General features: G+C 61.1%; 42 protein-coding genes, 2 tRNA genes, 3 rRNA genes and 1 pseudogene (1 of these 48 running past the window's edge). 25 read left to right on the forward strand and 23 right to left on the reverse strand.

Translation table 11 applies throughout. The annotated features are described in order from the left end of the window. Nucleotides 1-53: 53 nt before the first annotated feature. From rrf to HKK54_RS00025, 5 genes are all read right to left on the reverse strand, one after another. Nucleotides 54-169, reverse strand: a 5S ribosomal RNA gene (gene rrf / locus HKK54_RS00005). A 156-nt stretch (nt 170-325) separates the two neighbouring features. Further along, nucleotides 326-3,220 (reverse strand): 23S ribosomal RNA (locus HKK54_RS00010). A gap of 246 nt (nt 3,221-3,466) precedes the next feature. Beyond that, nucleotides 3,467-3,542: transfer RNA gene (locus HKK54_RS00015), tRNA-Ala, on the reverse strand. 30 nt (nt 3,543-3,572) lie between these two features. Next, nucleotides 3,573-3,649: transfer RNA gene (locus HKK54_RS00020), tRNA-Ile, on the reverse strand. A gap of 83 nt (nt 3,650-3,732) precedes the next feature. Then, nucleotides 3,733-5,269: ribosomal RNA gene (locus HKK54_RS00025) — 16S ribosomal RNA — on the reverse strand. The 16S, 23S and 5S rRNA genes sit together here with 2 tRNA genes alongside, the layout of an rRNA operon. A gap of 698 nt (nt 5,270-5,967) precedes the next feature. Here HKK54_RS00025 and rhtA point away from each other — a divergent pair. Both rhtA and HKK54_RS00035 read left to right on the forward strand, forming a co-directional pair. Then, the gene (rhtA, locus tag HKK54_RS00030) at nt 5,968-6,855 is read left to right on the forward strand and encodes a threonine/homoserine exporter RhtA (RefSeq protein ID WP_169385836.1); all 888 of its coding nucleotides are present in this window, start codon (nt 5,968-5,970) and stop codon (nt 6,853-6,855) included. A 167-nt stretch (nt 6,856-7,022) separates the two neighbouring features. After that, nucleotides 7,023-7,304 (forward strand): hypothetical protein, encoded by a 282-nt coding sequence (locus HKK54_RS00035; protein ID WP_003210144.1) that lies wholly within the window; start codon nt 7,023-7,025, stop codon nt 7,302-7,304. Between the two features lie 12 nt (nt 7,305-7,316). On the opposite strand, the gene HKK54_RS00040 is transcribed toward HKK54_RS00035, so the two are convergent. Beyond that, complete coding sequence (locus HKK54_RS00040; protein WP_169385837.1) at nt 7,317-7,877, reverse strand: TetR/AcrR family transcriptional regulator; 561 nt, start codon at nt 7,875-7,877, stop codon at nt 7,317-7,319. A 90-nt stretch (nt 7,878-7,967) separates the two neighbouring features. Between HKK54_RS00040 and HKK54_RS00045 the strand changes: the two genes are divergently transcribed. Both HKK54_RS00045 and HKK54_RS00050 read left to right on the forward strand, forming a co-directional pair. Beyond that, nucleotides 7,968-8,699 carry an SDR family oxidoreductase gene (locus HKK54_RS00045; protein WP_169385838.1) on the forward strand — a complete coding sequence of 244 codons (732 nt, stop codon included), beginning with the start codon at nt 7,968-7,970 and terminating at the stop codon, nt 8,697-8,699. Between the two features lie 35 nt (nt 8,700-8,734). Next, nucleotides 8,735-9,325, forward strand: a complete 591-nt coding sequence (locus HKK54_RS00050; protein WP_169385839.1) for a 2-hydroxychromene-2-carboxylate isomerase — start codon at nt 8,735-8,737, stop codon at nt 9,323-9,325. On the opposite strand, the gene HKK54_RS00055 is transcribed toward HKK54_RS00050, so the two are convergent. Beyond that, on the reverse strand, nt 9,322-10,317 hold the full coding sequence (locus HKK54_RS00055; protein WP_169385840.1) for a zinc-dependent alcohol dehydrogenase family protein: 996 nt from the start codon (nt 10,315-10,317) through the stop codon (nt 9,322-9,324). The genes HKK54_RS00050 and HKK54_RS00055 overlap by 4 nt on opposite strands. Nucleotides 10,318-10,432: 115 nt before the next feature. Here HKK54_RS00055 and HKK54_RS00060 point away from each other — a divergent pair, with 115 nt between their 5' ends. Then, complete coding sequence (locus HKK54_RS00060; RefSeq protein WP_010166580.1) at nt 10,433-11,341, forward strand: LysR family transcriptional regulator; 909 nt, start codon at nt 10,433-10,435, stop codon at nt 11,339-11,341. On the opposite strand, the gene HKK54_RS00065 is transcribed toward HKK54_RS00060, so the two are convergent. From HKK54_RS00065 to HKK54_RS00075, 3 genes are all read right to left on the reverse strand, one after another. Further along, complete coding sequence (locus tag HKK54_RS00065; protein ID WP_169385841.1) at nt 11,334-13,142, reverse strand: aminopeptidase P family protein; 1,809 nt, start codon at nt 13,140-13,142, stop codon at nt 11,334-11,336. The genes HKK54_RS00060 and HKK54_RS00065 overlap by 8 nt on opposite strands. A 36-nt stretch (nt 13,143-13,178) precedes the next feature. Further along, nucleotides 13,179-14,339, reverse strand: a complete 1,161-nt coding sequence (locus HKK54_RS00070; RefSeq protein ID WP_169385842.1) for a cysteine desulfurase family protein — start codon at nt 14,337-14,339, stop codon at nt 13,179-13,181. A 228-nt stretch (nt 14,340-14,567) separates the two neighbouring features. Continuing rightward, nucleotides 14,568-14,837 carry a hypothetical protein gene (locus tag HKK54_RS00075; protein WP_169385843.1) on the reverse strand — a complete coding sequence of 90 codons (270 nt, stop codon included), beginning with the start codon at nt 14,835-14,837 and terminating at the stop codon, nt 14,568-14,570. Nucleotides 14,838-15,234: 397 nt separating this feature from the next. Here HKK54_RS00075 and msuE point away from each other — a divergent pair, with 397 nt between their 5' ends. The 4 genes from msuE to HKK54_RS00095 are packed head-to-tail and all read left to right on the forward strand — an operon-like array spanning nt 15,235 to nt 19,303. Next, complete coding sequence (gene msuE, locus HKK54_RS00080) at nt 15,235-15,798, forward strand: FMN reductase (protein WP_010166573.1); 564 nt, start codon at nt 15,235-15,237, stop codon at nt 15,796-15,798. A gap of 9 nt (nt 15,799-15,807) precedes the next feature. Beyond that, nucleotides 15,808-16,953 carry an FMNH2-dependent alkanesulfonate monooxygenase gene (gene ssuD / locus HKK54_RS00085; protein ID WP_010166571.1) on the forward strand — a complete coding sequence of 382 codons (1,146 nt, stop codon included), beginning with the start codon at nt 15,808-15,810 and terminating at the stop codon, nt 16,951-16,953. A gap of 47 nt (nt 16,954-17,000) precedes the next feature. Then, complete coding sequence (locus HKK54_RS00090; protein WP_010166569.1) at nt 17,001-18,188, forward strand: acyl-CoA dehydrogenase family protein; 1,188 nt, start codon at nt 17,001-17,003, stop codon at nt 18,186-18,188. An 11-nt stretch (nt 18,189-18,199) separates the two neighbouring features. Next, a complete protein-coding gene (locus HKK54_RS00095; protein WP_169385844.1) occupies nt 18,200-19,303 on the forward strand; it encodes a sigma-54 interaction domain-containing protein in 1,104 nt (367 codons plus the stop codon). Here HKK54_RS00095 and HKK54_RS00100 read toward each other — a convergent pair. Then, on the reverse strand, nt 19,295-19,657 hold the full coding sequence (locus HKK54_RS00100; RefSeq protein WP_029615743.1) for an antibiotic biosynthesis monooxygenase: 363 nt from the start codon (nt 19,655-19,657) through the stop codon (nt 19,295-19,297). The two genes, HKK54_RS00095 and HKK54_RS00100, sit on opposite strands and share 9 nt — an antisense overlap. Before the next feature lie 90 nt (nt 19,658-19,747). On the opposite strand from HKK54_RS00100, the gene soxR reads away from it, so the two are divergent. Continuing rightward, complete coding sequence (soxR, locus tag HKK54_RS00105) at nt 19,748-20,191, forward strand: redox-sensitive transcriptional activator SoxR (protein WP_169385845.1); 444 nt, start codon at nt 19,748-19,750, stop codon at nt 20,189-20,191. Nucleotides 20,192-20,321: 130 nt separating this feature from the next. Here soxR and HKK54_RS00110 read toward each other — a convergent pair whose 3' ends face one another. Genes HKK54_RS00110 through HKK54_RS00120 form a run of 3 tightly spaced genes read right to left on the reverse strand, consistent with a single transcriptional unit; the run spans nt 20,322 to nt 23,021 of the window. Continuing rightward, entirely contained in the window at nt 20,322-21,092 is a 771-nt protein-coding gene (locus HKK54_RS00110; protein ID WP_169385846.1) for a MetQ/NlpA family ABC transporter substrate-binding protein, read from the reverse strand. Nucleotides 21,093-21,128: 36 nt separating this feature from the next. After that, on the reverse strand, nt 21,129-21,794 hold the full coding sequence (locus HKK54_RS00115) for a methionine ABC transporter permease (protein WP_167665780.1): 666 nt from the start codon (nt 21,792-21,794) through the stop codon (nt 21,129-21,131). 3 nt (nt 21,795-21,797) lie between these two features. Then, nucleotides 21,798-23,021, reverse strand: a complete 1,224-nt coding sequence (locus tag HKK54_RS00120) for an SfnB family sulfur acquisition oxidoreductase (RefSeq protein ID WP_169385847.1) — start codon at nt 23,019-23,021, stop codon at nt 21,798-21,800. 236 nt (nt 23,022-23,257) lie between these two features. On the opposite strand from HKK54_RS00120, the gene HKK54_RS00125 reads away from it, so the two are divergent. The 4 genes from HKK54_RS00125 to HKK54_RS00140 all read left to right on the forward strand — a co-directional run bounded on the left by HKK54_RS00125 (nt 23,258) and on the right by HKK54_RS00140 (nt 27,239). Next, nucleotides 23,258-23,719, forward strand: a complete 462-nt coding sequence (locus HKK54_RS00125; protein WP_010166555.1) for a VOC family protein — start codon at nt 23,258-23,260, stop codon at nt 23,717-23,719. 238 nt (nt 23,720-23,957) lie between these two features. Next, the gene (locus tag HKK54_RS00130; protein ID WP_010166553.1) at nt 23,958-24,833 is read left to right on the forward strand and encodes an alpha/beta fold hydrolase; all 876 of its coding nucleotides are present in this window, start codon (nt 23,958-23,960) and stop codon (nt 24,831-24,833) included. 99 nt (nt 24,834-24,932) lie between these two features. Further along, on the forward strand, nt 24,933-26,237 hold the full coding sequence (gene dctA, locus HKK54_RS00135; RefSeq protein ID WP_169385848.1) for a C4-dicarboxylate transporter DctA: 1,305 nt from the start codon (nt 24,933-24,935) through the stop codon (nt 26,235-26,237). Between the two features lie 87 nt (nt 26,238-26,324). Beyond that, nucleotides 26,325-27,239 carry a LysR substrate-binding domain-containing protein gene (locus tag HKK54_RS00140; protein WP_201124923.1) on the forward strand — a complete coding sequence of 305 codons (915 nt, stop codon included), beginning with the start codon at nt 26,325-26,327 and terminating at the stop codon, nt 27,237-27,239. Between the two features lie 878 nt (nt 27,240-28,117). Here HKK54_RS00140 and leuD read toward each other — a convergent pair. Together leuD and leuC are read right to left on the reverse strand one after the other, a co-directional pair. After that, entirely contained in the window at nt 28,118-28,732 is a 615-nt protein-coding gene (gene leuD, locus HKK54_RS00145) for a 3-isopropylmalate dehydratase small subunit (protein WP_010166547.1), read from the reverse strand. Continuing rightward, nucleotides 28,729-30,150 (reverse strand): 3-isopropylmalate dehydratase large subunit, encoded by a 1,422-nt coding sequence (gene leuC / locus HKK54_RS00150; protein WP_169385849.1) that lies wholly within the window; start codon nt 30,148-30,150, stop codon nt 28,729-28,731. The genes leuD and leuC overlap by 4 nt, the downstream gene beginning before the upstream one ends. A 251-nt stretch (nt 30,151-30,401) precedes the next feature. Here leuC and HKK54_RS00155 point away from each other — a divergent pair, with 251 nt between their 5' ends. The 8 genes and pseudogenes from HKK54_RS00155 (at nt 30,402) to HKK54_RS00190 (ending at nt 36,553) form a co-directional block, all read left to right on the forward strand. Then, nucleotides 30,402-31,604, forward strand: coding sequence for a PepSY-associated TM helix domain-containing protein (locus tag HKK54_RS00155; protein WP_169385850.1), 1,203 nt, complete (start codon nt 30,402-30,404; stop codon nt 31,602-31,604). After that, nucleotides 31,601-32,140, forward strand: coding sequence for a hypothetical protein (locus tag HKK54_RS00160; RefSeq protein WP_010166542.1), 540 nt, complete (start codon nt 31,601-31,603; stop codon nt 32,138-32,140). The genes HKK54_RS00155 and HKK54_RS00160 overlap by 4 nt, the downstream gene beginning before the upstream one ends. Nucleotides 32,141-32,164: 24 nt before the next feature. Beyond that, nucleotides 32,165-32,466 (forward strand): annotated as a pseudogene (locus HKK54_RS00165) (hypothetical protein). Further along, nucleotides 32,463-33,020 (forward strand): DUF6162 family protein, encoded by a 558-nt coding sequence (locus tag HKK54_RS00170; protein ID WP_169385851.1) that lies wholly within the window; start codon nt 32,463-32,465, stop codon nt 33,018-33,020. Before HKK54_RS00165 ends, HKK54_RS00170 begins: the two are co-directional and overlap by 4 nt. A gap of 26 nt (nt 33,021-33,046) precedes the next feature. Beyond that, the gene (locus tag HKK54_RS00175) at nt 33,047-33,967 is read left to right on the forward strand and encodes a metal ABC transporter substrate-binding protein (protein WP_029615742.1); all 921 of its coding nucleotides are present in this window, start codon (nt 33,047-33,049) and stop codon (nt 33,965-33,967) included. Then, the gene (locus tag HKK54_RS00180) at nt 33,964-34,710 is read left to right on the forward strand and encodes a metal ABC transporter ATP-binding protein (RefSeq protein WP_169385852.1); all 747 of its coding nucleotides are present in this window, start codon (nt 33,964-33,966) and stop codon (nt 34,708-34,710) included. The genes HKK54_RS00175 and HKK54_RS00180 overlap by 4 nt, the downstream gene beginning before the upstream one ends. Further along, the gene (locus tag HKK54_RS00185) at nt 34,707-35,606 is read left to right on the forward strand and encodes a metal ABC transporter permease (RefSeq protein WP_169385853.1); all 900 of its coding nucleotides are present in this window, start codon (nt 34,707-34,709) and stop codon (nt 35,604-35,606) included. Before HKK54_RS00180 ends, HKK54_RS00185 begins: the two co-directional genes overlap by 4 nt. Continuing rightward, on the forward strand, nt 35,606-36,553 hold the full coding sequence (locus HKK54_RS00190) for a metal ABC transporter solute-binding protein, Zn/Mn family (protein WP_169385854.1): 948 nt from the start codon (nt 35,606-35,608) through the stop codon (nt 36,551-36,553). Before HKK54_RS00185 ends, HKK54_RS00190 begins: the two co-directional genes overlap by 1 nt. Nucleotides 36,554-36,712: 159 nt before the next feature. Here HKK54_RS00190 and HKK54_RS00195 read toward each other — a convergent pair whose 3' ends face one another. The 5 genes from HKK54_RS00195 to HKK54_RS00215 form a co-directional block, all read right to left on the reverse strand. Further along, nucleotides 36,713-36,937: an MbtH family protein gene (locus HKK54_RS00195; RefSeq protein ID WP_169385855.1), complete on the reverse strand. Its 225-nt coding sequence runs from the start codon at nt 36,935-36,937 to the stop codon at nt 36,713-36,715. 80 nt (nt 36,938-37,017) lie between these two features. Continuing rightward, the gene (locus tag HKK54_RS00200; RefSeq protein ID WP_169385856.1) at nt 37,018-38,418 is read right to left on the reverse strand and encodes an aspartate aminotransferase family protein; all 1,401 of its coding nucleotides are present in this window, start codon (nt 38,416-38,418) and stop codon (nt 37,018-37,020) included. A gap of 150 nt (nt 38,419-38,568) precedes the next feature. Next, nucleotides 38,569-39,342, reverse strand: a complete 774-nt coding sequence (locus HKK54_RS00205; protein WP_169385857.1) for an N-acetylmuramoyl-L-alanine amidase — start codon at nt 39,340-39,342, stop codon at nt 38,569-38,571. A 122-nt stretch (nt 39,343-39,464) separates the two neighbouring features. Further along, the gene (locus HKK54_RS00210) at nt 39,465-40,784 is read right to left on the reverse strand and encodes an ATP-binding protein (protein WP_010166521.1); all 1,320 of its coding nucleotides are present in this window, start codon (nt 40,782-40,784) and stop codon (nt 39,465-39,467) included. Then, nucleotides 40,784-41,464, reverse strand: coding sequence for a response regulator (locus HKK54_RS00215; protein ID WP_003209011.1), 681 nt, complete (start codon nt 41,462-41,464; stop codon nt 40,784-40,786). The genes HKK54_RS00210 and HKK54_RS00215 overlap by 1 nt, the downstream gene beginning before the upstream one ends. A gap of 175 nt (nt 41,465-41,639) precedes the next feature. On the opposite strand from HKK54_RS00215, the gene dsbD reads away from it, so the two are divergent. The 3 genes from dsbD to dsbG are packed head-to-tail and all read left to right on the forward strand — an operon-like array spanning nt 41,640 to nt 44,976. Further along, entirely contained in the window at nt 41,640-43,370 is a 1,731-nt protein-coding gene (dsbD, locus tag HKK54_RS00220) for a protein-disulfide reductase DsbD (RefSeq protein WP_169385858.1), read from the forward strand. Then, a complete protein-coding gene (locus tag HKK54_RS00225) occupies nt 43,370-44,239 on the forward strand; it encodes a TlpA disulfide reductase family protein (protein WP_010166513.1) in 870 nt (289 codons plus the stop codon). Before dsbD ends, HKK54_RS00225 begins: the two co-directional genes overlap by 1 nt. Beyond that, complete coding sequence (dsbG, locus tag HKK54_RS00230) at nt 44,215-44,976, forward strand: thiol:disulfide interchange protein DsbG (RefSeq protein ID WP_169385859.1); 762 nt, start codon at nt 44,215-44,217, stop codon at nt 44,974-44,976. Before HKK54_RS00225 ends, dsbG begins: the two co-directional genes overlap by 25 nt. An 84-nt stretch (nt 44,977-45,060) precedes the next feature. Here dsbG and HKK54_RS00235 read toward each other — a convergent pair whose 3' ends face one another. Continuing rightward, nucleotides 45,061-47,631 (reverse strand): hypothetical protein, encoded by a 2,571-nt coding sequence (locus HKK54_RS00235; RefSeq protein ID WP_169385860.1) that lies wholly within the window; start codon nt 47,629-47,631, stop codon nt 45,061-45,063. A gap of 236 nt (nt 47,632-47,867) precedes the next feature. Continuing rightward, nucleotides 47,868-57,671, reverse strand: the 3' portion of a protein-coding gene (locus tag HKK54_RS00240; protein WP_169385861.1) for a non-ribosomal peptide synthetase. The gene runs 3,135 nt beyond the window's last position; only the last 9,804 of its 12,939 coding nucleotides appear in the window; the start codon falls outside the window, past its right edge; it ends in the stop codon at nt 47,868-47,870.

Genomic DNA, 57,671 nt, shown 5'->3' on the forward strand with positions numbered 1-57,671 from the left:
CGCCCAAAACAAAACCCCTGATTGCGTTAGCAATCAGGGGTTCTGGAATTTAATCTTGACGATGACCTACTCTCACATGGGGAAACCCCACACTACCATCGGCGATGCATCGTTTCACTGCTGAGTTCGGGATGGGATCAGGTGGTTCCAATGCTCTATGGTCGTCAAGAAATTCGGGTACTGAATCGTGGCCAGCTGGCCTCGCTTCAGCAAATTGGGTATGTGACAGCTTTCGGTGTTTGCAAGAATCGAACTTTCGGTTCATTTCGTCTTCACACACCGCAATCTGGTGCCTTTTCAGGTCAGCAAATTGCTTGGGTGTTATATGGTCAAGCCTCACGGGCAATTAGTATTGGTTAGCTCAACGCCTCACAGCGCTTACACACCCAACCTATCAACGTCGTAGTCTTCGACGGCCCTTCAGGGAACTCAAGGTTCCAGTGAGATCTCATCTTGAGGCTAGTTTCCCGCTTAGATGCTTTCAGCGGTTATCTATTCCGAACATAGCTACCCGGCAATGCCACTGGCGTGACAACCGGAACACCAGAGGTTCGTCCACTCCGGTCCTCTCGTACTAGGAGCAGCCCCTCTCAAATCTCAAACGTCCACGGCAGATAGGGACCGAACTGTCTCACGACGTTCTAAACCCAGCTCGCGTACCACTTTAAATGGCGAACAGCCATACCCTTGGGACCGGCTTCAGCCCCAGGATGTGATGAGCCGACATCGAGGTGCCAAACACCGCCGTCGATATGAACTCTTGGGCGGTATCAGCCTGTTATCCCCGGAGTACCTTTTATCCGTTGAGCGATGGCCCTTCCATACAGAACCACCGGATCACTAAGACCTACTTTCGTACCTGCTCGACGTGTCTGTCTCGCAGTCAAGCGCGCTTTTGCCTTTATACTCTACGACCGATTTCCGACCGGTCTGAGCGCACCTTCGTACTCCTCCGTTACTCTTTAGGAGGAGACCGCCCCAGTCAAACTACCCACCATACACTGTCCTCGATCCGGATAACGGACCTGAGTTAGAACCTCAAAGTTGCCAGGGTGGTATTTCAAGGTTGGCTCCACGCGAACTGGCGTCCACGCTTCAAAGCCTCCCACCTATCCTACACAAGCAAATTCAAAGTCCAGTGCAAAGCTATAGTAAAGGTTCACGGGGTCTTTCCGTCTAGCCGCGGATACACTGCATCTTCACAGCGATTTCAATTTCACTGAGTCTCGGGTGGAGACAGCGCCGCCATCGTTACGCCATTCGTGCAGGTCGGAACTTACCCGACAAGGAATTTCGCTACCTTAGGACCGTTATAGTTACGGCCGCCGTTTACCGGGGCTTCGATCAAGAGCTTCGCGTTAGCTAACCCCATCAATTAACCTTCCGGCACCGGGCAGGCGTCACACCCTATACGTCCACTTTCGTGTTTGCAGAGTGCTGTGTTTTTAATAAACAGTCGCAGCGGCCTGGTATCTTCGACCGGCATGAGCTTACGGAGCAAGTCCTTCACCCTCACCGGCGCACCTTCTCCCGAAGTTACGGTGCCATTTTGCCTAGTTCCTTCACCCGAGTTCTCTCAAGCGCCTTGGTATTCTCTACCCAACCACCTGTGTCGGTTTGGGGTACGGTTCCTGGTTACCTGAAGCTTAGAAGCTTTTCTTGGAAGCATGGCATCAACCACTTCGTTAACTAAAAGTTAACTCGTCATCAGCTCTCGGCCTTAGAATCCCGGATTTACCTAAGATTCCAGCCTACCACCTTAAACTTGGACAACCAACGCCAAGCTGGCCTAGCCTTCTCCGTCCCTCCATCGCAATAACCAGAAGTACAGGAATATTAACCTGTTTTCCATCGACTACGCTTTTCAGCCTCGCCTTAGGGACCGACTAACCCTGCGTCGATTAACGTTGCGCAGGAAACCTTGGTCTTTCGGCGTGGGTGTTTTTCACACCCATTATCGTTACTCATGTCAGCATTCGCACTTCTGATACCTCCAGCAAGCTTCTCAACTCACCTTCACAGGCTTACAGAACGCTCCTCTACCGCATCATCCGAAGATGATACCCGTAGCTTCGGTGTATGGTTTGAGCCCCGTTACATCTTCCGCGCAGGCCGACTCGACTAGTGAGCTATTACGCTTTCTTTAAAGGGTGGCTGCTTCTAAGCCAACCTCCTAGCTGTCTAAGCCTTCCCACATCGTTTCCCACTTAACCATAACTTTGGGACCTTAGCTGACGGTCTGGGTTGTTTCCCTTTTCACGACGGACGTTAGCACCCGCCGTGTGTCTCCCATGCTCGGCACTTGTAGGTATTCGGAGTTTGCATCGGTTTGGTAAGTCGGGATGACCCCCTAGCCGAAACAGTGCTCTACCCCCTACAGTGATACATGAGGCGCTACCTAAATAGCTTTCGAGGAGAACCAGCTATCTCCGAGCTTGATTAGCCTTTCACTCCGATCCACAGGTCATCCGCTAACTTTTCAACGGTAGTCGGTTCGGTCCTCCAGTTAGTGTTACCCAACCTTCAACCTGCCCATGGATAGATCGCCCGGTTTCGGGTCTATTCCCAGCGACTAGACGCCCTATTAAGACTCGCTTTCGCTACGCCTCCCCTATTCGGTTAAGCTCGCCACTGAAAATAAGTCGCTGACCCATTATACAAAAGGTACGCAGTCACAGAACAAAGTCTGCTCCCACTGCTTGTACGCATACGGTTTCAGGATCTATTTCACTCCCCTCTCCGGGGTTCTTTTCGCCTTTCCCTCACGGTACTAGTTCACTATCGGTCAGTCAGTAGTATTTAGCCTTGGAGGATGGTCCCCCCATATTCAGACAAAGTTTCTCGTGCTCCGTCCTACTCGATTTCATGACTAAGAGATTTTCGCGTACAGGGCTATCACCCACTATGGCCGCACTTTCCAGAGCGTTCCGCTAATCTCAAAGCCACTTAAGGGCTAGTCCCCGTTCGCTCGCCACTACTAAGGGAATCTCGGTTGATTTCTTTTCCTCAGGGTACTTAGATGTTTCAGTTCCCCATGGTTCGCTCCATACACCTATGTATTCAGTGTAAGGTAACCATCTTATGATGGCTGGGTTCCCCCATTCAGACATCTCCGGATCAAAGTCTGTTTGCCGACTCCCCGAAGCTTTTCGCAGGCTACCACGTCTTTCATCGCCTCTGACTGCCAAGGCATCCACCGTATGCGCTTCTTCACTTGACCATATAACCCCAAGCAATCTGGTTATACTGTGAAGACGACATTCGCCGAAAATTCGAATTTCTCAACTAAGAGAACTCACAAATTTTACCTTAGCCTGATCCGTTACCAGTGAAAGTAACGTTCAGTCTATCTTTCTATCACATACCCAAATTTTTAAAGAACGATCTAATCAAAGACTAGAAATCAACATTCACCATCGCATTGATGGAATGCTCATTTCTAAGCTTTCATGACAGAAGCAGTTAGTGGTGGAGCCAAACGGGATCGAACCGTTGACCTCCTGCGTGCAAGGCAGGCGCTCTCCCAGCTGAGCTATGGCCCCGTATTTCTACAGGCGTTTCCCACACAAAATTGGTGGGTCTGGGCAGATTCGAACTGCCGACCTCACCCTTATCAGGGGTGCGCTCTAACCAACTGAGCTACAGACCCAATTTCGGGCTGCTTCTTTATCGTCTTCTTCAATGAATCAAGCAATTCGTGTGGGAACTTATGGAGCAGCTGATGTCGTCGATTAAGGAGGTGATCCAGCCGCAGGTTCCCCTACGGCTACCTTGTTACGACTTCACCCCAGTCATGAATCACACCGTGGTAACCGTCCTCCCGAAGGTTAGACTAGCTACTTCTGGTGCAACCCACTCCCATGGTGTGACGGGCGGTGTGTACAAGGCCCGGGAACGTATTCACCGCGACATTCTGATTCGCGATTACTAGCGATTCCGACTTCACGCAGTCGAGTTGCAGACTGCGATCCGGACTACGATCGGTTTTCTGGGATTAGCTCCACCTCGCGGCTTGGCAACCCTCTGTACCGACCATTGTAGCACGTGTGTAGCCCAGGCCGTAAGGGCCATGATGACTTGACGTCATCCCCACCTTCCTCCGGTTTGTCACCGGCAGTCTCCTTAGAGTGCCCACCATTACGTGCTGGTAACTAAGGACAAGGGTTGCGCTCGTTACGGGACTTAACCCAACATCTCACGACACGAGCTGACGACAGCCATGCAGCACCTGTCTCAATGTTCCCGAAGGCACCAATCTATCTCTAGAAAGTTCATTGGATGTCAAGGCCTGGTAAGGTTCTTCGCGTTGCTTCGAATTAAACCACATGCTCCACCGCTTGTGCGGGCCCCCGTCAATTCATTTGAGTTTTAACCTTGCGGCCGTACTCCCCAGGCGGTCAACTTAATGCGTTAGCTGCGCCACTAAGAGCTCAAGGCTCCCAACGGCTAGTTGACATCGTTTACGGCGTGGACTACCAGGGTATCTAATCCTGTTTGCTCCCCACGCTTTCGCACCTCAGTGTCAGTATCAGTCCAGGTGGTCGCCTTCGCCACTGGTGTTCCTTCCTATATCTACGCATTTCACCGCTACACAGGAAATTCCACCACCCTCTACCATACTCTAGCTCGTCAGTTTTGAATGCAGTTCCCAGGTTGAGCCCGGGGATTTCACATCCAACTTAACGAACCACCTACGCGCGCTTTACGCCCAGTAATTCCGATTAACGCTTGCACCCTCTGTATTACCGCGGCTGCTGGCACAGAGTTAGCCGGTGCTTATTCTGTCGGTAACGTCAAAACAGCAAAGTATTAATTTACTGCCCTTCCTCCCAACTTAAAGTGCTTTACAATCCGAAGACCTTCTTCACACACGCGGCATGGCTGGATCAGGCTTTCGCCCATTGTCCAATATTCCCCACTGCTGCCTCCCGTAGGAGTCTGGACCGTGTCTCAGTTCCAGTGTGACTGATCATCCTCTCAGACCAGTTACGGATCGTCGCCTTGGTGAGCCATTACCCCACCAACTAGCTAATCCGACCTAGGCTCATCTGATAGCGCAAGGCCCGAAGGTCCCCTGCTTTCTCCCGTAGGACGTATGCGGTATTAGCGTCCGTTTCCGGACGTTATCCCCCACTACCAGGCAGATTCCTAGGCATTACTCACCCGTCCGCCGCTCTCAAGAGAAGCAAGCTTCTCTCTACCGCTCGACTTGCATGTGTTAGGCCTGCCGCCAGCGTTCAATCTGAGCCATGATCAAACTCTTCAGTTCAAACATCTTTGGGTTTTTAAGAAACCCTAAACTTGGCTCAGCAATCGTTGGTTACATCTTTGATTTCTCGCGGAGTAACTTGTGATGCTGATAATCTTGTTGACTATCAGTCTGACTCCACAAGCACCCACACGAATTGCTTGATTCAGTTGTTAAAGAGCGGTTGGTTAAGATCTTTCGTCTCAACCGAGGCGCGCATTCTACAGCAGCCTCATTTGCTGTCAAGTGATTATTTTTAGAAGTTTTCAAAGTTTCCTTTGTAACTTCAACCACTTGCGCTTCCGATCTCTCGTTAGCGGGAGGCGAATTCTACAGCGTTACACGCTGCTGTCAACACCTCTTTTTCTCCGCTTTCGACCGAGAAGATCGAACCGTTAACAGAGCCAAACTACACCGCTCTATCAACTCCTTCCAGGCTTCGATGATCTGAAGCAGCTCGCTGTCGAAACCTACATAACTCTTTGTTTACCAAGGAGTTTTCCGTTTCGACTGCGCCGGAAGTGGGGCGAAATATAGACTTCCAGAATCTGCCGTCAACCCTTAATTCAGCTTTTCTATCAATCCATCCCGACTATCCTGGAATTCACCTATATAGAGAGGAATCCCGAACAAATTGAGCAATATATTGCCCATCGCTCAACAGTTAAGCATCATAGCCACTTCTGCTTCTTTAATACGACCTCGGACGAACACCCTCAATGACCACCTCATCCCGTAGCCTGGCCTCGACATTGTTTCCGGTCGGCCTGCTACTCATTGCCATGGCCTCCATTCAATCAGGCGCGTCGCTCGCCAAAAGCATGTTCCCCATCGTTGGTGCTCAGGGCACCACCACCCTGCGCCTGATTTTTGCCAGTGTGATCATGCTGCTTCTATTACGTCCATGGCGCGCCAAGCTGACAGCCAAGTCGCTGCAGACGGTCATCGTTTACGGAATGGCGTTGGGCGGAATGAACTTCCTCTTCTATATGTCACTGCGGACCGTTCCCCTGGGAATCGCAGTAGCCCTCGAATTCACCGGCCCATTGGCCGTCGCGATCTATGCTTCGCGACGCGCGGTAGACTTTCTCTGGATAGCCTTGGCCATCGTCGGCCTTCTGCTATTGATCCCCGTAGGAGAAGCCAGCAGCGGCATTGATCTCACAGGCGCCGCCTACGCACTGAGCGCAGGCGCCTGCTGGGCGCTCTACATTCTGTTTGGCCAAAAGGCCGGTGCCGACAACGGCGTACAAACCGCAGCCCTGGGCGTAATGATTGCTGCACTGTTTGTCGCGCCGATCGGAATTGTCCACGCGGGCGCTGCATTACTCACGCCCTCGCTGATCCCGATCGCCATTGGTGTCGCGGTTTTATCCACCGCCCTGCCCTATACCCTGGAGATGGTCGCCCTGACCCGCCTGCCCGCCCGCACATTCGGAACCCTGATGAGTATCGAGCCCGCGTTCGGCGCCTTGTCTGGCCTGTTTTTCCTTCAAGAACACCTGTCCCTGGCGCAATGGCTGGCCATTACCTGCATTATCCTGGCCTCTGTTGGCGCAACCCTGACCATGCGTAACGAATCAAAGCCACTCGTTCCAGCCGATTGATTCAGGATTTGACGTAGCTCTGGCATTTGCCGCTCAATTAGGCCATGTTTAGGCCGTAACCCAGTGTCACTCATGGAGAATTTCGATAAGGACATCATGAACGCTACACTCGAGAGCGAGCAAAGCCAGCTTCGTGCATTCAAGCGAGGCGGCTATTAAGGATAGTAATGAAGCGAATTTTGATGCTGTTCATGATTGTGGCAATCGCAGGTTGTGCCGCGACGACCAAGACCGAAGTGAAACGGGGAAAAAAGGGGCTGCATATCAACTGCTCGGGCCTGTCCTCCTCCTGGGACCAGTGCTACGCCAGTGCAGCCAATTCATGTGGTGCCAAAGGCTATAAAGTCATCGCCAAGTCGGGCGACAACGCTGAAGACCCGGGCGACTATCCGTTTGGTCTCAACCCCGCCGGCTACACCAGCCGCAGCATGATTGTGATCTGCAAGTAACTGCCGACGCCTTTACAGGTTCGACAGTTGTTGGCTGAGTACGTCGTAGTTCGATGACAGCACCTGTGCCTGCACCTGCGGGTTGACCATCATCCGCGCTACTACCAGCGCGCCGATGCATTGCGACAGAATCGACCACGCCAGGTCCTCGCTACCCAGCGTTGCAGCCCACCCCGCCTGCAGTCGGCAAATCCAGTCCTGCGCCTGTTGGCGCACCGCCACATCCGATCGAGCAATCTCCGCACCCAGGCTCGGCAACGCACAGCCCGCTTCAGACTGCTCCACATGGGCCATGCTCAAGTAGAACTTCAAACAGCGATCCAGCCGCTCCCGACTCTGCACGCCATTACCATTCAAGCGCTCAAGGCTGTGGCTCAATTCGCGCTCGACAATCGAGCTGAACAATTCGTCCTTTGAGGCGAAATGGCTATAAAACGCGCCACCACTCAAGCCGATGGCTTTCATCAAGCCATCCACCCCGACACTGGCAAACCCTTCTTTCTTCGCCAGGGCTGCACTGCTATCCAGCAGTTTCTCTCTGGTTTCCTGCTTATGACTGGCCGAATATCGCATCGCTTCCCCCCTGGTGTTGTCAGCTTGACGCCTGCCGGATCATAGCATAACGTTCGTTTGCCAAACGATCGTTTACTAAAGGATCTATCCATGACGAACAACAAGAAAATCGTACTGGTTGTGGGTGCTGGTGATGCCACTGGCGGCGCAATTGCCAAACGCTTCGCCCGTGAAGGTTACGTCGCATGCGTTACGCGGCGCAGCGCCGAAAAACTGCAACCCTTGGTGGACAGCATCCAGGCGGCCGGCGGCGAGGCGCATGGCTTTGCCTGCGACGCCCGCAAGGAAGAAGACGTGATTGCGCTGATCGAACAGATTGAAACCGAGCTGGGGCCCATTGAAGCTTTTGTGTTCAACATCGGTGCGAATGTGCCGTGCAGCATCCTGGAAGAAACCGCCCGCAAGTACTTCAAGATTTGGGAAATGGCCTGTTTCTCTGGCTTCCTCAATGCCCGGGAAGTGGCCAAGCGCATGGTCACCCGTCACCGCGGCACCATCCTGTTTACCGGTGCCACTGCCGGATTGCGCGGTGCCGCCGGCTTTGCCGCGTTCGCAGGCGCGAAACACGGGATCCGCGCACTGGCGCAAAGCATGGCCCGCGAGCTGGGTCCGAGGAACATCCACGTCGCCCACGTAGTCGTGGATGGCGCCATCGACACTGACTTCATTCGTGACAACTTCCCGCAGAAGTACGCCCTCAAGGATCAGGACGGTATTCTCAACCCCGAACACATCGCCGATAACTATTGGTACCTGCACAGTCAGCCCCGGGACGCCTGGACCTTCGAGCTGGACCTGCGCCCCTGGAATGAACCCTGGTAAGCACGCCCCATAACAATAAACAGCGAGTACCCAGCATGAGTAAAACCGTGGAGTTTTTCTTCGACCTCGGCAGCCCTGCCACCTATCTGGCCTATACGCAGCTTCCAGGGCTGTGCGCTGCAACCGGCGCCCAGCTGATTTATAAGCCAATGTTGCTGGGTGGCGTGTTCAAGGCCACTGGCAATGCATCACCGGTCACCATTCCCGCCAAAGGCCGCTACATGCTCCAGGACCTGGCGCGCTACGCCCAGCGCTACAACGTCCCGCTCAAGTTCAACCCGCACTTCCCCATCAATACATTGACACTGATGCGCGCAGTCACCGGTGTCCAAATGCGCCAGCCCGAGCGTTTTCAGAGTTTCATCGACGGCCTGTTCCGCGCCCTTTGGGTAGAAGGCCGTCACCTGGGTGATCCTGCTGTGGTGGCTGCGGTGCTGGCTGAACACGGTTTTGATCCCGAAGTAGTCCTCGCGTTGACGAATGACGACGCCGTCAAGGCCACCCTCAAGGACAACACCCAGCACGCCATCCAGCGCGGCGTATTCGGGGCGCCTACGATGTTCGTCGGCGACCAGTTGTTTTTCGGCCAGGACCGCTTGGAGTTTGTCCGCGAAGCGCTGAGCTAGATTTCAATCACCAGACGCCCTTGAGCGCCGCCGGCGAGTAACTCGCAGGCGGCGTTTACCGTGTGCAGGTCGAATTGACGCCCGTCGAGAATCGGCGTGAGCTTCCCGTCATCAATCAACTGCGCCGCCTCGGCAAGGATCTGCCCGTGGTGCTCGCGCCCCTTGCCCGTCAGCATCGGCAGCAGGGTAAACACCCCGGAGTAAGTCGCCCCGCGAAACGACAACGGCGCCAGGCTATGAGAACCCCAGCCAAGACAACTCAGCACATGCCCGTGATAAGTCCTGGCCGCCTGGAAGGACGCATCCAGCGTCGGCCCGCCCACCGTGTCATACACGATGTCAAAACCTTCGCCCGCCGTGTGCAAGGCTACATACTCCTCGACGGTGTGCTGTTGGTAGTCGATAAACGTGGCGCCCAGCCCCTCAATCAACGCCCGCTGCCTGGCTGAACCGGTCGCAAACACCTCGGCGCCAAACGCATTAGCTACTTGCACGGCGACATGTCCTACACCACCCGCACCGCCCTGAATCAGGACTTTATGCCCCGGGCCTACATGCGCACGGTCCACCAGCCCTTCCCATGCGGTGATCAGCACCAGCGGCAATGCCGCGGCTTCGCGCATGCTCAGGGTCGCGGGTTTTCTCGCCAGCAAGCGCGCATCCACCACGGCAAACTCCGCCAACGAACCCTGGATGCCGCCCACTCCCGTCGCCAGGGCGTACACCTCATCGCCCGCCTTCCACTCGTTGATACCCGGGCCCACCGTCTCGATGATCCCCGCCAAGTCCAAGCCAATCACAGCCGGCAACGGCTGACGGGCATGGGCCGCCTCGCCTGCGCGAATTTTCCCGTCCAGCGGGTTGAGGCCACTGGCCTTGATCCTCACCAGCACCTCACCATCCCCCGGCGTTGGCCTGGGAATCGTCGCCAGCCGTAACGGCCCATTCGCCACATCCACCATCAGGGCACGCATTTGAGTTGTATCAGTCATGTTCGCGATCTCGATTCATCAGGAAGTGATCACCATGATGTGCCCGGCCACTCATGCCGATAAGAAGCCAAACCGCTATAGTGACCATGCTCATTTGGCATGAATTGGTAGCCCCATGGATAAGCTCAACGCAATGGCCATTTTCGTCCGGGTAATCGAGCGCGGAAGTTTCTCTGCGGTTGCCCGGGAATTGCACACCACTCAGCCCACCATCAGCAAAGTACTGCGTGCACTGGAGACAGAACTGGGCGGCAAGCTGATTTCCCGCAGCACCCGCAAACTCTCCCTGACAGACGAAGGCCAGCGCTACTACAGCCATTGCCGACAAATCCTCGCGGCGGTGGATGCTGCAGAACACAGCTTCCAGTCCGGCAAGGAGGCTGTCGCCGGTCCGTTACGCATTGGCTCGTCGGTGAGCTTCGGTCGCCTGCACATCGCCTCACGCCTGGCGGGATTTCTCGATCGATACCCACAGGTACAGGTTGACCTGCAACTGAACGATCAAAATCAGGACCTGGTCAGCGAAGGCCTGGACGTTACCCTGCGCATCGGCGAGTTGCGCGACAGCGGCCTGATCGCCCGGCAGATCGGCACTACTCACCGGGTCACCCTCGCCAGCCCGGCCTATCTGGCCAAACACCCGGCGCCGCAAACTCCGCAAGAGCTGGCCCGGCACAATTGCCTGCTGTTCAACCTGCTCAGCAGCCAGAACCAATGGGTCTACGAAAAGGACGGGACGCGGCACAGCGTCAAGATCAAGGGCAACGCCCAGAGCAATAACTCCGAGGCTGTACGCGAGATGGTATTGGCGGGGCTCGGCATTGCGCTGTCGCCCCTGTGGTTGTTCTTTGATGACCTGAAGGCCGGCCGGGTGGTCGCCTTGCTGCAGGACTACACCCCGCAGTCGCTGCCGATTCATGCCGTTTCGGCACCCAATCGCCGTCAGTCCGCCCGGGTCAAAGCGTTTATCGACTACATGGCCGATGCCCTGACCCAGGCGTCCGAACTGCAGCCCCTCAGATAGCGGCCGTACGCACCTGCAACCATTCCAGCGCCGCGCCACTGAGCAGCGGGCTCAGGCGCTCACGGACTTGCGCGTGGTAATCGTTGAACCACTGGCGCTCGTCCACCGTCAGCAACGACGGCTCCAGGCAACGGGTGTCGATGGGGCACAGCGTGAGTGTCTCGAACTTGAGGAACTCGCCAAACTCGGTCTTGCCCGCTTCACGGTTCAGCACCAGGTTCTCGATGCGCACACCCCAACGCCCCGGACGGTAAGTGCCCGGCTCGATGGACGTAATCATGCCGGCCTGCATCGCGGTTTGCGGTGCGGCGACGGCTTGATAGGCGATCACCTGCGGGCCTTCATGCACATTGAGGAAGTAGCCGACGCCATGACCGGTACCGTGGCCGTAGTCCACGCCTTCAGCCCAGATCGGCGCACGGGCGATGGAATCCAGCAGCGGCGAAAGAATGCCCTTGGGGAAATGCGCGCGGGACAAGGCAATCACACCTTTGAGCACCCGCGTGCAATCGCGTTTCTGCTCTTCGGTTGGCGTACCAATAGGCACCATACGCGTGATGTCGGTGGTGCCACCCAGGTACTGGCCACCGGAGTCGATCAGCAGCAAGCCATCGCCTTCGATCAGCGCGTGCTCTTCTTCAGTCGCGTGGTAGTGCGGCATCGCGCCATTGGCGTTGAATGCGGCAATCGTGTTGAAACTCAGCGACACATAACCCGGCCGGCGGGTACGCGCCGCCGTCAGGTGTTCATCAATAGTCAGTTCGGTGATGTGCTCACGGCCCAACGCACTGTCGAGCCAGGCGAAGAATTCGCACAAGGCCGCGCCGTCCTGCTCCATGGCCTGGCGAATATGCTCGGCGTCAGCCAGGCTTTTACGCGATTTGGCCAAGGTGGTCGGGTTAAGCCCTTCGATCAGCTTGACGCCACTGCCGAGGTTTTCCAGCAAGCCGGCGGTCACCCGTGCCGGATCGACCTGCACACTGGCGCCCGACGGAATGGCCTTCAATGCAGCAGCGACTTCGCTGTAATCACGCAGGGCCACGCCATCCTGCTCCAGCACGGCACGAAGCTCGGCATCGACTTTGCTCAAAGCCACAAACAATGTCGCCTGCTGCTGACCGATCAAGGCAAAGGACACAAACACCGGGTTGAACGAAACGTCACCACCACGCAGGTTAAACAGCCAGGCGATATCGTCCAGGGTCGCGATGAAATGCCAGTCGGCCCCCTTCTCGCTCAAGCTTTCGCGCAGGGCCGCGAGTTTTTCGCCGCGGCTGACGGTGGCCTGGGGTGGCAGATGTTGATAGATCGGCTGGTTCGGCAAGGTTGGGCGGTCTTGCCAGACTTCATTCAGCAGGTCGATGTCCGTGCGCAAGCGTGCACCACGTGCTTCCAGCTTGCTGCCCAGGGTACGCGCCGAGGCCACGGCCATGACCGCACCGTCCACTGCCACCACGCCACCTTCCGGAGTCTGTTCCGCCAGCCATTCCAGTGGCCCGGGCTGGCCGGGTTGCAGCTTGACCAGCTCGATACCGCTGCCCTTGAGTTCCTTGGTCGCCTGTTCCCAATAGCGGCTGTCTGCCCACACACCGGCGAAATCTGCGGTGACAATCAGTGTGCCCACCGAACCGTGAAAACCCGACAACCACTGGCGCCCCTGCCAGTAACCCGGCAGGTATTCGGACAAGTGCGGGTCGGCCGACGGCACCAACAGGGCATGAATGCCTTCGCGGCTCATCAGTTCGCGGGTATGCGCCAGGCGCTGGGGAACCGTTCCATGGGTCAAAGGCTGTGTGCTCATCGTGTCTCCTGCTAACCACTAATAATTGTTATGGGGTCAAACGGCCCAGAAAGCCGGTGCGCTGGCCAGTGCCGCCTTGATCAGTTGTACCGCCTGATCGATGTCCTGCTCGGTGGTAAACCGACCGAGGCTCAAGCGAATGGTGCGACCTGCGCTGCGGGCATCATGGCCCAGCGCCAGAAGCACATGGGACGGTGCATTACTCGCCGAATTGCAGGCCGAGGTCGCCGAAAAGGCAATGCCCGCGCTCAGGGCGGCGGAGTTGAACTCGCCCTCGCCGAACGTCAGGCTCAAGGTGTGGGGGATACGCTGGGTAAGGCTGCCATTGAGGCGCACCCCGGCAATGCTATTCAGCTGTTCCAGCAGGCGCTCGCGCAAGGCAACGATGGTCGCCTTTTCTTCAGCAAAGGAGGCTGCCGCCAAGGCGAATGCCGCGCCCATGCCGGCGATCTGGTGAGTCGCCAGGGTGCCGGAACGCAAGCCGCCTTCATGGCCACCGCCGTGAATCTGCGCCAGCACTTTCTGCTGCGCACGCGGGCCGACGTACAAGGCGCCGATGCCCTTGGGGCCATAGAGTTTATGAGCGGAAAACGACATCAGGTCCACCGGCCACTCGGCCAGGTCAATCGCCACCTTGCCCGCGCCCTGCGCCGCATCCACGTGAAACAACGCCCCATGCTCACGCACTCGCGCGCCAATCGCCTGGATATCGTTGAGGGTGCCCAACTCGTTGTTCACCAGCATCAGCGACACCAAAAAGGTGTCTTCACGCAATGCTTCACTTACCGCCTCGGCGCTGATCAACCCTTCAGCGTCCGGCACCAGGTACGTCACGGCAACCCCGGCTTCCTGCAACTGGCGAGCGGTGTCGAGCGTGGCCTTGTGCTCGATCTGGCTGGTGATGATGTGCCCACCGGCCACGCCCCGCGCCTGGGCGACGCCCTTGATGGCGAGGTTGTTGGACTCGGTGGCACCCGAGGTCCAGACAATCTGTGCCGGCTCGGCGCCAACCAGTTCGGCCACCTGGCGCCGCGCCTGTTCAACCGTTTGCCGGGCCTGTTGGCCGAACGCATGGGAACTGGACGCAGGGTTACCGAAGTTGGCGTTGAAACCCAGACACTCGACCATCACCTGGATGACCCGCTCATCCACCGGCGTGGTGGCGGCGTAGTCGAAATACAGCGGACGTTTATTCATGACGTTAAAGACTCGCAGAGCATGTTCCCGAGAGCAGCGTCTCAGGGGCAGCGATCAGAAAGGAAGATGGTTTACCTGATCCCGTGCCGTTAAAGAAAGACCACTTTATTTAAAAGTGCGTAGGAACGCTCCTGAAATTCAGCTTAACAGGCTCCGGGAAACGGATGGCAAACAAAAAGCCCGAGGTTCCTGTGGGAAACCTCGGGCTTTTCAGACCTGGCCACTGACTCAACTGGGGCGACCGTGCAGCGTCACGCCACGCTCGGCATTCATTTCGCCCTGGCGATCAAAACCAAAGGTGTTCTGTGACTGGCCAGTCAGTTCGGCTTTCTTCTGTTGGTATTCATCAAACGACAGGCCCCGACGGCTCAGGGCTTCCAGCGCCAGTTCCTTGCTCTCTTCAGCCGAGTAGGCACGCAATTCAGGCGACGAATGGGTCGCACAACCGGCAAGGACTGAGGTGACAAGCAATACGGAAATGGCGAGAAAACGGTTCATGGCGAAGGTCCTGCGAAACGGGTTGAGGTCAATGAGCACAGGCTACTCCCGCCCCTGCACGGTGAAAAATCATCAGCCGTGATAGTCGCTATCAACCTTTGCGACATCTGTGATAGTCACGCCACATATTCCATACAGATCTATAAATATGGAAATACGTTCATTTACGGAATAAATACAACCCTCTATAAATGGCCTCAGCGCTGACGCCACTGTTCGCCTGGCAACTGTTGCCCGGGCAACAGTCATTCAACAAAACACCAGGCAGACAACACCGCCATTTTCCAACACCTGGCCCAGAGGCCTCGCCAATCAAGGGCTGCGCAGTTTGGTACAGCTCTTGCTCAAGCCCTGCTACTGCTCTTGCCCTGAGCCACTGTTGAAAAAGGAACTGTTGATGACCCGTCCACTGAATGTCGTTGCCCTCTCCGGCGGAACCTGGCGCCCGTCCCGCACCCTGGTACTGACCCAGGCCGTGCTGGCCGAACTGGCCAATCAATTACCGATCCAGACCACCCTGATTGAACTCGGCGACATTGCCCGGCCGCTGGGCGGCGCACTGTCGCGCCAGGAACTGCCCGCCGACGTCGAAGCCCAACTGCAAGCCATCGAACAGGCCGACCTGCTGATCGTCGCCGCCCCGGTGTATCGCGGCTCCTACCCTGGGCTGCTCAAGCACCTGTTCGACCTGGTCGACCTCAACGCGCTGATCAACACCCCGGTGTTGCTGGCGGCCACCGGCGGCAGCGAACGCCACGCCCTGGTACTCGATCACCAACTGCGCCCGCTGTTTAGTTTCTTCCAGGCCCTGACGTTGCCGATTGGCGTGTACGCCACCGAGGCCGATTTCACCGATTACCACATAACCAGTGAGCCCTTGAAGGCCCGCATTCGCCTTGCTGCAGAACGCGCCGCGCCATTGTTTGCCGCGCATCCCACCTCTCTGCTGAAAATCGCTTAAGGATTTGTCATGGATGTTTTCTGGTTTCTGCCTACACACGGTGACGGCCATTACCTGGGCACCACCCAAGGCGCTCGCCCGGTCACCCTCAACTATTTGAAACAAGTCGCTCAAGCGGCGGACAACCTCGGCTACCACGGCGTGCTGATCCCCACCGGCCGCTCCTGCGAAGACTCCTGGGTGATCGCCTCGGCGCTGGTGCCATTGACCGAACGCCTGCGTTACCTGGTGGCGATTCGCCCGGGGATCATCTCGCCGACCGTCTCGGCACGCATGGCTGCCACCCTAGACCGCCTGTCCGGTGGCCGCCTGCTGATCAACGTGGTGACCGGCGGCGACCCCGACGAAAACCGCGGCGACGGCAGCTTCCTCGATCACAGCGAACGCTACGAAGTGACCGACGAATTCCTCAAGATCTGGCGCCGCGTGTTGCAGGGCGAATCGGTAGATTTTGAAGGCAAACACCTGCGCGTACAGAACGCCAAGGCACTTTACCCACCGGTGCAGAAGCCATATCCACCGCTGTACTTCGGCGGTTCCTCGGACGCCGCCCACGACCTCGCCGCCGAACAGGTGGATGTGTACCTGACCTGGGGCGAACCACCGGCCGCCGTCGCCGAGAAACTCGCCGACGTACGCGAGCGCGCAGCGCGCCATGGCCGCACCGTCAAGTTCGGGATTCGCCTGCATGTGATCGTGCGCGAAACCGAAGAAGACGCCTGGAAAGCCGCCGCCAAACTGATCGAACACATCAGCGACGAAACCATCGCCGCCGCGCAAAAATCCTTCTCGCGCTTTGACTCCGAAGGTCAGCGCCGCATGGCCGCGCTGCACGACGGGCGTCGCGACAACCTGGAAATCGCCCCCAACCTGTGGGCCGGCGTCGGCCTGGTGCGGGGCGGCGCGGGCACGGCCCTGGTGGGCAACCCTGAGCAAGTCGCCGAGCGGATCAAGGAATACGCGGACCTGGGCATCGAAAGCTTCATCTTCTCCGGCTACCCGCACCTGGAAGAGGCATATCGCTTTGCCGAGCTGGTGTTCCCGCTGCTGCCGGAGCCCTACGCCAGCCTGGCCGGGCGCGGCGTCACCAACCTCACCGGACCGTTCGGCGAAATGATTGCCAACGACGTCCTGCCGGCAAAAGCCCAGGCCTGACCTGCCGTCTGCCGGGGTACGCCCCGGCACACCATGAGGAATACCGCGTGACAGCCAAACCCAACAGCGTCCTGCCCTCACCCTTGCAGACCGCCAAACTGCTGGCCGCCGAATTCGCCCTCACCGCCGTCGAACGCGACGAGCGTGGCGGCACCCCGAAGACCGAACGTGACGCCCTGCGCCAGAGCGGCTTGCTGGCCCTGAGCATTCCTACCCAATACGGCGGCCTCGGCGCCCGCTGGAGCGAGACCCTGGAGATCGTGCGCGAGTTCGCCAAGGTCGACAGTTCCATCGCCCACGTCTTCGGGTTTCATCATCTGATGCTCGCCACCGTGCGCCTGTTTTCCCGCCCGGAGCAATGGCAACCCTGGTTCGAACAGACCGCGCGTAAAAACTGGTTCTGGGGCAACGCCCTCAACCCGCTGGACACACGCACGGTGGTCAAGGCCTTCGGCGGCTGGCGCGAATTTTCCGGCAAGAAAAGTTTCTGCTCCGGCGCCAGCGACTCGGAAATGCTGATCGCCTCGGCGGTGGATGAAAGCGCCGGCGGCAAACTGCTGATCGCCGCCATCCCCAGCGGCCGCAGCGGCATCACCTTGCACAACGACTGGAACAACATCGGCCAGCGCCAGACCGACAGCGGCAGCGCCACCTTCGAACGGGTACGCGTGGAAGAGTCGGAATTGCTCCTCGATCCCGGCCCGCTCAGCACGCCCTTCGCCTGTCTGCGCCCGCTGATCGCCCAGCTGACCTTCACCCACATGTTCCTCGGCATCGCCGAAGGCGCCTTTGCCGAAGCCCGCAACTACACCCTGACCGAAACCCGGCCCTGGCATAAATCCACGGTGCAGGACATTCGCCAGGACCCGTACGTGCTCAACCACTACGGCGAATTCTGGGTCGCGCTGGAAGGCGTGCGCCTGTTGGTGGAACGTGCCGCCGAACTGCTGGACCAGGCCTGGGCCAAAGGCCCGAGCCTCAGTGAAAGCGAGCGCGGCGAACTGGCCATCGCCATCGCCACCGCCAAAGTGGCCGCTACCCGCAACGGCCTGGAACTGTGCAGCCGCCTGTTCGAAGTCACCGGCGCGCGCTCCACCCACGCCTCCCTGCGCCTGGACCGGCACTGGCGCAACCTGCGCACGCAAACGTTGCACGACCCGGTGGACTACAAACTCCACGAACTGGGGGACTGGGCGTTGAACCAGTCCCTGCCGATTCCCACGTTCTACTCCTAGAAGAGGTGCCCATGCAGCTTTTAACCTTACCGCCCTCGCCCGCCCTTGCGACCTCGATCCGCGCCACGGCCCAGGTCTTCGAAGACCCCAAATCCCAGGCGTTGCTGGCGCACATCCAGCAAGTCGCGCCGAGCGAAGCCAGCGTGCTGATCATCGGCGAAACCGGCACCGGTAAAGAGCTGGTGGCGCGCCATATCCACAACCTCAGCGCGCGGCGCAACCGGCCGTTCGTGGCGGTCAACTGCGGCGCGTTTTCCGAATCCCTGGTGGAAGCCGAGCTGTTCGGTCATGAGAAAGGCGCCTTCACCGGTGCCCTCAGCGCCAAGGCCGGCTGGTTCGAAGAGGCCGACGGCGGCACCCTGTTCCTCGATGAAATTGGCGACTTGCCGATGGCGATTCAGGTCAAGCTGCTACGCGTCCTGCAGGAACGCGAAGTGGTGCGCCTGGGCTCGCGCAAAAGCATTCCCATCGACGTGCGGGTGTTGGCTGCCACCAACGTTCAGTTGGAAAAAGCCATCAACGCCGGGCATTTTCGCGAGGACCTGTACTACCGCCTCGACGTGGTCAGCCTGGAGCTGAGCCCGCTGCGGGACCGCCCCGGTGACATCCTGCCGCTGACCCGGCACTTCATCGAAGCCTACAGCCAGCGCCTGGGTTATGGCCCCATCACCATCAGCCGTGAAGCCGAGCAGAAACTCAAGAGCTACAGTTGGCCGGGCAACATCCGCGAACTGGAAAACGTCATCCACCACACCCTGCTGATCTGCCGCAATGGCGTGATCGAGCGCGACGACCTGCGCCTGTCGAACATGCGCATCGAGCGTCAGGACGACAACCAGCACGGCATCGACAACAGCGCTGAAGCCCTGCTGGAACGGGCCTTTCAAAAACTCTTCGAAGAACAGGCCGGCGCCCTGCATGAAAAGGTCGAGGATGCGTTGCTGCGTGCCGCCTACCGCTTCAGCCATTACAACCAGGTGCACACCGCCAACCTGCTGGGCCTGAGCCGCAACGTGACGCGAACCCGTTTGATCAAGATCGGTGAACTGGCGGTAAACAAGCGACGCCCCGGCGAGAACGTACAGGGCGAACGCATGCTGCACCTGTCAATTTAGGCGGCAGTGCAAGGCGTTGTCATGGCTGCGCTCGATGCTGCGCAGCACCTGGAACGAACCGAAGGTCACCGCCGTGGCCTGGTGGGCGCGGATCAGCGTCCAGAAATCTTCCTCACCGTGCTCAAAACACTTGAAGGCCGCCTCCCCGTCTTCGCGGGAGCGCCATTGCAGGCAGCTGAGCACCCGGCGTCCATCATCGCTGACCTGCACACTGGCATTGATAAAGCCGCCATGGCCTTGGGCCAAACGCTCGCTCTGGGACGACAGGGCCGCCACCAAAGCCGATTGCTGCTGAGGTTCGATCTGGAATTCGACCATCTGGGTGAAACTCAGACTCTTCTCTGATACCTGCATGAACATTTCCCTCTCACTGTAGGCACAATCTTGCGATTCGATGCCACGCAGGGTAAAACCTCTAGTTAAGTCAAGGTCAAGGGCTTTTTCATGGTCACCAAAGAACTCACCGTCGGCCAGTTGGCGGCCCGCAGCGGCGTGGCGGTCACCGCGCTGCACTTCTATGAAACCAAGGGGTTGATCAAGAGCAACCGCAACGCCGGCAATCAACGACGCTACCCGCGGGACGTGTTGCGCCGGGTGGTGGTGATCAAGATTGCCCAGCGTTTGGGCATCCCCCTGGCGACGATCCATGAGGCGCTGCAAACCTTGCCCGATGGCCGCACGCCAACGGCTGCCGACTGGGAACGCCTGTCTGCGCTGTGGCGTGAGGATTTGGACCAGCGCATCGACAAGCTGATGCTGCTGCGGGACAAACTCAGTGGCTGCATTGGCTGCGGGTGTTTGTCGCTGGAGGCGTGCCCGCTGCGTAATCACGACGACGTGCTGGGTGAGCGCGGGCCTGGGGCACAACTCTTGGAGCCGTCCACATAATGGCGAGGTAAAACTCGATCAATGTGGGAGCGGGCTTGCTCGCGAAAGCGGGGTGTCAGTCGCCAGATGCAGTGGCTGACCCGCCGCCTTCGCGAGCAATCCCGCTCCCACATTTCGATCTCCATCGAGCTTAGAAACCCGGGGCTATCTGGCCCTTGTAGCGGGTCAGGATGAACTGGCGCACTTCATCGGAGTTCAACGCCTTGGCCAGTTTCTGGATGCCCGGGTCGTTGATGTTGTCCGGGCGCGCTACCAGGTACTCGACGTACAGGCTCTTGCCCTTCTCGACGATCAACGCGCTGTTGGTGTCGATCCCGGCTTCCAGGGCGTAGTTGGCGAACACGAACGCCAGGTCCACCTGGCTCATTGAACGCGCGAGCAACGCACCTTCCAGCTCACGAATTTTCAGGTGCTTGGGGTTCTCGACGATGTCCCGTGGGGTGGCCAGGGTGTTGCTCGGGTCCTTGAGCTTGATCAGGCCGGCTTCGTCCAGCAGCACCAAGGCGCGGCCGGTGTTGACCGGGTCGTTGGGGATCGACACCGTGGCGCCGTCTTTCAACTCGGAGATATTTTTGATCTTGGTCGAATAAGCGCCGAACGGCTCGATGTGCACACCTACCACCGGCACCAGATTGGTGTGCCGGGTCTTGTTGTAGTCATCCAGGAATGGCCGGTACTGGTAGTAGTTGGCGTCGATGTTCTTCAGCGCCAGTTGCTGGTTGGGCTGGATGAAATCAGTGAAGACCTTGATCTGCAGGTCCACGCCTTCCTTGGCCAGCACGGGTTTGACGAACTCCAGAATCTCGGCATGAGGCACCGGTGTGGCACCCACCACCAACGTCTCGTTGGCGACGGCATTCAGGGAGAAGACAGCAGCCAAAATGGCCAGGGATTTTTTCATGATTGCTCCAAAAGCAGTCGTTCTAGGAATAGGTTTTTAACGGCGGCTGTAACGCGCCACCAAGCGGTCGCCGGTCATTTGCAGGGCCTGCACCAGCACCAACAGCAGCAACACGGTGACCACCATCACGTCGGTCTGGAAACGCTGATAGCCGTAGCGGATGGCCAGGTCGCCCAGGCCACCGCCGCCAATCACCCCGGCCATGGCGGTGTAGTCCACCAGCACAATCGCGGTGACGGTGACCGCCGCCAGTAGCCCGCCCCGGGCTTCCGGCAACAGCGTGTGGCGGATCACCTGCCAGGTGCTGGCGCCCATGGACTGGGTGGCCTCCACCACGCCACGGTCGACTTCACGCAAGGCGGTTTCCACCAGCCGCGCGAAGAACGGCGTACAGCCCACCACCAACGGCGGAATCGTGCCGGGCACGCCCAATGAGGTGCCCACCAGCAAGGTGGTCACCGGGATCAGCACAATCAGCAGGATGATGAACGGCAGCGAACGCAGCACGTTCACCACCACCGACAACGCCCGGTACACCACCAGGGTTTCGTGTAACTGGCGTTTGCCGGTGAGGAACAACACCACCCCCAGCGGCAACCCCAGCAGCACGGTAAAACCCAGGGCCGCAGTGAGCATGCTCAGGGTTTCCAGGCACGCTTGGCCGATGTCGGCCCAATAGATGTTTTTAAACAGCTCGGCCATGGTTCAAGACCAGTCGTGACGCGGGGGCTTCGCGCCGTTGAGCAACCAGTTGCCCACCACGTGGTACTTCCACCGCACCGGGTCATGCAGGGTATGCACCCGGGCATTGCGCCAGTGCCGGTCGAAGTTGTGCTTCTTCAAGGTGGACCGGGTGCCGCCGAGTTCGAAGAGTTTGTTGCTGGCGTCGATGGCGATTTCGGTGGTCAGCACCTTGGCCCGGGCAACGGCCAGTGAGGCATGGGCGACGCTGTCTTCATCGGGTGCCGGGCGCGCGGCGTCGAGGGCTTTTCCGGCCCGTTCCAGCAAGGCTTCCGCCGCTTCCAGGCGAATATCCAACGCACCGACCTGGATAATGGTCAGCGGGTCTTCGCTGGCTTTTTCCACCCCGGCATCGATCCATGGGCGGGCGAATTGCTGGACGAACTGCACCGTGTCACGCAGCGCGGCACGGGCGATGCCGGCGTCGATGGCGGCGGTGGTCAGTTGAGCGAATGGTCCGGCCAGGGTCGGTGAATCGTAGGAGCGATGGGTAGGAAACAGGTTGAACGCCGGCACCTTCAGGTCTTCGGCCAACACCGTACCGCTGGACGTGGTGCGCTGACCCATGCTGTCCCAGTCATCGACCACCACCAGGCCTTCAGTGCCCCGCGGCACGAACGCCAGTTGCGCATTTTGCTGTTCATCCAGCGCCAGCACCGCCAGCCAGTGGGCGTACAGCGAACCGGTGCAATAACCCTTGCGGCCGTTGATCACATAGCCGTCGCCTTGCCGACGGATGGTCGCCTGGATGTCCTGGACGTTCTTGCCGCCGGTTTCCGACAGCGCGTTGGCAAACCGATGCCCCTCCAGCGCCAGGCCAAAAAAGTACGCCTGCTGTTCAGGCGTGCCTTGCAGGCGGATGTCTTCCAGCAGGCAGTAATGGTTCTGAGGAATTTGCCCCAGCGACGGGTCGGCCGCCGAGATAATCGCAATCACCTGGGCCAGCACCGCGTAGGACACCTGGGCACCGCCAAACTCGCGGGGCACGCTGATGCCCCACAGGCCGCTATTGGAATACAGGTCGACCACGTCCGCCGGCACTTGGCGGGTGCGGTCGCGTTCGGCGTCTTGTTCCAGCAATACGGCGGCGACTTGGTGGGCAACGGCCAGGGCCTGGGCCTCGTCGCGGATCAGCTCGGCGTGAGGTGAGTGAATCGGGTAATCGGCAGATACAGGCAGTACAGACATACAACGCTCTCGGGCGAATGATTTACCTGAGGCATTGCAGCTTCTGTGCCTGAGGCACCGGGCCTTCAAACACAAGGGTTTGCGCCCGATGTACACGCGGCAGACCGCCCACGGCGCAGCAAACTGCCGGTTTGCTGTTGCCTGGGCAACACCTCGTCGGCTGCCCGCAGGCCACGGCGCACGTGGCCTATAGTGAAAAAGCCGTCCCTCCATAACCACAATCTGAGGAGAACGAAATGAGCGTTAAACCTATTCCCGAGGGCTATCACAGCATCACGCCGTACCTGGGCATCGACAAAGCCGCTGAAGCCATCGAGTTCTACAAACAAGCCTTTGGCGCCACCGAAGTCATGCGCCTGGACATGCCCGACGGCAAGGTCGGCCATGCCGAACTGCGCATTGGTGATTCACCGATCATGATGGCCTCGCCCTGCGGCGAAATGTCGTTCGGCAGCCCGGGCAAGGAACACCCCAGTGTGTGCCTGCATCTCTACGTGCAAGACGTCGACCAACAGTTCGCCCGGGCGATCAAGGCCGGCGGCACGGCGATTTCAGAGCCCAAGGATCAGTTTTACGGCGACCGTTCCGGGACGCTGAAAGACCCGTTCGGGCACGTGTGGTTCCTGGCCACCCGCAAGGAGGATTTGACCGAGGCACAGGTTCGCCAGCGTGCCGAGGCGTTGTTCAAGCAAGGATGAAGTCGCCTGGGCGACACAACCCAACTGTGGGAGCTGGCTTGCCTGCGATGGCATCACCTCGGTGCGACTGATACACCGAGTTGCCTGCATCGCAGGCAAGCCAGCTCCCACAGTTGACCTGCACTGCCTGAAGGATCGGGCTTCAACACACTTCATGAACAACCCCTCCACGTTTTCCCCCTTGCCCCAGGCGCCGTGTGATTTCAGGATGCAGGCAATCATCACAAGGAGTCATTCCATGTTCGCCGGATTCCAAAAAGACCAGCGCCACGTCAACGGTGTGGACATCAGCTACCGCAAAGGCGGCGCGGGTCCCGGCCTGCTCCTGCTGCACGGGCACCCGCAGACCCACGTCATCTGGCACAAAGTCGCCGAACAACTGGCCGAACACTTCACGGTGGTCGCCGCCGACCTGCGCGGTTACGGCGACAGCAGCAAACCCGCCGCCGATGAGCATCACATCCACTACTCCAAGCGCGAAATGGCCCGCGACGGCGTCGAGTTGATGAAGGCCCTGGGGTTTGATGAGTTCTCGGTGCTGGCCCACGACCGTGGCGCCCGCGTCGCCCATCGCCTGGCCCTGGACCACCCCAAGGCCGTGCAACGCATGGTGCTGCTGGACATCGCACCGACGCTTTCGATGTACGCCCAGACCGACGAGGCCTTTGCCCGCGCCTACTGGCACTGGTTCTTCCTGATCCGCCCGGCGCCGTTGCCGGAAAGCCTGATCGAAAGCAACCCCGAGCTGTACCTGCGCAGCGTCATGGGCAGCCGCAGTGCCGGGCTCAAGCCGTTCACCGATGAAGCCTTCGCCGAATACCTGCGCTGCCTGAAACTGCCCGGCACCGCCACCGGCATCTGCGAAGACTACCGTGCCGCCGCCGGCATCGACCTTGAGCACGACCGCGCCGATATCGACAACGGCAACCACCTGAACCTGCCGTTGCTGGTGATGTGGGGCGCCGAGGGTACCGTCGGGCGCTGTTTCGAACCCCTCAAGGAATGGCAAAAAGTAGCCACCGACGTACGGGGCAAGGCCTTGCCGGCCGGCCACTACATCGCAGAAGAAGCCCCGGAGCTGTTGCTCGGCGAAGTCCTGACCTTCCTTCGCTGAGCCTTTAGTCAACCGCTGATCTGATCGATCCCGCCCCGCAGGCTTGAAAAGGCCTGCGACGGGATCTGCTTGCCCAAAAAACGTCTCGAGATAATAAAAATGACAATCAGAAAACTGCTGGGAACCCTGTATGTGCAGGTGATCATCGCCATTGTGCTGGGCGTGTTGATCGGCAACCACTGGCCCCAGGTGGGCATTGACCTGAAGCCCTTGGGCGACGGTTTTATCAAGCTGATCAAGATGATCATCGGCCCGATCATCTTCTGCACCGTGGTCTCCGGCATCACAAGCATGCACGACGTGAAGCAAGTGGGACGCGTGGGCGGCAAGGCGCTGCTGTATTTCGAGATTGTCTCCAGCATCGCCCTGGTGATCGGCATCCTCGCCGCGCACCTGCTGCACCCGGGCGTGGGGTTCAACATTGATGTGAAGACCCTCGACAGCTCGGCCATCGCCGGTTTTGTCGGCCAGGCCGAACACGGCGAAGGCGTCACCGGGTTCCTGATGCACGTGATCCCGACCACCTTCTTCGACGCCTTCTCCAAGGGCGAAATCCTGCCGGTGCTGTTTGTGTCAGTGCTGTTTGGCCTCGGGCTGGTGATGATCGGCGAGAAGGGACGGCCCTTGGTAGGCGTGATCAACCAGGCCAGCGAAGTGTTTTTCCGTATCGTCGGAATGATCAGTCGCGTCGCGCCGATCGGTGCGTTCGGCGCGATCGCTTTCACCATCGGCAAATACGGCCTGGGTTCGCTGCTGCCGCTGCTGAAGCTGGTGGGCACGTTCTACGTCACCGCGTTTTTCTTCGTGGCGGTGGTGCTGGGCAGCATTGCCCGCTATGTCGGCTTCAGCGTCTTCAAGCTGCTGACGTACATCAAGGCCGAACTGTTGATCGTGCTGGGCACCAGTTCCTCCGAATCGGCCTTGCCGCAACTGATCCAGAAACTCGAAAGCCTCGGCGCCTCCAAAGGGGTAGTGGGCATCGTGGTGCCCACCGGCTACACCTTCAACCTGGACGGCACCAACATCTATATGACCCTGGCGGTGCTGTTCCTGGCCCAGGCCACCAATATCGACCTGACACTGGAGCAACAATTGACCCTGCTGGCGGTGGCGATGCTCACCTCCAAAGGTGCCGGTGCAGTGGTGGGCGCAGGCTTCGTCGCGCTGGCCGCCAGCCTGGCGGTGGTGCCGACGGTGCCGGTGGCGGCGATGGTGCTGATCCTGGGTGTCGACCGCTTCATGGCCGAGTGCCGTTCGCTGACCAATATCATCGGCAATGCCGTGGCCGCCCTGGTGGTGGCTGCCTGGGAAGGCGAACTGGACCGCGAGAAAATGGCGCCTATCGCCCTCAAGCATGGCCGTCATGCGCGGGCTGCTGCGCAGGCGAAGATCGCCGCTGAGTAGACCTTAAGTACCAATCCCCTGTGGTGAGGGAGCTCCCTCGCCACACCGGTGCTATTCTGGCGGCTCATGCCGCCACGCCTGTTTCTGATGACTAACAAGAAAGATACCGTGCCCCTACCTGAAGACCTGCGGGTATTCCTGACCGTGATCCGCAAGGCCGGCTTTGCTGCGGCTGCCGATGAGCTGGGCTTGTCCCCGGCCTACGTCAGCAAGCGTATCCAGATTCTCGAAACCACCCTTGCCACCCGCCTGCTGCACCGTACCAGCCGCCGTATCGCCCTGACCGAAGACGGTGAGCGCGTGCAGCGCTGGGCCGTGCGTATTCTCGAAGACTTCCAGCAACTGTCCGATGAGCTTTCCGACGCCCACGACAGCCCCCGTGGCCATCTGCATTTGTGCAGCAGCTTCGGTTTCGGCCGCAACCATGTGGCGCCGGCTCTGTCGTTGCTGGCTGAGCAATACCCGGACCTGGAGATTCGCCTGGACCTGTTTGACCGGGTGGTGGATATCGTCAGCGAGGGTTTTGACCTGGAGATCCGCGTGGGCGACGACATTCCCGGGCAACACATCGGCCGCCGGCTGGTGAGCAACCGCCGGGTGTTGTGTGCAGCACCCGCCTACCTCGAACGCCGAGGCACGCCGCAGCACTTGAGCGACCTGGAGCAACACGACTGCCTGGTGCTCAAGGAGCGCGACAACGCCTTTGGCATCTGGCACCTGGAACGCGATGGCGTGCAGGACAGCGTGCGCGTGCGTGGGCCGCTGTCGTCCAACAATGGCGAGATCGTTTTGCAATGGGCACTTGATGGGCGCGGGGTGTTGTTGCGGTCGATGTGGGATGTGAAGCCGCTGCTGGAGCAAGGGAAACTGGTGCAGGTGCTGCACGACTACACCCAGAGTGCCAACGTGTGGGCGGTGTATCCGACGCGGTTGGCGTACTCCGGGAAGTTGCGGGCGTGTGTGGAGTTTTTGCAGGAGCACTTCAAGGGGTTGTCGATTTGACGGCCCAGGTCTTGGGTACATATCCGTTTCTTCGGTGATGGCTGGTATTGGTTCCGCTCTTACAGCGGCTCACTTTTGAACAGCGCAAAAGTAAGCAAAACGCTCTTGCCCCACCACTCGGCACCTCGCTCAGGCTCGGTGTGCCCTCTCTCCGGTACTACTGCGCGGGCCGCCGCGACGGGGCGTCCCTGCCCCGTCGCGGCTAAATCGGCGTCCTGCCGGTTTACCCGCTCCGTACTACCTGCGTTCGGCCAGCGTGGTTTAACGGGGCGACTAAGATCAAGATCAAAAGCAGATCAACAGCACAGCGGCCTACAGGCCGGCTTGAGTGGTGTGAAGCAAAGGCAAGATCAAAATCTAAAGCGAGCACGATCCACTGTAGGAGCTGGCTTGCCGGCGATGGCATCAACTGGGTGTACCTGAAAAACCGAGGTGTCTGCATCGCAGGCAAGCCAGCTCCCACAGAAAAGCAGAGCTGCATCAGTTTCAGATTTGGCTTTCGCTTTGGCTTTTGATCTGGCTTCTACCACTCAAGCCGGCCTGTAGGCCGCTGTGCTGTAGATTTTGATCTTGATCTGGCCCTGACTGCCCCAATAAGCCCGAGGCCGAACGCAGGGATTGAGGAGCGGGTAAACCGGCAGGACGCCGGTTTAGCCGCGACGGGGCAGGGACGCCCCGTCGCGGCGGCCCGCGGAGCAATGCCGGAGTGAGGGAACACCGAGCCTTAGCGAGGTGCCGACAGGCGGGGCAGAGCGCTTTGGTTACTTTGCCGCTTTTGCAAAGTGACCCGCTGTAAGAGCGGACCCCTAAGCCGCCGTTACCTAAATAACGGATATGCCCCCCACATTCACCGCACTCAAACTGCAACAACAACCCTATCACCCCAACCAAGGATTGGCCGCCAGATGTTCACGCTCAAACGCCCTGATCTGCTCACTGCGCTGCAACGTAGTACCGATGGCATCCAACCCCAGCAACAACGCAGTCTTGCGCAACGTATCAATCTGGAACGAAATCACCCGCCCGTCCGCCAAAAGAATCTCCTGCGCCTCAAGGTCCACACTGATCTGCGCCTGTTCAGGCTGACTGACGGTCTGCCCCAACCGCTGCAACACCGCCTCGTCCAGCGTAATCAACAACACCCCGTTACGCTGACAGTTGTCATAAAAAATCCCGGCAAAACTGCTGCCGATCAGCGCCCGAATGCCCATCTGCTTCAAGCCCCACACCGCATGTTCCCGGCTGGAACCACAACCGAAGTTCGGCCCCACCACCATAAAGCTCGCACCCTGCCAGGCCGGCTGGTTCAGCACGAATTGCGGGTTGGCCTCGCCCGACGGCAAGAAACGCAAATCAAAGAACAACCCGCGATCCAGCCCATTGCGATCGATGCCCTTGAGAAACTGCTTGGGCATGATCACGTCAGTGTCGATATTGGCCGCCAGCATCGGCGCGGCCTTGCCGGTGATGCGAGTGAAGGGTTGCAGGCTCATGTGCGGTCTCCAAAGTGGCGAATATCGGTCAACCGGCCAGTGATGGCAGCGGCGGCAACCATGGCCGGGCTCATCAGGTGGGTGCGTGCCCCCGCGCCCTGGCGGCCTTCGAAGTTGCGGTTAGTGCTGGAGGCGCAGCGGTCGCCCGGCTCCAGCACATCATCGTTCATCGCCAGGCACATCGAGCAGCCGGACTGGCGCCATTCAAACCCGGCGTCGATAAAGATCGCAGCGAGGCCTTCGGCTTCGGCCTGGTCGCGCACTTCGGTGGAGCCCGGCACGATCATCGCCCGCACGTGGTCCGCCACGTGCTTGCCGCGTACCACGCTGGCGGCGTCCCGCAGGTCTTCGATGCGGGCGTTGGTGCAGGAACCGATAAACGCATGGCTGATGACGATCTCGCTCAGCGGCATGCCGGCTTCCAGGCCCATGTAGTTCAGGGCCCGGCGCATGTCCTGGCGCAGGATCAGGTCGCTGACGTCTTGCGGGTCGGGCACGCGGGCGCCGATGGGCGCGGCCTGGTCGGGACTGGTGCCCCAGGTGACCATCGGCTCCAGGGCCGTGGCGTCCAGGTGCACTTCAAGGTCGAACACCGCCTCGGCATCCGAGTGCAACTCGCGCCAGCCTGCAAGGGCGCGGTCCCACAGTTCGCCCTTCGGCGCGCGGGGTTTGCCCTTGAGGTAGGCGAAGACTTTTTCATCCGGCGCCATGAAGGCACCGCGTGCGCCCGCCTCCACCGCCATGTTGCAGATGGTCATGCGGGCCTCGACGCTCAAGGCATCGATGGTCGATCCACGAAACTCAATGGCGTAGCCGGTGGCACCCGAGGCGCCGATCTTGCCGATCAGCGCCATGATCACGTCCTTGGAGGTCAGGCCGTGGGCCAATGCACCGTCCACGGTCACGCGCATGCTCTTCAGGCGTTTGTAGACCAGGGTTTGGGAGGCCAGCAAATGCTCGATTTCCGAGGTGCCGATGCCAAAGCCGAATGCGCCCAGTGCGCCATAGGTGGTGGTGTGGCTGTCGCCAGCGGCAATCACCATGCCCGGCAGGATAAAGCCCTGCTCCGGGGCGATCACGTGTTCGATGCCCTGGCGCTTGTCGAGGATGTCCAGCAGTTCAATCCCGAAGTCCCGGCAGTTTTCCGCCAGGTACGACACTTGCCGCGCGCCGCCCGCATCCGGCATGGCCGCAATGCGCTTGGGCGTGGTGGGGTTCACATGGTCGACCACCGCCAGCGCCGTGCCGGGGCGCCACACGCCACGGCCTGCCTCGCGCAGGCCGCTGAAGGCCTGGGGGCTGGTGTATTCGTTGATCACCTGGCGGTCGATGTACAGCAGCACATGGCCCTGGTCATCCAGGCGGCACACCGTGTGGGAATCGATGTGTTTGTCGTAGAGGGTTCTGGCAGAAGTCATTAGGGGGCTCGCTCAACGGTATGACCCCATCATAGGCAGCGCCCCCGCCCCATCAATCCCGCCTTGGTGATGACTCGGAACATGTTTCGTGTTGCATGAATGAGTATCTGAAACATTTACTTTCATATCTGCCTTAGGGTTTTGCGTTTCTCATCCGTCTTAACTTAGATACAGCCGCTCGCGTCAGCAAAAGCTACGGGTGGCGTTTTCCGGGCCTTTACTGCCCCCCTCCGATCAAGACCCTCATTCACATGTCGAAGAAGTCACGCTCAAAACTCTGGTTTCTCGTGCACAGCTGGCTGGCATTGCCCATCTGGTTCTTTGTGCTGATCGTCTGCGTCACCGGCACCCTGGCGGTGGTCAGCCAGGAGATCGTCTGGCTGGCCAACCCGGACATCCGCGCCAGCAAGCCGTCGGACGATGCCGAGCTGCTCAGCTACGAGCAAGTCATTGCCGCCATGAACCGCGCCGAACCCCAGACCATCGTCAAATCCCTGAGCCGTCCCGACGAATCACATTTCGCCCTGACGTCGAACGTCGCCTATCCCGACGGGCGAACCGTGGAAGTGTTCGTCAACCCTTACACAGGGGTGATACAGGGGATCGCCCCGGCGTTCGACTTCCAACAATTCACCCGCGCCCTGCACGGCTGGTGGCTGGTGCCGTTCACCAACGGTTTCAGTTGGGGCTGGTACCTGGTCTCGTTGCTGGGTTTGCCGCTGCTGGCCTCGCTGGTGACGGGGCTGGTGGTCTACAAACGTTTCTGGAAGGGCTTCTTCAAGCCAACCCTGCGCTTTAAGCACGGCGCGCGAATCTTCTGGGGCGACTTTCACCGGCTGAGCGGTATCTGGTCGATCTGGTTTATTGCGGTCATCTCCATTACCGGCACCTGGTTTCTTATCCAGGCGATTCTCTTCGACAACCAGATATCGATCTCCAGTGAGCCGATTGTCCCGGTGATCACCCGAGACAAAGTGCCCTTGTCCAGCACCGGGGAGCGGACACCGATGATCCCGCTGGACGATGCAATCGATATCGCCACCCAGCGCATTCCAGGCCTGGAAGCCAGTTTCGTCAGCCTGCCAGCGACGGCCTACAGCCACTTGATGATTGGTGGACGCGGCTGGTACCCGCTGATGTACCAAACGGCGCAAATCAACCCCTACAACGGTGAAATCGCCGCCTCGCACCTGCTGTCCGACCGCTCCGGGCTGGAGTTCGTCACCGAATCCATGCGCCCTCTGCACACCGGGGATTTTGGCGGACTGTGGATCAAGATGATCTGGTTCTTCTTCGGCCTGGTACTGAGCATGATGGTCTTGAGCGGCCTGCTGATCTGGACCAAACGCACCGCCCTGGCCACCCTCAATGCCCTGAAACGCGAAGCCAAGGCGTCCCGTCAACCGGTGCAAATCCAGGCCTTGCAGGCTGAAACCACGGAGGGTAACCGATGAACAAGGCTACGACCGTTCAACCGCCCTCGCCCCTGCGGGCCTTTTGGCTCAAGTGGCGCTTCCACATCAATATCCTGCTGATCCTGGTGCCCTTGGGCTTCATGCCCAAGTACTTTGCCGACGCCGCGTTGTTTCGCGGTGACAGCGGCCTGGGTGAACGGGAGATCGGCGAAGTGCAAGTCGGCCCGTGGAGCGTAAAGCTTGCCGAATTGCGTAACGAGGGCCCGCGCCCCGACCCGGCTGGCCCGATGAAATCCTTCAACGCCGCCCTGTGCGCGACCTGCGTCGACCAGGTCAAGGCGACTTACCTGCGCATCGGCAAGCCCCGCAGCCTGCGGGCCGCCGGAGTGATCTTCTTCGGCACACCGTATCGCATGGGCGCCATGCTGCCGATCCCCGAACGTACCCCGCTGGACGCCGAAGTGTGGATCACCATGGAAGGCTGGGACGGCGTCATGCACCAGGCCTCCATTCCCTTGAGCCAGGCATCGCCGGCCACCATCGACTGGCTGAAAAAACGAGGAGTAAAACCATGACTTTGCCGCAACTGGCACGCACCGTTGGCGTGCTGATCCTCAGCGCCGGCTTCAGTACCGTTGCCCTCGCCCACAACCCGATGTGCGAATGCAAGGAAATCGCCGGTGAGCAGATCCAGTGCACCGGCGGTTTCTCCGATGGCAGCGGCGCCCCCGGCGTGACGCTCGACGTGATCGGCTATGACGAAACCATCCTGGTGCCCGGCAAGCTGGGTGAAGACTCGACGCTGACCTTCAAGAAACCGTCCGCCGAGTTCTACGTGTTGTTTGATGCCGGCCCCGGCCACGTGGTGGAAATCGACCAAGCGGATATCCAGCCCCAATGAGCACGACTCACGTTGTTCGCCCGGCCGGTGCCGGGCACGAAACCCTGTACGTCCTGCTGCTGTGCCTGATCATCCTCGCCGTCGCCGGCACCGTGGTGGCCTTGCGCGGTGAACGCCAGGAGATCGCCGCCGTGCCCAGCCACCAACTGGACGCCCGCCGCGACCTCAGCGCCGCCGAGCAAGGCATCTACGCTGACCTGCGGGTGACCCTGGATGAAATCCACTTGCTGCAGGAAGAACACAGCGCCCTGCCGACACCCGGGCAACTGGCCGAAGAGGGCTTTGCGCCCTTCGCCCAGGACGCCAGCTCGGTGAGCCGTGGCGACCACCGCTGGCAGTTGCTGGACACCGCCTACCTGGGCCTGAGCCAGACCCCGGCCCTCAGCGGTTCACTGCTGATGCGCATCAGTGGCGCCGAGCCGGATATCTGGCTCAACCGCAGCGCCAACCTCAAGCCTCCCACCGACCTCACTGACCAGGCGCTGATCAGCGCGGGCTGGCAGCAAGTGGTCGCGCAGTTCGATGCCGGTGTCACCCGCCAGCATCGTCATTGAATTCACGCTGTAGCCGAGAGAAGACCATGTCTATTTCATCGCCCTTATTACGCCTGGTGCTCGCAGGCTTGTTCAGTTTGCTGCTGGCGCCCATGGCCAGTGCCGACGCTGCCAAACGCCTGCGCATCGGTATCACCCTGCACCCGTATTACAGCTACGTCGCCAACATCGTGGGTGACAAAGCCGAGGTGGTGCCGCTGATTCCGGCCGGCTTCAACCCTCACGCCTACGAGCCCCGCGCCGAAGACATCAAGCGCATCGGCACCCTGGATGTGATCGTGCTCAATGGCGTCGGCCATGACGATTTCGCCGACCGCATGATCGCCACCAGCGAGCGCCCGGACATCCCGGTGATCGAAGCGAACGCCAACGTGCCGCTGCTGGCCGCCACCGGCAACGCGGCGCGCGGTGCCGGCAAAGTGGTCAACCCGCACACCTTCCTGTCCATCAGCGCCTCGATTGCCCAGGTGAATAACATCGCCCGGGAACTGGGCAAGCTCGACCCGGACAACGCCAAGACCTACACCCAGAACGCGCGCGCCTACGGCAAACGCCTGCGCCAGATGCGCGCCGACGCCCTGGCCAAACTCACCAGCGCGCCCAATCCGGACCTGCGGGTAGCCACGGTGCACGCGGCTTATGACTACCTGCTGCGGGAGTTCGGCCTGGAAGTCACCGCCGTGGTAGAGCCCGCCCACGGCATCGAGCCGAGCCCCAGCCAGCTGAAGAAAACCATCGACCAGTTGCGGGAACTGGACGTGAAAGTGATCTTCTCGGAGATGGATTTCCCGTCCAGTTACGTCGACACCATCCAGCGTGAGTCGGGCGTGAAGCTGTACCCGCTGTCGCACATTTCCTATGGCGACTACAGCGCTGAAAAGTACGAAGTGGAAATGACCGGCAACCTCAACACCGTAGTACGGGCGATTCAGGAGTCCGGGGCATGACGGCAGCGGAACATTTGAAGGTGGCCAGTGTTGGCCCGACCCTCGACTTCAATAATGTGGCGCTGACCCTGGGCCGCACAGTGATCCTCGATGCGGTGAGCTTCCAGGTCCAGCCCGGCAGCATCCATGCACTGGTCGGCCCCAACGGCGGCGGCAAAAGCTCGTTGATCAAGACCCTGCTGGGGCAAACGCCGCACCAGGGCCAGTTGAGCCTGCACTGGCCCGAAGGGCCGGGCACCATCGGCTACGTGCCCCAGGCGCTGGAGTTCGACCGGGGCTTGCCGATGACCGTGGACGACTTCATGGCTGCCATGTGCCAGCGGCGTCCGGCGTTTCTCGGGCTGTCCAAACATTACGCCGCCGCGATTGGCGAAGCACTCGAACGGGTCGGCATGCAGGACAAACGCAAACGGCGCATGGGCGCCTTGTCGGGGGGTGAACGCCAGCGGGTGCTGCTGGCCCAGGGCTTGATCCCGGCGCCGCAATTGCTGGTGCTGGACGAACCGATGTCGGCGCTGGACGAAGCCGGCATCCAGGTGTTCGAACGGCTGCTGAACGACTGGCGCCAGGCCGGGATCACCGTGCTGTGGATCGAACACGACCTGGAAGCCGTTGGCCGTTTGGCTGACCGTGTTACCGGCCTGAACCGCCGCGTGCTGTTCGATGCCACGCCCAAGGAGGCGCTGACCCCGGACCGTCTGCTGACCCTGTTCTCCACCCATCCACGGAGCCCGGCCTTATGAGCTACGAAGCCTTTCGCTTGATGGTCCAGGGCTGGGCGTCCTCCGGGTATCTGCCGGAAGCGCTGGCCTATGGGTTTGTGGTCAACGCACTGCTCGCCGGGCTGTTGATCGGCCCGGTGCTGGGCGGCCTGGGCACCCTGGTGGTGGTCAAGCGCTTTGCGTTCTTTTCCGAAGCCGTGGGCCATGCCGCGCTGACCGGCGTGGCCGTGGGCATTCTGCTGGGAGAGCCCTACACCGGGCCTTACGGCAGCCTGTTCGGCTACTGCCTGCTGTTCGGCATCCTGCTCAACTACCTGCGTAACCGCACGGGGCTTGCGCCGGACACGCTGATCGGGGTGTTCCTGTCGGTGTCCCTGGCCCTGGGCGCGAGCCTGCTGCTGATTCTGGCGGGCAAGATCAACGTGCACATCCTCGAAAACGTGCTGTTCGGCTCGGTACTGACGGTGAACGGCAATGACCTGCTGGTGCTGGCGATTGTCGGCTCGCTGGTGATGGCCCTGGCGTTGCCGCTGTACAACCGCATCATGCTCGCCAGCTTCAACCCGCAATTGGCGGCAGTGCGCGGGGTGGCGGTCAAAACCCTGGACTATCTGTTTGTGATCCTGGTGACGTTGATCACCGTCGCAGCGGTCAAGGTCATCGGCGCGATCCTGGTAGGCGCGTTGCTGGTGATTCCGGCGGCCGCCGCACGCCTGTTGAGCCAGTCGCTCAAAGGCTTCTTCTGGATCTCGGTGCTGATCGCCACGGTCAGCACCCTGTGCGGGATCCTGCTGCCGATCCTCTTCGACCTGCCGATTCCGTCCGGTGCCGCGATCATTCTGGTAGCCGGTATCGCCTTCGCCCTCGCCGCCGTTGCCCGCGGCACGGTCCCCAGCCTGAAAGGGAATCTTGGATAATGCGCCCGATTTTTCGACCACTGCTTCTGGCCCTGGCAATCGCCACACCGGCGTTCGCCGCCGACGGCGTCAAGCCGTTGCAAACCACCGCCAACCCAGGCGTCGGCCATGCGGCCCTGAACAAGGCCAAGGCCGCAACGCCGGTGAAAGTCCTTGCCGCCCTGCCGATCACCTATGGCCTGGCGCAGGTACTGCTCAAAGGTACCGACGTGCAGCTTGAGCGCGCAGCACCGGCCAACCTGCCCGGCTCGCGGCAAGTCGCGTATTTCACCGGGCGCGGCGCGCAAGCCCTGAATACGCTGGCGCTCGACGCCGATGCGGCCATCGGCCTGCGCTCGTTATGGCCCGACGACCCGCTGTACCCGGTGGCCCGGCGCAGCAATATCCGCATCGTCGAAATCGACGCCGCCCGCCCGGTAGACGGCGGTTTGCCGGGGATTGCCGTACAGCCAGGCTCCACCGATGGCCTGAACAGCCAGCCGTGGCAGGCCAGCAACAACATGGGCCGCATGGCCGACGTGATGGCCGCCGACCTGAGCCGCCTGGCCCCCGAGGCCAAGCCGCAGATCGAAGCCAACCTGGCCGCCCTCAAGCAACGCCTGCTCAAGCTCACCGCCGACAGCGAGGCACGCCTGGCCAAGGCCGACAACCTGACGGTGGTCAGCCTGAGTGATCACTTTGGTTATCTGGTGAGCGGGTTGAACCTGGAGCTGGTCAGCACCGATCCACGGGCGGATACCGAGTGGACACCCGAGGCGTTGCAGCAATTGAGCGAAGGCTTGAAAGAGAATGAGGTGGCCGTGGTGCTGCATCACCGCACGCCAAGCGAGGCGGTACAGGCGGCAGTCACGGCTGGCGGGGCGAAGTTGCTGGTGCTGGGCACCGATGGCGCCGACCCGGTGGCGGAGCTTGAGGGCAATGTGGATCAGGTGATCAAGGCGTTGTAACCCTGATTCCTACAGGTAAAACACAATAAGTGTGGAAGCGGGCTTGGTGAGGGGCTGCTTCGCAGCCCAGCGCGGGGCAAGCCCGCTCACCACAGCAAGCCCGCTCACCACAGCAGGCCCGCTCCCACATTGGGTCCTATGTGATGCCCGAGACCTGGATCAGCCGGCCAGCGCCTGGCTGTCCATCTTCTGGCGCAGGCTCAGCGGGCGCATGTCGGTCCACACCTCTTCGATGTAGGCCAGGCACTCTTTCTTCATCCCGCTCTTGCCCACGGTGCGCCAGCCTTGCGGCACAGCCTTGTAGTCGGGCCAGATGGAATATTGTTCTTCATGGTTGACCACTACCTGAAACAGGATGTCTTCGCGGTCGAATACTGAGGTCATTGCTGTTCTCCGTCGGTGTAAGGCTGGCTGCGCACCACGCACAGCTGATGTAAGAAGGAACGTGCCAGCCCGGTAAAAAATTAGAGGCTGGCGACGGCTGCCGCCAGGGCGCGACCGAAGATCTCGGCCACCCGGTCGATTTCTGCGGCGGTAATCACCAACGGCGGCAGGAAACGCACAACGCTGCCGTGTCGCCCGCCCAGTTCAAGAATCAGCCCGCGTTTGAGGCATTCACGCTGCACCAGCGGCGCCAGTTGGCGATGCACCGGTGGATGGCCCTGGGTGTCGGGCGTGCCGGCGGAGTCCACCAACTCCACACCGAGCATCAGCCCGCGGCCACGAATGTCCCCCAACTGCGGGAAGTCGCGCTGCAGGATGCGCAGGTGTTCGCCGAGGCGCTCGCCCATGGCCGCTGCGTGGGCGGGAATGTCGTGGTCCTTGAGGTAGCGCATCACCGCTGAACCCGCGGCCATGGCCATCTGATTGCCACGGAAGGTCCCGGCATGGGCACCCGGCAACCAGGTGTCGAGCCAGTCGCGATACACCACTACCGCCAGCGGCAGGCTGCCGCCAATGGCCTTGGACAGCACCACCACGTCCGGAACGATGCCGGCGTGTTCGAAAGCAAACATCTTGCCGGTACGGCCGAAGCCGCTCTGGATTTCGTCGACAATCAACGCCACGCCAGCCTGTTCGGTAATGCGGCGCAGGCCGCGCAGCCAGTCAAGATCGGCCGGGATCACACCGCCCTCGCCTTGCACCACCTCGACGATCACCGCCGCCGGCAGCAATACACCGGCCTCGGGGTCGTTGAGCAGGTTTTCCAGGTAGTGCAGGTTGACCTTCACCCCTTCCGCCCCGCCCAGCCCGAACGGGCAACGATAGTCGTAAGGGAATGGCAGGAATTGCACGCCATTGCCGAGCAGCGCGCCCAAGGGTTTCTTCGGCCCCAGGCTGCCCATCAGGCTCAGCGCGCCCTGGCTCATGCCGTGATAACCGCCCTGGAACGACAACACCGTGCTGCGCCCGGTGGCGGTGCGCACCAGTTTCAGCGCGGCTTCCACCGCGTCGGTGCCGGTAGGGCCGCAAAACTGAATCTTGGCTTCCCGCGCCAGCGCCGGCGGCAGCAGGCCGAACAGGTCCTGCACGAACTGGTCCTTGACCGGCGTAGTCAGGTCCAGGGTGTGCAACGGCAATTCATCGCTCAGCACCTGGCGAATCGCCTCGATCACCACCGGGTGGTTGTGCCCCAGCGCCAGGGTACCGGCACCGGCCAGGCAATCGATAAAGCTGCGGCCTTCGACGTCCTCGACATAAATCCCGCGCGCCCGCTTGAGCGCCAGGGGAATGCGCCGCGGATAGCTGCGGGCATTGGACTCCTGCTGGCGCTGGCGGGCCAGCAACGGGGTTTCGTCGAACTGGTAGAGCGTTTCCGCAGGGACCGCCTGGGTCTCTTCAATACGGCTGGTAGCGACTGACATCTCTAGATCCCTCAATACGCTGATGATGGTGACCACACTGCCAACCCGTTGGCGTCTGGCCCAAGAGCAGCGCACGGATTTCCTGTTCTGGAAACGCATCAGCGCGGGGAGGATTTACACCTGTGGTCGTTAAAAACCGCTTTAGCGGTTTTACCCGGCAACCCCGGTGTATTTTTCATTCAACGCATACAGGATGGCGCAGGTCTGCGCATCCAGCCGCCCGCTGTAGTCACAGGGACGAAAATGCATCTGGAACGCGCGGACACGTTGCTGAAAACCCAGGCGATTTTTTGCCGGGGCATAACCGTAGCGCTGAAACGCCCGTTCGACCTCAACCTCTGGCGGCAGGCTGATGTCGAACCGGCGTTGAAAGGCCATCTTGGCCACGTCCTCATACCAGGCACCCACGCCCGCCTCGAACAGGCAGCGCCACGGCAAACGCGGCCCCGGGTCGCTCTTGCGCCAATAGGCAATGTCCGAATGCCCGAGAATGTCGGTGGGGCCGATCGCCGGGTACCGTCCCTGGATGTCACGGATCAGGTCGATCAACACGTCGATCTGCTCTGCACCATACGCAGGGAAGGTAAACACACCGGCGTCGTCCCGGGCCTGGTTGACGATTTCAATGCCAATGGAGCGGCTGTTGAGGTTGTCGCGCCCGGCCCAATGGCTGGCGCCCGCATGCCACGCGCGATGGGCTTCATCCACCAGGCGAAACACCCGCAGCTCCTGATAACCCGCTGCGCGGTAACCAGGGTCATGGGGATCGGCCAACAAGTAATGCGAACTGACGCCGCCACAGGTCAGCGTCTTGAGTGACGGCGCAAAGGCCGAGGCGGTGTAATGCACAATCACCTGGCGCACGGCTTCGCCGTCACGGCCGTTAAAGTCTGTTGCGGAGTGAGTGGAATCGATGACCAACATGGAAGCTGTCCTTTTCAACACAGGCCGAGTCATTCAGCCCGTTCAAACACAAAAAAATTACCGCCATCCTGAAGCGTTGCGCTTGAGGATGGCGGTACCTATTTGTGCCGAGAAAAGAAGGTTCAGCGACGCAGCGGCATGCCCAGGTCGACCCGCAGGCCATCGGCCTGGCTGTCGAATTTCAGCGAGCACGAGCAGCGCTGCACGATCGCCTGGACAATCGCCAGCCCCAAGCCGCAACCGGGGCTGTTGCCATTGCGCCAGAAGCGCTGGGTCAGGTGTTGCAGGTCTTCGCTGGAGATCGGTGCGCCGTGGTCACGTACACGGAACACCACGTTATCGCCCGCACTGGACACACTCAGCTCCACCCGGGTATCGGCCGGCGTGTGGCGCAGGGCGTTATCCAGCAGGTTGCGCAAGGCGGCGACGGCCAGGCCCACCGGCATTTCCACCGGTTTTTCGGAAAGGTCGTCCGCCAGGATCAGGTCAATACGCTGATTGTCGCCGCCATTGGCATCCTGGATCGCCAGTTGTGCCACCTGCTCGGCGCTCGATTGCAGGCCGTCGTCGAACGACAGGCTGCCCTCGACCCGCGCCAGCAGCAGCAACTGCTCCAGGGTACGGTGCAAGCGGTCGGCACCTTCCTCGGCGTGGGCCAGGGACTGGTCACGGGCGGCGCCTTCGGTCATGCGCGCCACTTGCAGGTGGGTCTTGATCGCAGTCAACGGGCTGCGCAGTTCGTGGGCGGCGTCGCCGGTCAGGCGGCGTTCGCGCTCGATGGTCTTGGCGATGCGCTGCAGCAACTGGTTCTGGGTGTCGAGCAGCGGCTTGAGTTCGCTGGGCAGCGGGCTGATCTGCAAGGGTTCGAGGGAGTCGGCACTGCGGCGCATCAAGGCGTCACGCATGCGGTTGAGCGGCAACAGGCTTTGGCCAATCCCCAGCCACAGCAGGCACAGGCAGCCCAACAGCGCCACGCCCACCGGCACCGACGCCGCCAATAGGATCGACAGGTTCAGCGCTTCACGCTCCACTTGCCGGTCGGCAGTGGTGATAAACAAATCGCCACGGGACAGGGTGAAGCTGCGCCACCCCACACCATCAATCATCTGGTCGCGAAAGCCGCTCTTGCGCGACTCCAGGCCCTGGTCCGGCGTGGTGTGACTGCGGGCGAGCACCACGCCACGCAAGGAACTGACCTGGCACGCCATGCCACCCGGCACATTCAATTGCTCAGCGCTGAAATGCGCGCCCTCGCCCGTGCTGGACAGGCCCGGCATCTGCTCCATCAGCCCGGCCACCATGCGTGCCGAGGCCACCAGGCGCTGGTCCAGGGAAAACATCATCTGATTGCGCAGGTCGTTGAGCATCCACGCGGCGGCCAGTGCCCAGATCAGCACGAAGGCCGCGCCGAGCTTGAAGGTCAGCCGCAGGCGCAGGCTCATCACGAAGCGTCCTCTCCACCGTCAGCCGGGCCGAGGCGATAGCCCAGGCCACGCACGGTTTCAACGATGCCGTTGCCGAGTTTGCGCCGCAGGTGGTGGATGTGCACGTTGAGGGCGTTGCTTTCCAGTTCGTCATTCAGGCCGTAGACGCTGTCCTTGAGCTGCTCGCTGGACAGCACCCGGCCACGGTTTTGCAGCAGGGCCTGCAACAGCGCCTGCTCGCGACGGGAAAGGTCCACCGACTCGCCACCCAGCAGGGTTTCGCGGCTGCTGGGGTTGTAGGTCAGGCGCCCGTGTTCGATCAGGTTGACGCTGCGCCCGGCCACCCGACGCAACAGGGTGTGCAGGCGCGCGGCCAGTTCCCGCAGGTCGAAGGGTTTGAGCAGGTAATCGTCGGCACCGGCCTGCAGGCCGTCAACCCGGTTGGTCACCGAGTCCCGCGCCGTGAGGATCAGCACCGGAATCTCCAGGCCCTGGCTGCGCAATTGCTGCAGCAACTTCAAGCCGTCTTCATCCGGCAGGCCGAGGTCGAGTACCATCACGTCGAATTCCGCCACCTTGAGCATCGCCCGGGCAGCCGCAGCCGTGCCGACGCGCTCGACCGTCAGGCCCTGGGCGCTGAGCCCGGCAACAATGCCGCTGGCGATCAGTTCGTCGTCTTCACAAACCAGTACGTGCATGGTGAACCCTTTGCAAAATGTGAGGCTGATTTAAAAGGCGCTGGATTAAGCGTGCATTATGCCGCCAACGCCAAGAATCCCGGATAATCCCTTCTTTCTAGGATAGCCCGGTTAATCATCGGTTAATCAACGCCACACATTGTGTGTCCCACTTGCTTCGAACTAAGGCTTGATCATGCGGCATCTGTTTATCTTTCTGCTGGTGTTGTTTGCTGGATTTGCCCAGGCCGCGCCTGGCAGCAATCCTTTCGAGACCAAACCCGACTTCCTCCCGGTAGGCAAAGCCTTCACCTTTACCTCCGAACGTCTGGCCTCCGGCGAAACCCAGTTGTTCTGGCAGATTGCCGACGGTTATTACCTGTACCAGCAGCGCATGAAATTCGACGGCCTGGCCGAAAAGCCGGCGTTGCCCCAGGGCGAAGCCCATAGCGACGAATTCTTCGGCGAGCAGCAGGTTTATCGCCAGGGCCTGGAAGTGAAGATTCCTGCCGGCGCCACCGGCCAGGTCAAGGTCGGCTGGCAGGGCTGCGCCGATGCCGGCCTGTGCTACCCGCCGCAATCGATCACTGTGGACCTTGGGGGCAACCCCGCCGTCGCCGCCACCGGCCAGGCCCAGGACCAAAGCCTGGCCAGCGGCCTGCAACAGCGCAGCCTGGGCTGGAGCCTGCTGGTGTTCTTCGGCCTGGGCCTGCTGCTGGCCTTTGCCCCGTGCTCCTTGCCGATGCTGCCGATCCTCGCCGGCCTTGTGGTCGGCAGCGGCGCCAGTCCACGCCGCGGCTTTGCCCTGGCCGCCAGCTACGTGGTGTGCATGGCGCTGGTGTATGCCGCCCTCGGCGTATTGGCCGCACTGCTCGGCGGTAACCTGGCCGCCCTGCTGCAAACCCCGTGGATCCTCGGCAGTTTCGCCGCGTTGTTTGTGATCCTGGCCTTGCCGATGTTCGGCTTCTTTGAACTGCAACTGCCGGCCTTCCTGCGGGACCGCCTGGATAACGTCAGCCGCAACCAAAGCGGCGGCAGCCTGGTAGGTGCCGGCGTGCTCGGCGCCTTGTCCGGCCTGCTGGTAGGCCCCTGTATGACCGCCCCCCTGGCCGGCGCCTTGCTCTACATCGCCCAAAGCGGCAACGCCCTGCACGGTGGCCTGATCCTGTTTGCCATGGGCATCGGCATCGGCGTGCCGCTGTTGCTGCTGGTGACCGTAGGCAACCGCTTCCTGCCAAAGCCCGGTACCTGGATGAATATCCTCAAGGGCATCTTCGGCTTCCTGTTCCTTGCCACCGCCGTGTTGATGATTCGCCCGGTAGTCGGCGAAACCCTGTGGCTCGGCTTGTGGGGTGTGCTGGCGCTGGTCATGGCCTATTGCGGCTGGCGCCTGGCCCGGGATTTCGGGCGCACCGCCATGCTGTTCGGTGCCGGCTCGCTGGTACTGGGCCTTTGGGGCAGCGTACTGGTGATCGGCGCGGCCGGCGGCAGCGACGACCTGTGGCAACCGTTGAAGGTCTACAGCGGCTCGCGGGTAGCCGGAGCCTCCACCGCCCACGAAGCCTTCATGACCATCAACGACCCGGCTGTGCTGCAAGCCCAGCTCGACAGCGCCAAAGCGCAGGGCCAATGGGTGCTGGTGGACTACTACGCCGACTGGTGCGTGTCGTGCAAGATCATGGAGAAACAGGTATTCGGCAAACCCGAAGTACTGAACGCCCTCAAGGACGTACGCCTGTTGCGCCTCGACGTGACCGCCGACAACGCCGCCAGCCGCGAGCTGCTGGGCCGCTACAAAGTCCCGGGGCCGCCGAGCTTTGTCTGGATAGGCCCTGACGGTGAAGAGCGCCGCGCCCAGCGCATCACCGGCGAAGTCGACGCCGCCGCTTTCTTGCAACGCTGGACCCAAGCCAGGGACACCCTCTGATGCTGACACTGACCATCGGCACGTTCGCCATCGCCCTGAATCACTTGCTCCTGATCACGGCGTTGATCCTCGCCACCCTGGTGGGCTGGCGGGTGGCCAAGCGCGGCGGCGAGAACCCGGAGTCAGTGCTGTTCACCCTGTTCTTGCTGGGCATGCTCGCCGCGCGCGTCAGCTTCGTACTGATGTACTGGACGTACTACCAGAATGACCCGCTGCAAATCGTCGACCTGCGCGACGGCGGTTTTCTCGCCTGGCCCGGCGTCATCGCGCTGATCGTCGGCACCCTGATCTACGGCTGGCGCCGCCCGCTATTGCGCAAGCCACTGGGCGCCGGTGTGATCACCGGCCTGGCGTTCTGGGCCTTGACCAGCCTGTCCCTGACCCTCTACGAAAAAGGCACCCAACTGCCGGACATCGCCCTGCGCAACGCCAATGGCGAAACCGTGCAACTGGCCGACTACAAGGGCGGCCCGCTGGTGATCAATCTGTGGGCCACCTGGTGCCCGCCATGCCGGCGTGAAATGCCGGTACTGGAAAGCGCCCAGCGCCAACGCCCGGACGTGACCTTCCTGTTCGTCAACCAGGCCGAAAGCATGCAAAGCGTCGCCACTTACCTGGCGACCCAGGGCCTGAACCTGGACAACGTGCTGTTTGACGCCAGCGGCCGCCTCGGCCAGGCGGTTGGCTCCATGGCCTTGCCCACCACCCTCTTCTATCAACCGGACGGTCGCCTGATCAACAGCCACCTGGGCGAACTCTCACAGGCGAGCCTGGCCCGCGCCATGGAGCGCTTCGAACCGATCAACGCCAAACCGGCCCTGCCGGCCACCACAAGGAATTCGCCATGCTCCGCCTCCGCCACCTGCTGACCCTGTTGCCCCTGACCCTGGCCGCCAGCCTGGTCCACGCCGAGGACTGGCCAGCGCCGATCAAGAACATCGAGGCCAAGGGCGCCAAGATCATCGGCAAATTCGATGCCCCCAGCGGCCTCACGGGTTATGCGGCGCAATACCAGAACCGCGGCATGGCGCTGTACCTGACCGCAGACGGCAAAAGCGTGATCGCCGGCAACCTGTACGATGCTGATGGCAACGACCTGAGCACCGCGCCCCTGGAAAAACTGGTGTATGCACCCATGGCCAAGGAAGTCTGGGCCAAGATGGAACACAGCAACTGGATCCAGGACGGCAACAAGGATGCGCCACGCGTCGTTTACCTGTTCAGCGATCCGAACTGTCCGTACTGCAACATGTTCTGGGAACAGGCGCGGCCGTGGGTGAAGGCAGGCAAGGTGCAGTTGCGGCACATCATGGTGGGGATTATTCGTGAGGACAGCCCGGGCAAGTCGGCGGCGCTGTTTGCAGCCAAGGATCCCCAGCAGGCGCTGGAAGCCCATGAGTCGGCCGGTAAAGGCAGCAAATTGCAGGCGCTGGAAAAGATCCCGGCGGATATCCAGGCCAAGCTCGATTCGAACATGAAGCTGATGGATGAGCTGGAGCTGTCGGCGACGCCGGCGATTTTCTATCTGGATGACAAGGGTGGTTTGCAGCAACAGCAAGGGGCACCGTCGCCGGATAAGTTGGTGAAGATTCTGGGGCCGAAATAGTCCACTGACACAATCGTCAGCAATCGAACACTCCTACCCATCGCAGGAGTGTTCGACAGTACCCGTCTCGTTTTGGCGTAACTTCTACACCTCCCTTACATAGATCTTGTCCAGGAGGTAGTCATTGCCCTGGCCAGTAAAGACATGACTGGTGATATCCAGGTCCATGGTCGGCGAAGTCGCCGTGAACGTACCCACCAGTTGTACCCAGACCATGGTTGGAAAATCAGTTTGCGCGGTGATGGGAACCTGATTCACGCTCAGCGACATACGAGGAACAGCACCTGCCAGATTGAAACGCTTCACCTCGATGCTGAAGCTGTAACGGCGGCCGACTTCAAAACCAGTAAGGGATTTAAACAACAAAACACCATTACTGATTTGGGTATAGGTGTAGTTCCACAGACACCCATTGCCGTTTTCCTCCCTGTAAAACACCAAATCCCTCGGGTCGGTCGCCGCCGGGCCACGCTGCCAACCGTTGAGGTCGGCACTGCTATCAAAATCCGATAGATCTTCGAAGGGCTTGGTAAAAATGTACTCCGCCACCGGGAACATGATCGCGTCACTCCGGTGGGTACTGTCATCCGGTGTGCATTCATACGTCACCCTCAAAGATGTGAGATTGCGCAACAGCAACAGTTCAGAACGCTTGAGTATCCGATCCAGGCCATTGGCGACATCCTGCGCTGTCACCGCCTCGCCGATCATCACCTGGATAACATAAGGCGTTCCCTCCTCCTTCGTGCCGGCCACGTTAAGCCAGCCGTTCTGGTGTTCCAAAATAAACCACCATTGCGCCACCGTGGCATTGGCGTCGCCTTCAAAGGTGCGCAGGTCCAGAACTCCCTCAACTGCCTGCGGTATCACCGGTGGAGGCAAGATACTGGGGCCAGGGAAGCTGACGTGCAGTTTCAGCGCAGGTGACGTCGCAAGCTTGCATCGACTGGTCACGGTGTAATTAATGGGCACCGTGTTGCCGATTGCGTGAATCACTGCCTCTCTCGGGATGTGGAAATCGACGTAGCCGGGGGTGCTGTTTCCAGGTTTTGCCGCCAACGGTAAACAGCTGCCGTCCGCACGCTGCCAACAAGGCTGGATACTCTGGTAAGGGCTGATGTGATCGTATTGCACGCGCAAGGTCACACCCTCACGGCCATTGTAGGCGGTGAGTTCCGAACCCACGGCTTCACGCACAGTGGGTGCCTTGAGCACGAGATCTGCCTGAACGATATTCAGCGTGCGCATCGAGTATTTTTTGGCGCAGGGGTTATCGGCCTGATCGTTGAGCCGCACCGCAAAGTGCACGGTGAAATCACTGCAATCGGCCAGTCTCTGCAACTCATGGCGCAGTAATAACGCACTGACGCCACTGTTCAGCCATTTCTCGCTGACCGGTACACCTTCCAGTACGTCGAAGCGATAATTGCCTCCGCCCTCGAGTTCACCCGTTACCCAGAGATCGCAAGGCTGGCCTGCTGCGATGAAGGACCAGGGGACGACCGTCGCCTCGGCATCATCAGTGAACGTATTGAGATCCAAAATCGAACCGGTGGATTGCAGTACTTCAGGGAGCGGCAAATCAGCCGTTCCAAGAATTCTGACCGGGCGCGCTGGAGAGGCCCAGGAACGCCCCCTGCGCAAGACGGTGTAACTCACAGGGACCGTCTCACATAAATTGGCCACGATCGCCGAGGCGGGCACCGGGATGGTGACAAACGCCGCGTCGCCCGCGAAGGTACAGGTAAGGGCCGGTGTCCCATCTCCGGGCGTTCCTTCCCAATAAGCGCAGATCCAATCGCAGGGACACATGTGGTCGTAGCTGATGCGAAGGTTTGCACCGTGCTCGGCATGGGCCGGATTGAGCGTGGAACCACCCGGGTGAAGCTCGACGGCCTCAACCACACTGGGAGGCGGCAGCTCCAGGTGGTCTTCCGTGAGCAGCGTCAGAACACGCCCGGGGAACCCACGATACACCTCTCTACCCCCTTCTCTCCTGGGCATATATTCCACCAGGAAGTAAGCATAAAACTCGCTGTCATGCTTGAGTGACGCCAGAATTTCCCTCGGCACGCGCCGGCTCCACCCGTTGCGTACCTCCTCTTCAGTAACCGGTTCGTCTTTAAAAAGCTCGATTCTGACCTTGGTGCCATCCGGATTGATGCCGCTCATGTAAAGCATCGTGAGTTGGGTCGTCCCAATGAAATCCCAAGGATCAACATGAATCACGGGGTCTTCGCAGTACCGGCCAATATCCAGAATATCGTGCGGTAACTGATCAAAATACGGGCGGGTCAAATTGTCCGGCAGCGGAATTCTGACCGTGACAGTGGGTGAGCGATACTCCTCGCCCTCACGGGTGACGGTGTAATAAAAATGCGTGAAATTATCCAGGCGCATGCCGACATACAGCGGCGGGATAAAGAACTCGACACACCCGTCTTCGACACCGTACAGGGGTTCGATAGGCGCGTAATCACCAAACGTGGATTCCCAGAACACCCGAATGAGGTCCTCGGCATTCATGTCCTTGTAGCACACCTCAATCGTAGCGCCCTTCAGCAATAGTCTCGAAGGAACGGTGGTTGCCCCCTGCCCGGCTTCAACTATCCAGGGTGCATAAAGATTAAGGGCTAACGGCGTTGACTCTGACATGGGTGGTACTCCTTTCCAGTGGATAGAGCGCCAGAATTTCCTCTGGCACCGTCCTATCACACGCTGAAATGCAGTCACCGCCTACTGTCAGAATTCACAGGTTCGCCTTGAAACAGGCGAATTTCAGACCGGTGGTAATCAATCCCGGCCAGTCAAGACTAGCGTACCGATGCCCTGAAAAATGGGGGTGTTGATGCCTGCGATGAGGCCGTCACAAACAGCGAAGATTCAGCGCCTTACAACCCCTCCAGCTCCGCCATCAAATCACTCAGCCGATCCACCTTCTCCGCGCTGATCTCATTCGCCGCCAGCCCGTCGATATACCCCGCCAATTCCTCCACCGTGCTGCACTCGAACATCGCCCGCAACGGCACATCCCGCTGCAGCGTCTTCTGCACCCGTGAAGCAATCTGCGTGGCCAGCAACGAATGCCCGCCCAGTTCGAAGAAGTTGTCCTGCACGCCGACGCGCTCGACCTTGAGCACCTCGGCCCAGATCCCGGCCAACGTCTGCTCCAGCTCATTGCGCGGCGCCAGATAATCCTGGCTCTGCAACTGGCCGATCTCCAGCGCCGGCAAGGCCTTGCGGTCGAGCTTGCCGTTGGCGTTCAGCGGCAAACGGTCGAGCCACAGCCAATGCAACGGCACCATGTACTCCGGCAGCTCGGCCCGCAGGCGTTGCTTGATGCGATCAAGGCGCTCACCCGGGTTTAGCTGCGCATCCGCCGCCACCAGGTAGCCCACCAGATGTTTGCCATTGACGCCCTCCTGCACCCCGACGGCCGCATCGCGAACTTCCGGTTGCTCATGCAGGCGCGCTTCGATTTCTCCCAGTTCGATCCGGTAACCCCGAATCTTCACCTGATGGTCGATGCGACCGACATATTCCAACACCCCATCACTGCGACGGCGGGCCAAATCCCCTGTTCGGTACAACCGGTCCGCACCAAATGGATTCGGCACAAACGCTTGCGCCGTGCGCAACGGGTCGCTGACATAGCCACGACCCACGCCAGTCCCGGCCACGCACAACTCGCCGACGGCGCCTTGGGGCACCAACTCCAGCGCGCCATCCAGCAGGTACAAACGGTTGTTGTCGGTCGGCGTGCCAATCGGCAGGTAAGTGCCACGGGTCGACGCCAGGTCGACGCGGAAGAACGCCACGTCATCCGAGCACTCCGCCGGGCCATACGCGTTGACCAGGCCAATATCCGGGTAACGCAGCAACCACTGGTGAGCCAGCTCCGGCGGCATCGCCTCACCCGTCGGCAGCATCCAGCGCAAACCATCCAGACTGATCCGATCCTGGGCGAGCATGCCCTGGATCAGCGACGGCACGCTTTCGAGCACGGTAATGCCCTGGGCCTGGACGTGAGCCAACAAGCCTTGCGGATCATGGGCAAGGGTGTTCGGCACAATGTCCACCCGCGCTCCGAACAGCGGCGCCGCGAGGAATTGCCACACCGAGATATCGAAGCTTTGCGAAGCGGTTTGGGCAATCACATCGCTCTCGCTCAAATTCAGGTACGGCACCTTGCTCAACTGGTTATTCAGCATGCCGCGCTGTTCGACCATCACGCCCTTGGGCAGGCCAGTGGAGCCCGAGGTGTAGATCACGTAGGCCAGGTTATCCGGGCCGCTGTAGATGCCCGGGTTCTGCTCTGAACCCACCAGTTCTTCCCAGACCAACAGCTTCGGCCGCGCGCCACAGGCGAACTCTTCCAGCAATACCTGCGCCTGCTCAAGGCACGCCTCGGTGCACACCAGCAACGGTGTACGACTGAGGTCGATAATCCGGCTCAAGCGCTGGCTCGGCAGCCCCGGGTCCAGCGGCAAGTAACCCGCCCCGGCCTTGAAGCTGCCGATGATCATGCCCAGCAAATCCAGATTACGCTCGGCCAGCAACGCCACCGGTTGATCCAGCCCGACACCGGCGGCAATCAGCGCATGGCCCAGGCGGTTGCTGCGCCGGTTCAGCTCCGCATAGCTCCATTGCTGATCCAGGCAACTGGCGGCAATCCGTTGTGGATGCCGTGCCACTTGCTCCTCGAACAGCTCGACGTAACTACGCTCCAGCGGGTATTCATGCGCGCTCTGGTTGCAGCCGTCCACCAGGAACTCACGCTCCTGCTCACCAATCAGCGGCAAGTCGGCCATGTCACCGTGGAAGCCCTGCACCAGCGCAAGCAGCAGGCGCTTGAACTCACCGAGCATGCCTTGCACGGTGGTTTCATCGAAATAACGCTGGTCGTAGGACAGGTGCAAGCCCAGGTCATCGCCCGGGTAGCACACGGCGGTCAACGGGAAGTTGGTGTGGGTGCGACCGGAATCCGAGGTGGCATTCAGGCTTTGCGCACGGTCCAGCACCGAGACTTCCACCGGGGCGTTTTCGAACACGAACAGGCTGTCGAACAGCGGCTGACCCTTGGGCAGTTCGCTGTGCTCCTGGATAGTCACCAGCGGCAGGTATTCGTACTCGCGCAGTTGCATGTTGCTGTCGAGCAGGCCGCTCAACCATTGGCGCACGCTGCACGTCTGGTCATCCTCTGGCAGCTTGACCCGCAACGCGATGCTGTTGATAAACAGCCCGACCGTGCGCTGCATCTCCGGCATTTCCACCGGGCGCCCGGCCACGGTGACGCCGAACAGTACGTCGCGATCACCACTCAAGCGCCGCAGCACCAGGGCCCACGCCGCCTGGGCGAAGGTGTTCACCGTCAGTTGATGAGCCTGGGCCAGCTCGCGCAATTGCGCGCCATCGCGCACATCGAGGCGGGTGTAGCAGTCACCCACCACCATGCCGCCGCTGTGGCCCGCGTGTTCGCGCAGGAACGGCCGGTCGCTCGGGATCGGCGTGGTGCGCTCAAAGCCTTGCAGGTTCTGCTGCCACCACTGGCGCGCCTCGGCCAGGTTCTGGCGTTGCAGCCAGGCGATGTAATCGCGGTAACGCGGTGGCGTCGCCAGTTGCGCGTCACGGCCTTCGCCGAGGGCCATGTAGATGTCGAAGAAATCATTCATCAACAGCGAGCGGCACCAGGCATCGATCAGGATGTGGTGGTTGCTCATCATGAACCAGTAGCGCGCCTCGCCCACGCGGATCAGCCGCAGGTGGAACGGCGCCTGGTTGAGCAGATCGAAGCCGGCTTCACGCTCGCATTTGAGCAACGCTTGCAGACGCGGTTCCTGTTCACTTTCAGGATCAGCGCTCCAGTCGAGGTATTCGATCGGCGTGCTGCCCGGCTTGTGGATAACCTGCAGCATGTCTTCACCGACGTTCCAGCAGAACGAGGCACGCAACGCTTCATGCCGGGCGATCACTGCCTGCCAGGCCTGGGCGAAACGCTCCGGGTCCAGGGCGCTGTTGATGCGGTAGCGGTCCTGCATGTAGTAGAGGCCAGTGCCCGGTTCCAGCAGGGTGTGCAGCAGCAAGCCTTCCTGCATCGGCGTCAGCGGGTACACATCTTCGATGGCCGTGGCCGGCACCGGCAGCGCGTCGAGTTGCCCTTGGGTCAGGTGCGCCAGCGGGAAGTCCGACGGCGTGAGGCCGCCCGCGTCTGGCTTGAGGCAATGCTCGATCAGACTCTGCAATTCCGCCAGGTAAGCGTCCGCCAGTTCAGTGATGGTCTGGCTGTCGTGGCGCTCGCGGCTGAAAGTCCAGCGCAGCACCAGCTCACCGCCATACACCTGGCTGTCGACGCTCAGCTCGTTAGGCAGCGGCGCGTCCGGGTCGTGGGCAATCCCGGCAAATTCGTCCAGCGGGTGAAACAGCGCGTCGGCGCCAAAGCTCTGGTCGAACTGGCCAAGGTAGTTGAAGGTGATGCTGGCCGTCGGCAACGCGGCCATGGTCTGGCGGCACAGGTCGTCGGCCAGGTAGCGCAGCACGCCATACCCCAGACCTTTGTGGGGCACGCCGCGCAATTGCTCCTTGATCGCCTTGATCGAGGCGCCCTGCCCGGCCGCTTCTTCGATGTGCAGCGGAGTCAGGCGCAGCGGGTAAGCGCTGGTGAACCAGCCCACGCTGCGGGTCAGGTCGATCTCGTCAAACAGGGTTTCGCGGCCGTGGCCTTCGAGCTGGATCAGGGCCGACGTGTGGCCGCTCCAGCGGCACAGCACACGGGCCAGGGCGGTCAGCAGCAAATCGTTGACCTGGGTGCGGTAGGCGCTCGGTGCCTGCTGCAACAGCTGGCGCGTGCGCTCGGCATCCAGGCGCACGCTGACGGTATCCGCGTCACGATTGCGCAGCGAACCTTGCGGGCGATCCACCGGCAATTCAACGGTGGGGCCAGCCAACTGCTGCTGCCACACGTCCAGTTCTTCACGCAGGGATTCGCTGCCGGCATAGGCCTGCAAGCGCGCCGCCCAGTCGCGCAAGGCGCTGGTCTTGGCGGGCAGGCTGACGGGTTGGCCGTCGCTCAACTGGCGATACACGGTCTGCAAATCTTCCAGCAACACGCGCCAGGAAACGCCGTCCACCACCAGGTGATGGATCGCGATCAGCAGGCGACGCTGGCCTTGCGGCCCGTCCACCAGCAACGCGCGCAGCAGCGGGCCATGGGCAAGGTTGAGGCTGCGTTGGGTGTCGGTGAACAGCGCGTGGCACTGCTCCATGTCCGCCACCTGGGCTTGCAACAGCAAACCGCCTTCCGGTACCGCCAAGTGTTCGGCGTGCCATTGCGCGTCGCGCCGGGTGAAGCTCAGGCGCAAGGCGTCGTGGTGTTCCAGCACCGCCAGCAGCGCCTGTTCCAGGCGATGGGGTTCGAGGGCCTGAACCGGCTCCAGCAGCAATGCCTGGTTCCAGTGCTGGCGCTCCGGGATGTCGGTGTCGAAGAACCAGTGCTGGATGGGTGTCAGCCCGGACGCGCCGGTCAACACGCCTTGCTCGGCGATGACCTGCTCGGTGCGGGTCGCTACGGCGGCCAGGGTCTGTACGGTCTGGTGCTGGAACAGATCACGCGGGCTGAAATGAATCCCCGCCTGCCGTGCCCGGCTGACCACCTGGATCGACAGGATCGAGTCGCCGCCCAACTCAAAGAAGTTATCGTCGAGTCCGACCTGCTGCACGTTCAATACCGCACACCAGATCGCCGCCAGGGTTTGCTCCAACTCGTTGCGCGGCGCCACGTACTGTTGACGGTTCGCCTCGGGGTCCGGCTGCGGCAAGGCTCGACGGTCGAGCTTGCCGTTGGCGGTCAGCGGCATGCTGTCGAGGACGATCAGGTGCGCGGGCACCATGTAGTCCGGCAGCTGTGCTTTCAGATGGTTCTTGAGGGATTCACGCAAGGCGCCCTGTTCTTCGTCGCTGACCAGGTAGGCCACCAACTGTTTGCCACTCGGTGAGTCCAGCGTCAGCACCACCGCTTCACGCACCGCTGTGTGCTCCAGCAGGCGGGTTTCAATTTCCCCCAGCTCGATACGGAAACCGCGAATCTTTACTTGATGGTCAATACGGCCGAGGTACTCCACCAGGCCATCGGCACGCTGGCGCACCAGGTCGCCGGTGCGATACAGGCGACCGCCGTTCGTAGCAAACGGATCAGCCACAAACCGCTCCGCCGTCATGCCCGGGCGCTGGTGATAACCCTGGGCCAGGCCGGCACCGCCGACGTACAACTCGCCGGTGGCGCCTTGCGGCACCAGGGCCAGATCCGCGTCCAGGATGTAGGCCACACGCGCGCCGATGATGCTGCCGATCGGCACGCTGCCGGCGCCCTCCTCCAGGGTTTGCGGGGCAAGACTGGCCAGCGGCATCACTACCGTTTCGGTCGGGCCATAGGCGTTGAAAAACAGCGCCGGCTTGAACGCGGCGCGAATACGCTGCAGGTGTTCGCCGGTCAAGGCCTCCCCGCCGGTGATGCACATGCGCACCGGCAGGGTCTGGTTTTGCGTGGCCAGCCATTGCGCCAACTGGCTGCCGTAGCTCGGGGTAAAGCCGAGGATATTGATGCGGTGCTGACGAATCAGCCCGCAGATTTCTTCCGCATCCCATTGGCCCTGGGCCCGCAATACCACCTGCGCACCGCTGAGCAACGGCACCAGCAGACGCTCGGTGGCGGCGTCAAAGTTGATGGAATAGAAGTGCAGCTCGCAGTCATCCGGGCGCATTCCGAAGCGCTCGATCACCGCCTGGCAATGCATGGCGATTTCACCGTGGGACACCACCACGCCCTTGGGCTTGCCGGTGGAGCCGGAGGTGTAGATCAGGTACGCCTGATGTTGCGGCAGGCTGATTAACGGTAACTCGCTGGCCGGGTACGCGGCCAGGGTCGGCTGGTCTTCTTCCAGGCACCAACGGCCCACGCTGGCGGGCAATTCACCCAGCGCGTCGAACATCGCGGCGTCACTGAGCAGCAGGCCGATGCCACTGTCTTCGATCATGTAGTGCAGGCGGTCCAGCGGGTATTCCGGGTCCAGCGGCACGTAGGCGCCACCGGCCTTGAGGATTGCCAGCAGGCCGACGACCATCTCCAGCGAACGCGGCAGCGCCAGACCGACCCGCACCTGCGGGCCTACGCCACGCTCGCGCAGCATCCAGGCCAGGCGGTTGGCGCGGCCGTCGAGTTCGCTGTAGCTCAGGGTCTGCCCGGCAAAGGTCAACGCCGGGGCATCCGGACGGGCCAGGGCCTGCTCGCTGAACAGGTGATGGATGCACTGGTCGAGGCGATGTTCGCCGGCTTCAATGCCCAGGCTGTCTTGCAGGGCGCGCTGTTCGGCGGCTTCCAGCAACGGCAACTCGCTCAGGCGCTGGTGCGGATCGGCGAGCAAAGCTTCCAGCAGGTTTTGCCAATGCGCGGCCATGCGGGCAATACGCGGCTCGTCGAACAGATCGGTGCTGTAAGTCAGACAGCAGCCCAGGCGATGGTCGAGGTCGGTGACTTCCAGGTTGAGGTCGAACTTGGTGGCGCGGGCATCATTGGCCAGGTACTCGACGGTCATCCCGGCCAGCGTGCGGCTTTGCTGGAACTCCCAGCGCTGCACGTTGCACATCACCTGGAACAGCGGGTTGTACGCCGCGCTGCGGGGTGGCTGCAGGGCCTCCACCAAGTGGTCGAACGGCAGGTCCTGATGGGACTGGCCTTCGATCACCGTGTGACGCACCTGCTCGAACAATTCCCCGACGCTCATCTGCCCGTTGAGCTGGCAACGCAGCACCTGGGTGTTGAGAAACGCGCCGATCAGCCCTTCGCTTTCCGGGCGAATCCGGTTGGCCACCGGCGCACCGATGCGCAGGTCGGTCTGGCCGCTGTAGCGGTACAGCAACACGGCGAGGGTGGCGGTCATGGTCATGAACAAGGTCAAACCACGCTCGGCGTTGAACGCTCGCACACGGGCGGCGAGGTCATCGCTCAAATCGAAACGGTACAGCTCGCCCTGATGACTTTGCACCGGTGGCCGCGGACGGTCACCCGGCAGTTCCAGCAGTGGATGCTCGGTGCCCAGTTGCGCGGTCCAATAATCCAGCTGGCGCTGGCGCTCACCGGACTCCAGCCACTGCCGTTGCCACACGCTGTAGTCGAGGTACTGCACCGGCAGCGGCGCCAGCGGCGATTCGCGGTCGTCGATAAAGGCTTCGTACAGCGCGCTGAGTTCACGGGCAAAGATGTCCATGGCCCAGCCTTCGGTGACGATATGGTGCAGGGTCAGCACCAGGTAATGTTCCTGCTCGCCGGCCTTGACCAGGCAGGCACGCAGCAACGGCCCCGTCTCCAGATTGAAAGGCGTATGGGCTTCATGGTCGGCCAGTTGCTGCACACGGCGTTCGCGCTCGGCTTGATTGAACCCCGAGAAATCCTGCCAATCCATGCGCACACCGGTTTGCGCCGCGACCTTCTGCTGCGCCACGCCGTTGATGCTCGGGAAGGTGGTGCGCAGGGTTTCGTGACGCATGATCAAAGCCTGCAACGCCGCCTCGAAACGCCCCACGTCCAGCACGCCACGCAGCCGCGCCATGCCGCCGACGTTATACGCCGGGCTGTCCGGTTCCATCTGCCAGAGGAACCACATGCGCTGCTGGGAATAGGACAGCGGCACCGGTTGGCTGCGGTCGACCTTGCCGATGGCCAGTTGTTGATTGCGTTGGCCCGAGGCCTGGATCAGGCGGACCTGTTCGGCGAAAGCCCCCAGTTCGCTGGCTTCGAACAGCGTGCGCAGCGGCAGCTCGACGTCGCAGGCCTGGCGGGTACGGGAGATGATTTGCGTGGCCAGCAACGAATGGCCGCCGAGGGCAAAGAAGTCGTCCCGCAGGCCGATGCGCGGCAGGGCCAGCACTTCGCGCCAGATCGCGGCGATTTGCTGTTCCAGCGGTGTTTCAGGTTCGACGTGTTCACGCACCCGCCACACCGGTTCCGGCAAGGCGCGCCGATCCAGTTTGCCGCTGGGGCTCAGGGGCATAGCGTCCAGGCGCATCAACTGCGCCGGCACCATGTACTCCGGCAGCTCGGCGGCCAGGGCGGTTTTTACGTCCTGTTCATCCAGCGCTTCGCTGGCGGTGTAGTAACCGATCAACTGCGCACCGGCAGCGGTTTCGCGCACCAGCACCACCGCTTGGGCGATGCCGTCGAGGGCCAATAGACGCGCTTCGATTTCTTCCGGTTCGACACGGAAGCCGCGCAACTTCACCTGCTGATCCAGGCGCCCGAGGTATTCCAAAACACCGTCGGCAGCCCAGCGCACGCGGTCACCGGTGCGATACAGGCGTGCGCCCGCCTCGCCCAGCGGGTCGGCGACAAACCGTTCAGCGGTCAGCCCCGCACGCCCGAGGTACCCCCGCGCCAGGCCGATGCCGCCGATGCACAATTCACCCGGCACACCCGTTGGCAGCGGGTTGAACTGATCATCCAGCACCCGGCAAATCACATTGCCCAGTGGCCGGCCAATCGGCGAGCGCTCGCCGTCATCCGCCTGGCAATGCCAGTGCGTCACGTTGATCGCGGTTTCGGTGGGGCCATACCGGTTGTGCAACTGCACCGCCGGCAACTGCGCCAGCACCCGGTTGCGCAACTCGGCGGGCAACGCTTCGCCGCCGGAGAACAGGCGGCGCAGGCTGGTGCATTCGGCGGCCAAAGGTTCATCGACAAACAGCTGCAACAGCGGCGGCACAAAGTGCAGCGTGGTCACGCCGTGTTCCTGCACCAACTGGGCGATGCGATGGGGATCGCGGTGCTCACCCGGCCCGGCCAGTACCAGCCGGCAACCGGTGATCAGCGGCCAGAAGCATTCCCACACCGACACGTCGAAACTGATGGGCGCCTTTTGCATCAGCACATCGGTTTCATCCAGTAGGTAGGTGGCTTGCATCCACTGCAAGCGCTCGGCCAGCGCGGCATGGGTGTTGCCCACGCCCTTGGGCTGGCCGGTGGAGCCCGAGGTGTAGATCACGTAGGCCAGGTTGTCGCCATTCAAGTGCAGGCCCGGCGCGTGGGTTGGCCAACTCTCCAGCTTGAGGCTGTCCATCGCGATGACACTGACGCCTTCAGCCGTAGGCAGTTGTTCCAGCAGAGAAGTCTGGGTCAGCAGCAGTTGCACGCCGCTGTCCTTGAGCATGTAGGCCAGGCGGTCGGCCGGGTAATCCGGGTCCAGGGGCACGTAGGCGCCGCCGGCCTTGATGATCGCCAGCAGGCCGATCAACAGTTGCGGCGAGCGCTCGGCGGCGATGGCCACGCACACGTCCGGGCCGACGCCCTTGTCCCGCAGGTAATGGGCCAGGCGGTTGGCCTGGGTGTGCAGTTGGGCGAAGGTCAGGCTGCCGTCCTGCCACACCAGCGCGGTGCGTTCCGAGACCTGTTGGTTGAGTTGTTCCGGCAGCCACTGCTGCGCCGCCGCGCAAGGTGCAGCGCTCCACTGGTGTTGCTGCGTGTGCTCGTCGTCATGCAGCAGTTTCAAGTCGCCGATGGCCTGTTGCGGTTGTTCGCAGGCGGCTTGCAGCAGGTTGATGAAGTGCTCGGCCAGACGCTCGATAGTCGCGGCGTCGAACAGCTCGTCGGCGTAGTCGAAGGACAGGCTCAGGCGCCCGTTACGGTCTTCTTCGCTGTGCAGTTGCAGGTC

This window comes from Pseudomonas sp. ADAK13 (genome assembly GCF_012935715.1).
In the GTDB taxonomy this organism is placed as follows: Bacteria; Pseudomonadota; Gammaproteobacteria; order Pseudomonadales; family Pseudomonadaceae; genus Aquipseudomonas.

Excerpts from the sequence above, each read along its gene's own strand:
- rhtA (WP_169385836.1), top strand. The coding sequence starts at position 5,968 with ATGACCACCTCATCCCGTAGCCTGGCCTCGACATTGTTTCCGGTCGGC.
- HKK54_RS00035 (WP_003210144.1), top strand. The coding sequence starts at position 7,023 with ATGAAGCGAATTTTGATGCTGTTCATGATTGTGGCAATCGCAGGTTGT.
- HKK54_RS00040 (WP_169385837.1), bottom strand. The coding sequence starts at position 7,877 with ATGCGATATTCGGCCAGTCATAAGCAGGAAACCAGAGAGAAACTGCTG.
- HKK54_RS00045 (WP_169385838.1), top strand. The coding sequence starts at position 7,968 with ATGACGAACAACAAGAAAATCGTACTGGTTGTGGGTGCTGGTGATGCC.
- HKK54_RS00050 (WP_169385839.1), top strand. The coding sequence starts at position 8,735 with ATGAGTAAAACCGTGGAGTTTTTCTTCGACCTCGGCAGCCCTGCCACC.
- HKK54_RS00055 (WP_169385840.1), bottom strand. The coding sequence starts at position 10,317 with ATGACTGATACAACTCAAATGCGTGCCCTGATGGTGGATGTGGCGAAT.
- HKK54_RS00060 (WP_010166580.1), top strand. The coding sequence starts at position 10,433 with ATGGATAAGCTCAACGCAATGGCCATTTTCGTCCGGGTAATCGAGCGC.
- HKK54_RS00065 (WP_169385841.1), bottom strand. The coding sequence starts at position 13,142 with ATGAGCACACAGCCTTTGACCCATGGAACGGTTCCCCAGCGCCTGGCG.
- HKK54_RS00070 (WP_169385842.1), bottom strand. The coding sequence starts at position 14,339 with ATGAATAAACGTCCGCTGTATTTCGACTACGCCGCCACCACGCCGGTG.
- HKK54_RS00075 (WP_169385843.1), bottom strand. The coding sequence starts at position 14,837 with ATGAACCGTTTTCTCGCCATTTCCGTATTGCTTGTCACCTCAGTCCTT.
- msuE (WP_010166573.1), top strand. The coding sequence starts at position 15,235 with ATGACCCGTCCACTGAATGTCGTTGCCCTCTCCGGCGGAACCTGGCGC.
- ssuD (WP_010166571.1), top strand. The coding sequence starts at position 15,808 with ATGGATGTTTTCTGGTTTCTGCCTACACACGGTGACGGCCATTACCTG.
- HKK54_RS00095 (WP_169385844.1), top strand. The coding sequence starts at position 18,200 with ATGCAGCTTTTAACCTTACCGCCCTCGCCCGCCCTTGCGACCTCGATC.
- HKK54_RS00100 (WP_029615743.1), bottom strand. The coding sequence starts at position 19,657 with ATGCAGGTATCAGAGAAGAGTCTGAGTTTCACCCAGATGGTCGAATTC.
- soxR (WP_169385845.1), top strand. The coding sequence starts at position 19,748 with ATGGTCACCAAAGAACTCACCGTCGGCCAGTTGGCGGCCCGCAGCGGC.
- HKK54_RS00110 (WP_169385846.1), bottom strand. The coding sequence starts at position 21,092 with ATGAAAAAATCCCTGGCCATTTTGGCTGCTGTCTTCTCCCTGAATGCC.
- HKK54_RS00115 (WP_167665780.1), bottom strand. The coding sequence starts at position 21,794 with ATGGCCGAGCTGTTTAAAAACATCTATTGGGCCGACATCGGCCAAGCG.
- HKK54_RS00120 (WP_169385847.1), bottom strand. The coding sequence starts at position 23,021 with ATGTCTGTACTGCCTGTATCTGCCGATTACCCGATTCACTCACCTCAC.
- HKK54_RS00125 (WP_010166555.1), top strand. The coding sequence starts at position 23,258 with ATGAGCGTTAAACCTATTCCCGAGGGCTATCACAGCATCACGCCGTAC.
- HKK54_RS00130 (WP_010166553.1), top strand. The coding sequence starts at position 23,958 with ATGTTCGCCGGATTCCAAAAAGACCAGCGCCACGTCAACGGTGTGGAC.
- dctA (WP_169385848.1), top strand. The coding sequence starts at position 24,933 with ATGACAATCAGAAAACTGCTGGGAACCCTGTATGTGCAGGTGATCATC.
- HKK54_RS00140 (WP_201124923.1), top strand. The coding sequence starts at position 26,325 with ATGACTAACAAGAAAGATACCGTGCCCCTACCTGAAGACCTGCGGGTA.
- leuD (WP_010166547.1), bottom strand. The coding sequence starts at position 28,732 with ATGAGCCTGCAACCCTTCACTCGCATCACCGGCAAGGCCGCGCCGATG.
- leuC (WP_169385849.1), bottom strand. The coding sequence starts at position 30,150 with ATGACTTCTGCCAGAACCCTCTACGACAAACACATCGATTCCCACACG.
- HKK54_RS00155 (WP_169385850.1), top strand. The coding sequence starts at position 30,402 with ATGTCGAAGAAGTCACGCTCAAAACTCTGGTTTCTCGTGCACAGCTGG.
- HKK54_RS00160 (WP_010166542.1), top strand. The coding sequence starts at position 31,601 with ATGAACAAGGCTACGACCGTTCAACCGCCCTCGCCCCTGCGGGCCTTT.
- HKK54_RS00170 (WP_169385851.1), top strand. The coding sequence starts at position 32,463 with ATGAGCACGACTCACGTTGTTCGCCCGGCCGGTGCCGGGCACGAAACC.
- HKK54_RS00175 (WP_029615742.1), top strand. The coding sequence starts at position 33,047 with ATGTCTATTTCATCGCCCTTATTACGCCTGGTGCTCGCAGGCTTGTTC.
- HKK54_RS00180 (WP_169385852.1), top strand. The coding sequence starts at position 33,964 with ATGACGGCAGCGGAACATTTGAAGGTGGCCAGTGTTGGCCCGACCCTC.
- HKK54_RS00185 (WP_169385853.1), top strand. The coding sequence starts at position 34,707 with ATGAGCTACGAAGCCTTTCGCTTGATGGTCCAGGGCTGGGCGTCCTCC.
- HKK54_RS00190 (WP_169385854.1), top strand. The coding sequence starts at position 35,606 with ATGCGCCCGATTTTTCGACCACTGCTTCTGGCCCTGGCAATCGCCACA.
- HKK54_RS00195 (WP_169385855.1), bottom strand. The coding sequence starts at position 36,937 with ATGACCTCAGTATTCGACCGCGAAGACATCCTGTTTCAGGTAGTGGTC.
- HKK54_RS00200 (WP_169385856.1), bottom strand. The coding sequence starts at position 38,418 with ATGTCAGTCGCTACCAGCCGTATTGAAGAGACCCAGGCGGTCCCTGCG.
- HKK54_RS00205 (WP_169385857.1), bottom strand. The coding sequence starts at position 39,342 with ATGTTGGTCATCGATTCCACTCACTCCGCAACAGACTTTAACGGCCGT.
- HKK54_RS00210 (WP_010166521.1), bottom strand. The coding sequence starts at position 40,784 with ATGAGCCTGCGCCTGCGGCTGACCTTCAAGCTCGGCGCGGCCTTCGTG.
- HKK54_RS00215 (WP_003209011.1), bottom strand. The coding sequence starts at position 41,464 with ATGCACGTACTGGTTTGTGAAGACGACGAACTGATCGCCAGCGGCATT.
- dsbD (WP_169385858.1), top strand. The coding sequence starts at position 41,640 with ATGCGGCATCTGTTTATCTTTCTGCTGGTGTTGTTTGCTGGATTTGCC.
- HKK54_RS00225 (WP_010166513.1), top strand. The coding sequence starts at position 43,370 with ATGCTGACACTGACCATCGGCACGTTCGCCATCGCCCTGAATCACTTG.
- dsbG (WP_169385859.1), top strand. The coding sequence starts at position 44,215 with ATGCTCCGCCTCCGCCACCTGCTGACCCTGTTGCCCCTGACCCTGGCC.
- HKK54_RS00235 (WP_169385860.1), bottom strand. The coding sequence starts at position 47,631 with ATGTCAGAGTCAACGCCGTTAGCCCTTAATCTTTATGCACCCTGGATA.